The 57,671-nt window shown below is 36.8% G+C and carries 52 protein-coding genes, 2 pseudogenes and 1 riboswitch (1 of these 55 running past the window's edge); of the genes and pseudogenes, 16 read left to right on the top strand and 38 right to left on the bottom strand.

Annotated features, from left to right (window positions below; genetic code table 11):
* Positions 1-74: 74 nt before the first annotated feature.
* A complete protein-coding gene (gene metE, locus C7Y47_RS05680; RefSeq protein ID WP_142507860.1) occupies positions 75-2,369 on the bottom strand; it encodes a 5-methyltetrahydropteroyltriglutamate--homocysteine S-methyltransferase in 2,295 nt (764 codons plus the stop codon).
* A 318-nt stretch (positions 2,370-2,687) separates the two neighbouring features.
* Positions 2,688-2,867: riboswitch (cobalamin riboswitch) on the bottom strand.
* 177 nt (positions 2,868-3,044) lie between these two features.
* On the opposite strand from metE, the gene C7Y47_RS05685 reads away from it, so the two are divergent.
* The 4 genes from C7Y47_RS05685 (at position 3,045) to C7Y47_RS05700 (ending at position 5,959) form a co-directional block, all read left to right on the top strand.
* Positions 3,045-3,617, top strand: coding sequence for a TetR/AcrR family transcriptional regulator (locus C7Y47_RS05685; RefSeq protein WP_142507861.1), 573 nt, complete (start codon positions 3,045-3,047; stop codon positions 3,615-3,617).
* 16 nt (positions 3,618-3,633) lie between these two features.
* Entirely contained in the window at positions 3,634-4,032 is a 399-nt protein-coding gene (locus C7Y47_RS05690; RefSeq protein ID WP_142507862.1) for a DUF5367 domain-containing protein, read from the top strand.
* Between the two features lie 59 nt (positions 4,033-4,091).
* On the top strand, positions 4,092-4,454 hold the full coding sequence (locus C7Y47_RS05695; protein WP_142507863.1) for a VOC family protein: 363 nt from the start codon (positions 4,092-4,094) through the stop codon (positions 4,452-4,454).
* A gap of 572 nt (positions 4,455-5,026) precedes the next feature.
* Positions 5,027-5,959 (top strand): C40 family peptidase, encoded by a 933-nt coding sequence (locus C7Y47_RS05700; protein WP_142507864.1) that lies wholly within the window; start codon positions 5,027-5,029, stop codon positions 5,957-5,959.
* 209 nt (positions 5,960-6,168) lie between these two features.
* On the opposite strand, the gene C7Y47_RS05705 is transcribed toward C7Y47_RS05700, so the two are convergent.
* Both C7Y47_RS05705 and C7Y47_RS05710 read right to left on the bottom strand, forming a co-directional pair.
* Positions 6,169-7,554: a UDP-N-acetylmuramoyl-tripeptide--D-alanyl-D-alanine ligase gene (locus C7Y47_RS05705; protein ID WP_142507865.1), complete on the bottom strand. Its 1,386-nt coding sequence runs from the start codon at positions 7,552-7,554 to the stop codon at positions 6,169-6,171.
* Positions 7,555-7,685: 131 nt separating this feature from the next.
* Positions 7,686-9,080 carry a UDP-N-acetylmuramoyl-tripeptide--D-alanyl-D-alanine ligase gene (locus tag C7Y47_RS05710; RefSeq protein WP_142507866.1) on the bottom strand — a complete coding sequence of 465 codons (1,395 nt, stop codon included), beginning with the start codon at positions 9,078-9,080 and terminating at the stop codon, positions 7,686-7,688.
* Between the two features lie 149 nt (positions 9,081-9,229).
* On the opposite strand from C7Y47_RS05710, the gene C7Y47_RS05715 reads away from it, so the two are divergent.
* On the top strand, positions 9,230-10,432 hold the full coding sequence (locus C7Y47_RS05715; protein ID WP_142507867.1) for an ATP-grasp domain-containing protein: 1,203 nt from the start codon (positions 9,230-9,232) through the stop codon (positions 10,430-10,432).
* An 87-nt stretch (positions 10,433-10,519) separates the two neighbouring features.
* Here C7Y47_RS05715 and C7Y47_RS05720 read toward each other — a convergent pair whose 3' ends face one another.
* Positions 10,520-12,778 carry a YheC/YheD family protein gene (locus C7Y47_RS05720; protein WP_142507868.1) on the bottom strand — a complete coding sequence of 753 codons (2,259 nt, stop codon included), beginning with the start codon at positions 12,776-12,778 and terminating at the stop codon, positions 10,520-10,522.
* Positions 12,779-13,001: 223 nt separating this feature from the next.
* Entirely contained in the window at positions 13,002-13,433 is a 432-nt protein-coding gene (locus tag C7Y47_RS05725) for a CotY/CotZ family spore coat protein (protein WP_142507869.1), read from the bottom strand.
* Positions 13,434-13,880: 447 nt separating this feature from the next.
* Here C7Y47_RS05725 and C7Y47_RS05730 point away from each other — a divergent pair, with 447 nt between their 5' ends.
* Both C7Y47_RS05730 and C7Y47_RS05735 read left to right on the top strand, forming a co-directional pair.
* Positions 13,881-14,423, top strand: a complete 543-nt coding sequence (locus tag C7Y47_RS05730; RefSeq protein WP_142507870.1) for a sigma-70 family RNA polymerase sigma factor — start codon at positions 13,881-13,883, stop codon at positions 14,421-14,423.
* Between the two features lie 2 nt (positions 14,424-14,425).
* A complete protein-coding gene (locus C7Y47_RS05735) occupies positions 14,426-15,487 on the top strand; it encodes a DUF4179 domain-containing protein (protein ID WP_185903410.1) in 1,062 nt (353 codons plus the stop codon).
* 67 nt (positions 15,488-15,554) lie between these two features.
* Here C7Y47_RS05735 and C7Y47_RS05740 read toward each other — a convergent pair whose 3' ends face one another.
* From C7Y47_RS05740 to C7Y47_RS05765, 6 genes and pseudogenes are all read right to left on the bottom strand, one after another.
* Entirely contained in the window at positions 15,555-15,890 is a 336-nt protein-coding gene (locus C7Y47_RS05740) for a DMT family transporter (protein ID WP_142507872.1), read from the bottom strand.
* Positions 15,891-15,905: 15 nt separating this feature from the next.
* Positions 15,906-16,232, bottom strand: coding sequence for a DMT family transporter (locus tag C7Y47_RS05745; protein ID WP_132362983.1), 327 nt, complete (start codon positions 16,230-16,232; stop codon positions 15,906-15,908).
* 5 nt (positions 16,233-16,237) lie between these two features.
* On the bottom strand, positions 16,238-16,768 hold the full coding sequence (locus C7Y47_RS05750; protein ID WP_142507873.1) for a TetR/AcrR family transcriptional regulator: 531 nt from the start codon (positions 16,766-16,768) through the stop codon (positions 16,238-16,240).
* 413 nt (positions 16,769-17,181) lie between these two features.
* Positions 17,182-17,445: pseudogene (locus C7Y47_RS05755) on the bottom strand (DUF5068 domain-containing protein); the annotation flags it as partial.
* 121 nt (positions 17,446-17,566) lie between these two features.
* Positions 17,567-19,081, bottom strand: coding sequence for an ABC transporter permease/substrate-binding protein (locus C7Y47_RS05760; protein ID WP_142507874.1), 1,515 nt, complete (start codon positions 19,079-19,081; stop codon positions 17,567-17,569).
* 1 nt (position 19,082) lies between these two features.
* Entirely contained in the window at positions 19,083-20,033 is a 951-nt protein-coding gene (locus C7Y47_RS05765) for an ABC transporter ATP-binding protein (protein ID WP_142507875.1), read from the bottom strand.
* Between the two features lie 580 nt (positions 20,034-20,613).
* Between C7Y47_RS05765 and C7Y47_RS05770 the strand changes: the two genes are divergently transcribed.
* Positions 20,614-21,432 carry a glucosaminidase domain-containing protein gene (locus C7Y47_RS05770; RefSeq protein WP_255505025.1) on the top strand — a complete coding sequence of 273 codons (819 nt, stop codon included), beginning with the start codon at positions 20,614-20,616 and terminating at the stop codon, positions 21,430-21,432.
* 50 nt (positions 21,433-21,482) lie between these two features.
* Here C7Y47_RS05770 and C7Y47_RS05775 read toward each other — a convergent pair whose 3' ends face one another.
* The 14 genes from C7Y47_RS05775 to C7Y47_RS05840 all read right to left on the bottom strand — a co-directional run bounded on the left by C7Y47_RS05775 (position 21,483) and on the right by C7Y47_RS05840 (position 35,611).
* Positions 21,483-22,049, bottom strand: a complete 567-nt coding sequence (locus C7Y47_RS05775) for a hypothetical protein (RefSeq protein ID WP_142507876.1) — start codon at positions 22,047-22,049, stop codon at positions 21,483-21,485.
* Between the two features lie 131 nt (positions 22,050-22,180).
* A complete protein-coding gene (locus tag C7Y47_RS05780) occupies positions 22,181-22,996 on the bottom strand; it encodes an SH3 domain-containing C40 family peptidase (protein WP_142507877.1) in 816 nt (271 codons plus the stop codon).
* Positions 22,993-23,778 (bottom strand): serine hydrolase, encoded by a 786-nt coding sequence (locus C7Y47_RS05785; protein ID WP_142507878.1) that lies wholly within the window; start codon positions 23,776-23,778, stop codon positions 22,993-22,995. The genes C7Y47_RS05780 and C7Y47_RS05785 overlap by 4 nt, the downstream gene beginning before the upstream one ends.
* Before the next feature lie 9 nt (positions 23,779-23,787).
* Positions 23,788-24,720 (bottom strand): S66 peptidase family protein, encoded by a 933-nt coding sequence (locus tag C7Y47_RS05790; protein ID WP_142507879.1) that lies wholly within the window; start codon positions 24,718-24,720, stop codon positions 23,788-23,790.
* On the bottom strand, positions 24,717-25,664 hold the full coding sequence (locus C7Y47_RS05795) for an ATP-binding cassette domain-containing protein (protein ID WP_142507942.1): 948 nt from the start codon (positions 25,662-25,664) through the stop codon (positions 24,717-24,719). Before C7Y47_RS05795 ends, C7Y47_RS05790 begins: the two co-directional genes overlap by 4 nt.
* Positions 25,654-26,709, bottom strand: coding sequence for an ABC transporter ATP-binding protein (locus C7Y47_RS05800; RefSeq protein WP_142507880.1), 1,056 nt, complete (start codon positions 26,707-26,709; stop codon positions 25,654-25,656). Before C7Y47_RS05800 ends, C7Y47_RS05795 begins: the two co-directional genes overlap by 11 nt.
* Positions 26,710-26,723: 14 nt before the next feature.
* Positions 26,724-27,698 (bottom strand): ABC transporter permease, encoded by a 975-nt coding sequence (locus tag C7Y47_RS05805; protein WP_142507881.1) that lies wholly within the window; start codon positions 27,696-27,698, stop codon positions 26,724-26,726.
* Positions 27,698-28,645, bottom strand: coding sequence for an ABC transporter permease (locus C7Y47_RS05810; RefSeq protein ID WP_305067641.1), 948 nt, complete (start codon positions 28,643-28,645; stop codon positions 27,698-27,700). Before C7Y47_RS05810 ends, C7Y47_RS05805 begins: the two co-directional genes overlap by 1 nt.
* A gap of 181 nt (positions 28,646-28,826) precedes the next feature.
* Positions 28,827-30,653, bottom strand: coding sequence for a peptide ABC transporter substrate-binding protein (locus C7Y47_RS05815; RefSeq protein WP_142507882.1), 1,827 nt, complete (start codon positions 30,651-30,653; stop codon positions 28,827-28,829).
* A 143-nt stretch (positions 30,654-30,796) separates the two neighbouring features.
* Positions 30,797-31,861, bottom strand: a complete 1,065-nt coding sequence (locus C7Y47_RS05820; protein ID WP_142507883.1) for a dipeptide epimerase — start codon at positions 31,859-31,861, stop codon at positions 30,797-30,799.
* Between the two features lie 23 nt (positions 31,862-31,884).
* Positions 31,885-32,679: a M55 family metallopeptidase gene (locus tag C7Y47_RS05825; protein WP_142507884.1), complete on the bottom strand. Its 795-nt coding sequence runs from the start codon at positions 32,677-32,679 to the stop codon at positions 31,885-31,887.
* Entirely contained in the window at positions 32,676-33,368 is a 693-nt protein-coding gene (locus tag C7Y47_RS05830; protein WP_142507885.1) for a M15 family metallopeptidase, read from the bottom strand. The genes C7Y47_RS05825 and C7Y47_RS05830 overlap by 4 nt, the downstream gene beginning before the upstream one ends.
* Positions 33,369-33,867: 499 nt before the next feature.
* A complete protein-coding gene (locus C7Y47_RS05835; RefSeq protein WP_142507886.1) occupies positions 33,868-34,911 on the bottom strand; it encodes a P1 family peptidase in 1,044 nt (347 codons plus the stop codon).
* 1 nt (position 34,912) lies between these two features.
* On the bottom strand, positions 34,913-35,611 hold the full coding sequence (locus C7Y47_RS05840; RefSeq protein ID WP_142507887.1) for an aspartate/glutamate racemase family protein: 699 nt from the start codon (positions 35,609-35,611) through the stop codon (positions 34,913-34,915).
* Between the two features lie 601 nt (positions 35,612-36,212).
* Here C7Y47_RS05840 and C7Y47_RS05845 point away from each other — a divergent pair.
* The gene (locus tag C7Y47_RS05845) at positions 36,213-37,607 is read left to right on the top strand and encodes an alanine/glycine:cation symporter family protein (protein WP_142507888.1); all 1,395 of its coding nucleotides are present in this window, start codon (positions 36,213-36,215) and stop codon (positions 37,605-37,607) included.
* A 352-nt stretch (positions 37,608-37,959) separates the two neighbouring features.
* Here the strand turns inward: C7Y47_RS05845 and C7Y47_RS05850 are convergent, their stop codons facing one another.
* Both C7Y47_RS05850 and C7Y47_RS05855 read right to left on the bottom strand, forming a co-directional pair.
* Positions 37,960-39,921, bottom strand: coding sequence for a methyl-accepting chemotaxis protein (locus C7Y47_RS05850; protein WP_142507889.1), 1,962 nt, complete (start codon positions 39,919-39,921; stop codon positions 37,960-37,962).
* Between the two features lie 278 nt (positions 39,922-40,199).
* Positions 40,200-41,879, bottom strand: a complete 1,680-nt coding sequence (locus C7Y47_RS05855) for a methyl-accepting chemotaxis protein (RefSeq protein ID WP_142507890.1) — start codon at positions 41,877-41,879, stop codon at positions 40,200-40,202.
* 435 nt (positions 41,880-42,314) lie between these two features.
* Here C7Y47_RS05855 and C7Y47_RS05860 point away from each other — a divergent pair.
* A pseudogene (locus C7Y47_RS05860) lies at positions 42,315-42,867 on the top strand (delta-aminolevulinic acid dehydratase).
* A 46-nt stretch (positions 42,868-42,913) separates the two neighbouring features.
* Here C7Y47_RS05860 and C7Y47_RS05865 read toward each other — a convergent pair.
* The 5 genes from C7Y47_RS05865 to C7Y47_RS05885 all read right to left on the bottom strand — a co-directional run bounded on the left by C7Y47_RS05865 (position 42,914) and on the right by C7Y47_RS05885 (position 44,987).
* The gene (locus C7Y47_RS05865; protein ID WP_142507891.1) at positions 42,914-43,450 is read right to left on the bottom strand and encodes a DUF1572 family protein; all 537 of its coding nucleotides are present in this window, start codon (positions 43,448-43,450) and stop codon (positions 42,914-42,916) included.
* Positions 43,451-43,614: 164 nt separating this feature from the next.
* Positions 43,615-44,223: an SCO family protein gene (locus tag C7Y47_RS05870; protein ID WP_142507892.1), complete on the bottom strand. Its 609-nt coding sequence runs from the start codon at positions 44,221-44,223 to the stop codon at positions 43,615-43,617.
* Positions 44,224-44,327: 104 nt separating this feature from the next.
* A complete protein-coding gene (locus C7Y47_RS05875; protein WP_082337366.1) occupies positions 44,328-44,450 on the bottom strand; it encodes a YvrJ family protein in 123 nt (40 codons plus the stop codon).
* 83 nt (positions 44,451-44,533) lie between these two features.
* Positions 44,534-44,758 (bottom strand): DUF2922 domain-containing protein, encoded by a 225-nt coding sequence (locus C7Y47_RS05880; RefSeq protein WP_142507893.1) that lies wholly within the window; start codon positions 44,756-44,758, stop codon positions 44,534-44,536.
* Positions 44,759-44,771: 13 nt separating this feature from the next.
* Positions 44,772-44,987 carry a DUF1659 domain-containing protein gene (locus C7Y47_RS05885; RefSeq protein WP_142507894.1) on the bottom strand — a complete coding sequence of 72 codons (216 nt, stop codon included), beginning with the start codon at positions 44,985-44,987 and terminating at the stop codon, positions 44,772-44,774.
* Between the two features lie 118 nt (positions 44,988-45,105).
* On the opposite strand from C7Y47_RS05885, the gene C7Y47_RS05890 reads away from it, so the two are divergent.
* Complete coding sequence (locus C7Y47_RS05890) at positions 45,106-45,534, top strand: DUF2621 domain-containing protein (protein WP_142507944.1); 429 nt, start codon at positions 45,106-45,108, stop codon at positions 45,532-45,534.
* Positions 45,535-45,805: 271 nt separating this feature from the next.
* Here the strand turns inward: C7Y47_RS05890 and C7Y47_RS05895 are convergent, their stop codons facing one another.
* From C7Y47_RS05895 to C7Y47_RS05905, 3 genes are read right to left on the bottom strand one after another with little or no spacing between them, the layout of a single operon-like run.
* A complete protein-coding gene (locus tag C7Y47_RS05895) occupies positions 45,806-46,303 on the bottom strand; it encodes a CcdC family protein (protein ID WP_142507895.1) in 498 nt (165 codons plus the stop codon).
* A gap of 22 nt (positions 46,304-46,325) precedes the next feature.
* Positions 46,326-46,694: a response regulator gene (locus tag C7Y47_RS05900; protein WP_142507896.1), complete on the bottom strand. Its 369-nt coding sequence runs from the start codon at positions 46,692-46,694 to the stop codon at positions 46,326-46,328.
* Between the two features lie 52 nt (positions 46,695-46,746).
* Positions 46,747-47,457, bottom strand: coding sequence for a cytochrome c biogenesis CcdA family protein (locus C7Y47_RS05905; RefSeq protein ID WP_142507897.1), 711 nt, complete (start codon positions 47,455-47,457; stop codon positions 46,747-46,749).
* A 439-nt stretch (positions 47,458-47,896) separates the two neighbouring features.
* Between C7Y47_RS05905 and C7Y47_RS05910 the strand changes: the two genes are divergently transcribed.
* The 4 genes from C7Y47_RS05910 to C7Y47_RS05925 all read left to right on the top strand — a co-directional run bounded on the left by C7Y47_RS05910 (position 47,897) and on the right by C7Y47_RS05925 (position 51,810).
* Entirely contained in the window at positions 47,897-48,625 is a 729-nt protein-coding gene (locus C7Y47_RS05910) for a FadR/GntR family transcriptional regulator (RefSeq protein ID WP_142507898.1), read from the top strand.
* 309 nt (positions 48,626-48,934) lie between these two features.
* Positions 48,935-49,651 carry a (Fe-S)-binding protein gene (locus tag C7Y47_RS05915; protein ID WP_142507899.1) on the top strand — a complete coding sequence of 239 codons (717 nt, stop codon included), beginning with the start codon at positions 48,935-48,937 and terminating at the stop codon, positions 49,649-49,651.
* Between the two features lie 15 nt (positions 49,652-49,666).
* Positions 49,667-51,094, top strand: a complete 1,428-nt coding sequence (locus tag C7Y47_RS05920) for a LutB/LldF family L-lactate oxidation iron-sulfur protein (protein ID WP_142507900.1) — start codon at positions 49,667-49,669, stop codon at positions 51,092-51,094.
* Positions 51,094-51,810, top strand: coding sequence for a LutC/YkgG family protein (locus C7Y47_RS05925; RefSeq protein WP_142507901.1), 717 nt, complete (start codon positions 51,094-51,096; stop codon positions 51,808-51,810). Before C7Y47_RS05920 ends, C7Y47_RS05925 begins: the two co-directional genes overlap by 1 nt.
* Positions 51,811-51,952: 142 nt before the next feature.
* On the opposite strand, the gene C7Y47_RS05930 is transcribed toward C7Y47_RS05925, so the two are convergent.
* A complete protein-coding gene (locus C7Y47_RS05930) occupies positions 51,953-53,242 on the bottom strand; it encodes an MFS transporter (RefSeq protein WP_142507902.1) in 1,290 nt (429 codons plus the stop codon).
* A 139-nt stretch (positions 53,243-53,381) separates the two neighbouring features.
* On the opposite strand from C7Y47_RS05930, the gene C7Y47_RS05935 reads away from it, so the two are divergent.
* Positions 53,382-54,635 (top strand): helix-turn-helix domain-containing protein, encoded by a 1,254-nt coding sequence (locus tag C7Y47_RS05935; RefSeq protein WP_142507903.1) that lies wholly within the window; start codon positions 53,382-53,384, stop codon positions 54,633-54,635.
* Positions 54,636-54,685: 50 nt separating this feature from the next.
* Here the strand turns inward: C7Y47_RS05935 and C7Y47_RS05940 are convergent, their stop codons facing one another.
* A complete protein-coding gene (locus C7Y47_RS05940) occupies positions 54,686-56,590 on the bottom strand; it encodes an endonuclease MutS2 (protein ID WP_142507904.1) in 1,905 nt (634 codons plus the stop codon).
* A 781-nt stretch (positions 56,591-57,371) separates the two neighbouring features.
* Positions 57,372-57,671: the 3' portion of an EamA family transporter RarD gene (gene rarD / locus C7Y47_RS05945; protein WP_142507905.1), read on the bottom strand. 606 nt of this gene lie beyond the right edge of the window; the window shows 300 of its 906 coding nt (coding positions 607-906); the start codon falls outside the window, past its right edge; it ends in the stop codon at positions 57,372-57,374.

Below are 57,671 nucleotides of genomic sequence, written 5' to 3' on the forward strand. Positions count from 1 at the left end.
ATTTGCTTTTGCTACAAAAATTTCGCTATATGAAGATAAAAAACTTGACCTCATAAAAGAAGTCAAGTTTCTCCTTAAAATGTAGATTGTTGTACTTGTTGACGAAGTGTTTTTGCTGCAGCTACCATATTCGTCAGTGCTGAGATTGTTTCTGGCTCCTTCCTTGTTTTTAAACCACAGTCAGGATTCACCCAAAATTGATTTTTTGATAAAACCTGTAAGCTATCCTGCATTATGCTTAGCATTTCCTTTTCACTCGGTACACGTGGACTATGAATATCATAAACACCTAGCCCAATTCCTTTTTCATACGGATTGACTTGCAGAGAAGAAATTAACTCGCCATGGCTACGTGACGTTTCGATGGAAATAACATCAGCGTCCAATGCACTAATTGGCTCGATAAAATCATTAAACTCGCAATAGCACATATGTGTATGGATTTGTGTTTCATCCTTCACGCTAGATGTAGCAAGTTTAAAAGCATTTACTGTCCACTCTAAGTACGTTCCCCAATTTTCTTTACGAAGCGGCAAGCCTTCTCGTAATGCTGGTTCATCAACCTGAATAATTGAAATGCCTGCAGCTTCTAGTGCTTCCACCTCTTCTCGGAGTGCCAAAGCAATCTGATATGTTACATCCTTTCGGGAAATATCATCCCGTACAAAGGACCAATTTAAAATTGTCACAGGACCCGTAAGCATACCTTTTATATAGCGTTTCGTTTGGCTTTGAGCATAGGCTGTTTCTTTGACTGTCATCGGTGCTTCCCATGCAACGTCACCGTAAATAATTGGTGGCTTCACACAGCGGGAACCGTATGAAACAACCCATGCTTTCTCCGTAAATGCAAAACCTGTTAGTTTCTCCCCGAAATATTCAACCATATCTGTGCGCTCAAATTCACCGTGCACAAGAACGTCGATATCTAATTCCTCTTGAATAGTAATCCAACGCTTTGTCTCATGTTCTACAAATACTGCATAATCCTCATTTGAAATTTGTTTCTTGCGCCATGCACTTCGTGTACGTTTGACTTCATCCGATTGTGGAAAGCTCCCAATTGTTGTCGTTGGGAACAGTGGTAATTGCAATGCTTGCTGTTGAATCTTTTGCCGTGCTTTAAAATCGCTATGGCGTTCAAAGTCTTGTATCGACACTGTTCGAACCGTTTTTTGAACATCTTTATTTTGGCGAATCGGATGATTTTTCAACTCTTCAATCGCCTTCATACTTTCCGATAGTTTGTAATTTGAGGGACTGTCTTGGCCCTGTAAATATTTTGTTACTTCCATGATTTCAACTAATTTTTCATCCGCAAAGGCGAGGGCATTTTTAAGAACTGGTTCAAGCTTAGTTTCAAGTGTGGTCGTAATTGGAACATGCTGTAAGTTACATGAAGATTGAATCCATAGTTCTTTTGCGTCACTAAGCTGTTCAATGGCTTTAATAGTTGAGCTAACTTCTGCTAGATTGGAACGCCAAATATCTCTTCCATTAATAATACCAACAGCCAATATTTTATCTTTTGGGAAGCCAAATTGACGTAATGCCTCCATATTTTTGCCGTAGCCATGCACAAAGTCTAACCCAATCCCACGAACAGGAAGTTTTACAATTGACTCATATGCTGATAATGATTCGAAATAAGTTTGTAGCATAATTTTAGCTTCGGGTACTGATGCAGCTAATTGTGTATAAATTTCTTGAACAAGTTTAACTTCCGCTTCATCTAATGTTGTGGCAAGAAGTGGTTCTTCTAATTGAATCCACTGTGCACCTGCATCCACGAGCTCCTTTAGGACCTGCGTATAAAGTGGTAATAATGCTAAAATAAATGTAATCTGCGATAGTTTGTCATAGCCTTTCGTTAATTTACAAAATGTATAAGGGCCAATCAATGTAGGCTTTGCAGTAATACCAAACGCTTCCTTAGCCTCTAAAAAATCTGCCAATATTTTATTTTCTGTTAATTGCAAAGCTTGTCCATCGTATTCTGGCACGATATAATGATAATTTGTATAAAACCATTTCGTCATCTCACTAGCCACGGCTTTTTTACTACCACGAGCTACCCCATAGTATGTTTGTAAATCAACTTTGTCTCCCTGCCAATCAAAGCGCTTTGGAACTAAGCCAAACATCATTGCCGTATCTAACATTCTGTCATAAAGTGTGAAATCTCCAACAGTTATCAGGTCTATTCCAAGTTGAAGCTGCTTGTTAATTCGGGCTAGACGAATATCCTTTAAGTTCTGCAAAAATTCACCCTCTGAAAGCTCATTTTTCCAAAAAGCCTCTAAAGCCTTTTTCCATTCACGATCTTCTCCGATATACGGATAACCAACTATAGTACTTGTATAAATCATGTTCATCTCTCCGATCCATTAAGTATGCCTCGGCATTATTGAGTCCGGAATCGGCCCTATGTGCTTAGGCCAGTATGAGGGCCGACACGATGTCGGTCATTTCGGTCTTCTTTCCGATTCCGTTACATCGGCCAGAGGCTTTAACTTCTAATAAGAAGTAAAAAAAAAGCCACTCTCCTTTTTTGGAAAATGGCTGTTATCGCAAATTAAAAATAGCTATGAAAAAACAATACGAAATTGTTACAAGATATCGCATGATTCTTTGTCGCACAGGGACGATACGGTCACATCTCACCACCTATTTCCACGTAGGTATTTGGTGTGTACTAGAAATTGGCAGGTCTCCTGGCTTCTCATCAACACGCCTCACAGCCTTCCCAGTTTCCCCAGTGGCAATTGTGATTTGCTCCGATATACAGTTGCGGGACAGCGTCGGATTTGCACCGACTTCCCTTTTAAGCCAAACTTTCATTTGGCACCAACTCTTACACATTATTTAATTATGTTTTACTATAACACATATTTTTCAGAAAAGTAGATTTATTTTTACATTTCAATCCAACACTTAGGAGCCCCACACATCTAATTACCAAAATACCCCTTGTAAACATAGGTATATTTTGTTATTTTTAAGTTAGTTATCTAACTAACTAATAACAATGGGGGTGTCAATGAATGGCAAAGCCTACTGGTATCGAAAAGTCAGATTTATTAATGGCTGCCAAGTACAGTTTAGTAGAAAAAGGGATTGAAAAATTCACCTTAAAGGCTGTTGCTGAGCAAGCTGGTGTGACACAAGGAACTATTTATTATCATTTCAAATCAAAAGAGCAAATCATTCTCGAAATAGTTCAAGACATCTGTGATAATTCTTGGCATGAGATTTTGACGACCGATCAAGAAATGATTCAATCTGCACTTCTTTCTGCAAAAAGTCGATATGAAGATGATGCCTTTTATCATAAATTATTTTTCACCTTAATCGTCTTTGGCTTTACGAACCCGACTATTAGACAGCAAATTGGACAAATTTTAGCGGCCGAAAATGAACATTTGCGTAATATTTTAAACAAATTATGGGATACATCACCAATTGATGGCGTGTCGATGGAAACTTGGAGCATTTTTTTCAACGCGCTAATTGATGGCTTGGCCATACAAGTGATGATGCGGGACGATTTCGATATAGATGTATTTTATCAGCAATTAGAAAAAATCCTTGAGACATTACATCGTCTAGGAAAATAATTAGAGGAGGAACACTATGCGATTCTTTTTATGCTGGGGTTTTGGGATTTGGTTTGTAGCAAGTGCCGTGTTTCGATTTATAGGGCATTACTTTTTTACCCTTAAAGAACCTCCCCTCATGATAGCTACTTACATTTTAGCTTTTCCAATCGTTTGGCTAGCGACAATACCTATTTATTCTATAAAAAAAATAAAAGGTACAGAGCGATTACTGGCTGCAATCTGCATCGCATTACCTGGAATGCTTATCGATGCAGTCGTTTTATTAGTCTTCGACGATATGTTTCCCAACTTATCGGCTGTCTTAGATCGATATTTCGCCTCATGGCTATTATGGGCTTATTCCCTAATTGTCATGACTGGTTTTACAAAGGCCACATTCGTGAGAAAAAAAACTATTCCTTCGTCAAATTAAAGGATTTGACAATATAAGCCTAGAAGTAAGTATCGATTACAATTAAAGGAGTGGGAAAAATGGTGATAGGCTTACATCACGTTCAAATAACAATTCCAAAAGGTGAAGAAGAACAAGGGAAACATTTTTACTGTCAAGTATTAGGACTACATGAACTTGAAAAGCCTGATTCGTTGAAAGGACGAGGTGGATTTTGGTTACAGGTCGGCAATAAAGAGGTACATGTGGGGACAGAGGATGGCTTTGATAGATTAACGACAAAAGCTCATATTGCTTATCAAGTTGAAAATATAGAACATTGGAAGAAGGTCTTAGCCGAACACCATATAGAAATTTTCGATTCAGTTCCTATTCCTCATTTTGAACGCTTTGAATTTAGAGATCCATTCGGTAATAGAGTAGAGATGATTCAAGAAATTTAAGGAAAACAGTTGACTGGAAGGCATGCTGTAAATCTTCAGCAAAGCAACGCCGTTTTAACACAATGTCATCCGCCTTCTAAAGAGCAAAAAAGATCCACACACAAAGCTGTGCCTAAATTTGTAAGCATAATGAGAAGTACTAGGGGCGTTCGAGACCTATCTCGCTTGCGCTCCAGTGTCTCATTTGTGACACTAATCCCCAACGCTCACTCCATGGAACCGCTATTTCTCGCTAGATCCCAAAGATGAACTATCGCTAAGTATTCCATGGTAATGTATATGTATGATTGTCGTTTAGTCTTTCAATGCCTCCTTTCAACGCATAGAAAAGCTTGTACTTCCTGCCCCTTTGACTGTCGTTTTCCACTAACACTTCACCCAACTGAAACATTTGTAATAGAACTGTAAATTAAGGCGATGAAGCCTTTTATATAAGGTGTTTACAGCGAATCCCCATCCAGCGTGGTAACAATTTCCTCAAAGAAGCCCTACTTTTTCATGCTACGATTAATTCCAGTGACAAACCAAATTAGGATTAATCCTAACAATAGCTTCAGGAGGAAATTAACAACATGAATAAACGATTTTTAACAACAACATTAGCATTGACGATAGGTTTTAGCACAGTGGGGATGGTACAGCCAACTGTTCAACCTATAGAAGTTGAGGCTGCAACAACAAATGCCTATAATAACTCACAAGCTGTTAATGCGAAAGCAGATCAACTAATTCAAACTGGAAAAAGCTTAATTGGTAAGGCAACGTACAGCAATTCTGTATACAAGGCTACATATCCTTATAAATTTTCTTGTGCTTCATTTATTATGTACATTTTCGAGAAAAATGGTGTTGACCTTGCAACTTATAATGAAGATTATATGTTACAGCAAGGAACGCCGGTTAACAGAAATCAATTACAAAAAGGTGATTTACTATTCTTTAAGAGTAAAAAAACTGGGACAGACCCTGACCACGTTGGTATGTATATCGGAAACAACAAAATGATTCATATGGCTGATTCCAAGCAAAATATTGTGATTTCTGATTTAAATAGTAAACCATATTATAAAGATAATTATGTAGGGGCACGTAGAGTATTACCTTCATTACTGTCAGCTAATCCTGCAACGAAAGGCGATAAGATTGTTGAAAACGCCTTTAATTATAAAAATAAAGTAACGATGAGCTCAACAAATAATGAAGCAAGTCTTCGCTTTACAGCGCCAGGATATGTAGATTTCGTCTATCGTAAAAGTGGAGTTAAACTTGGTACAACCAATTTAAAGCAACTAATGAATGTTGGAACAACGGTTTCACGTACCAATTTAAAAAAGGGTGATTTAGTGTTCTTTAATAGTGCTAAAGGCTCTAAAAACCCTTCACAAGTAGCTATCTATGCCGGAGATCAACGTATTATCATTCCAAGTTCAAGTGGTATTACTACAAGAGTACTAATGGTTGACTATTATAAAGAGCATTATATTACAGCAAAACGTGTTTTTTAAGAACGTTTACTAGCATCATTTCAAATACTTGAATTTGCAATGCTCAACACAATTAATGTTTGCTGGAACAAATGTGTTTCAACAAACAAAAATACCGAACTATCCAATGAAACGCTTATGAAGGGTTTCGGAATAGTTCGGTTTTTCTAGTTATTGTGAGATTATTTGGCTTTATGAAGGAGCCTTTTCGTTATGTCCCAGCTTGTTAATTATTTACGTTTTAACTGATTCGCAAATTCTATCATAGATCTGCTAGACATTGGACCTTTAATAAGGACAATGGTTTCACTATCAAGCTTCTGCTTTAGTACATCTAAAACACCTGTCACATCTTTAAACTTATGAACATCTGCCTTGGTGCCGTCCTTCAACGCTTGGTTCGCAATATTTTCTGCTCTATTGCCAATAGTAATAAGCGTATCAATAGTTCTTTTCGCAACCATTGTGCCAATTTCTCGATGATATTTTTCTTCGAAATTTCCTAACCTCTTAATGTCACCTAAAATAAGAATTACTTTCTTCCCTTTTCCTATCGTATCTAAAACCTTTAGTGCCGCTTCAACAGAAGTCGGGTTATTTGTCCAAGTATCATCTATTATAGTACATTTACCGATGCCTGTAGAAAATTCTAAGTGTCTTGCCATCGCTTTGAACGTTTTTAATTGCGAAATTGCAACAGCAATGGAAAGTCCCATTTCCTTTACGGCAGCTATAGCCGCTAATGCGTTATATACTTGGTGTTCTCCGTATCCTGGAACAAATAAATTGTATTTGTTATTTGACACTTTTAGTACAAATTTCATGCCGCCTTTTGTAAATTGTATATTCGTAGCTTGATAATCTGCCTTTTCGTTAACGCCAAAGGTAATAATCTTTCCTTTAAATTTATTTAGGGGGATTTTTTTAATGTTTTCATCATCACCATTAATGATTAACGTGCCATCTTTTCTTATTCCTTCTACAATTTCAGCCTTTGCCTTGATATAGCCATCTAGATTATTGCATCCATCTAAATGATGGACACCAATATTCGTAATAATACCAATCGTAGGCTGATAGATCATACATTGGTGTTTAATATTACCGATATTACCTAGTCCTAATTCAAAGATAGCTGCTTTTGTATTCTGATCAATTCCAGTCAAGTACGGTAAGGATTGCCGTGGCTCATTTTTACTACTGACAGATGCTTGAACATTCCATTCCTTACTAGCTATATGTTTAATCATTTCTTTCGTTGTCGTTTTACCACATGTTCCGGTCAAAGCAACGACTGGTATTTGAAATAAATTTCTGTAATGTCCCATAAATTTCCAATAGGCATGCAAAATAGTCTTGACGCGTATAACGGTCGTATTTTTCAGCGCATTTTTCAATTCCTCTGATGATTTATCAGAAATGACAAGAGATGGTCCCTTTCGATCTATTTCTTGCCAGTTAATTTGATCACTTTTACTAACAAACATAAGTGTATGATTTTGAGTCAGTTCATGTCGGTTATAATAAATTGCATGTTTAACAGACCAGTGTTCAGAACCGCTTAATAATTCTCCTTGTAATAATTTTCTTATATCGCTCACACTTATATGTTGCAAGTTAACTACGCCCCCTTTCTATAAAATTATTTCTGAATAAATGCGTATCATAGTTTATGCATTTCTAGCAATTAACTATAAATATGCTCTTTCTAGTAAATGATAAAAAATAATATTTATTTAGGTGAAATCTATTCAGAAGTTGAAGATTTTTTTATTTTTAAATCATCTGCCAACTTAGAAACTTCTTTACTATACATATCACCTTTAATGAAAAGAACTGTATTTTCATCTACAATTTCTTCTAACAATTTATAGACGCGCGTACTATTTTTAAAAATATACACCGGTGAACTCATTCCTGCCTCAATGGCGTGAAGCGCCATAATACTTGCATGTTCCCCTATCGTAATCAGTACATCGACTCCAATTTCACTAATTAATTCTCCCGCTTGTTCGTGAATTATATATCCCCAAGACCCTAAATCTGTTATCGTCCCAATAATGGCAATCTTTTTCTTGCCCTCCCCGAGAGCCTTCAAAACCTTTAATCCTGCCTCCAAAGAAGTAGTCGTTATATTCCATGTATCATCTAGTAATATGGAATTATTAATGCCCTTAAACACCTGAAGCTGCTTATTTAATTTTCGGAATGATTGCAGTTGTTCAGCTGCTAAAGAAATCGGCAAACCCATTTCACAAATAGCTGCAATTGCCGTGAGCGCATTATATACTTGATGCTCGCCAAAACCTGGTACATAGATTTCATAGAGTTTCTTCTTATGATAAACATTGAACAGCATACCATTTTTGTGGTAGCGAATATTTCTTGCCTGGAAATCACAGGATTCATGCTTACCTACTTTTATAATGCGTCCTTGAAACTTCGATAAATCTATTTTACTGGTGTTGACATCATCAGCATTAAGGATTAAGGAGCCTGTGGGACTAATAATGTCCAGCATTTCACCCTTTGCTTGGATATACCCCTCTAAAGTTTTACAATAATTTAAATGGTGTGCCCCAATATTTGTAATAATCCCAATAGTCGGCTTGAAATAGTCCCCCGCAAGCTTGATGTCCCCCGGTGAACCAACAGCAGTTTCAAAAACGGCTGCATCGGTACGATCATCAATATTCAGTAAATATTGTAAAGAAGCAGTTCTAGAATTACTACTAAGTGGCGTGGATACTACATTTTTTTCTGCAGAAAGGATATGTTTGATCATTTCCTTCGTCGTCGATTTTCCAGAAGTACCCGTAATGGCTACTACAGGGATCTTAAATTGATTACGATAAAAATTTACAAACTTCCAATAGGCCTCATCTGAATCTTCTACTCTAATCATAATTATTTGCTCAGGTAATTCATTTTGACTGTATCGTCTATCGGTTACAAGCACTATAGGATAAAGTGACTTATACTCTTTCCAGTTCACAATACGCTTATTTGTAAAAAGGACGGTATTTGGTTTTTTCACTTGCTTCAGTCGATAAGCTCCATGTTGAATCAACACTTCGTCCGACCCTTGCACTAATTGGCCTGCAGTTATCGCTTTTAAATCCTGCACCGTAAGAGGCTTCATATCAATCTCCCCTCCTTTCCCCTCTAGTATATGTAACTTCTTAAAAGTTGCTTGGATGGATGCAAGATACATAACTAGAAGAAATCTATTTCTTCGCATATATATATAGTTGATTAAGTATCTAACGAACAATAGAAGGAGTGATATAACTGAAAACAATTATATTTATCGGCACTAACAAATCCGGGTCAAGTCGTGAAGCAACAAGAGCAGCAGAAAACCTAGGTTATTATACTGTCCTTTTTACAAACAATAAAAAGCAGTTACAACAGAGAAAAGCCTACCCAGATATTCATAAAATGATTCTTATTGATACTTCGAATATAGAGGACATGAAAGATGAAATTTATAATTTAACTAAAACTGGGTTAGAAATAAAATCTATTGTTAGTTTTGTCGATCCTTTTGTCCATATTGCCTCAATTTTATGTGATGAATTTTGCGATAACTATACATCTTCAACAGCTATCGAAATAATGGAGGATAAAGAAAAAACGAGAAATTTTTTAAAAAACCAGCCTTATTCTCCTAAGTTTTTTCTTCTCAAGCCAAATGAGTCCATCTCTAATAACATTGAATTTCCGCTTATTGTAAAATCTCCAAAATCAACAGGCTCCAAAGATGTATTGTTAGCAAACGACTCAGACCAACTGAAGAAACATCTGAGCCATCTGCGCAGCAAAAATCCCCGTGAAACAATAATGATTGAAGAATATATCGAAGGTCCACAATATTTAGTAGAAGCACTTGTCTATAAACGGCAAGCTAATATCATCGGTATTATTGAACAAGAAATTACTCAAGGTAAACGTTTTATCATTACTGGTTATGGTGTTCTCGTTAAAGCTCCGAAAGAAATTCAAGCAGGTCTTGAGGAAGTTCTTCAGTCTATTGTTAAAGCGTTTAACATCGAAAATGGTGCTCTGCATTTAGAGCTTCGTTTAACAAAGAATGGCTGGAAGCTTATAGAGATTAATCCACGAATCTCAGGGGGAGCAATGAATACGATGCTACACGCCGCCTTTGGATTTAATTTAGTGAAAGAAACACTTAAAGTATTTTTAGGTGAGCGTCCCGATATCAAACCAAAGCACAGAAAGTTTGTCTATACAAAATACGTCATTGTGGAAAGTAAAGGGATTTTAGAAAAAGTTATTGGAAGAAATAAAGCAGCTCATTCACCTGGAGTTGTGGATGTATATGTGAAGCCGAGAAGAGGGACATTGCTAATCCCTCCCTTATCGATGGGACATCGTTATGCATATGTAATCGCGGAAGGTGCAACATTAGCGGAAGCTAAAAATAAAGCCATTAACGCCGCAAAAGAAATAAAGTTCATTCTAAAATCTTAATTTCTTTCAATGCTCTCATTATTTAGCTATAAAAAATATCCCGAATAATTGTATCCTTCAAAAGGTCAATTACTCGGGCTTTTTTATTTATTCTTGAAATTTTTGATCTAAAAATTTCACCGTATCAAACATATTCGTTTTACTAGCACCCTTTACTAAAATGGTGTCGTGAGGTTGTATCACTTGCTCTAAGAGTTCATGTAATTCATCCTTATTCAGGAAATGATAAATTTTAGACGGATCCATCCCTACTGCCTTCGCTGCTGCGCCCATTTCCTCCGTTCTAAAACCATAAGTGATGAATAAATCTATGTTATGCTCGTAAATGTATTCGCCCAATTTACGATATTCCTCTTCTCTTAAATCCCCTAATTCTCGCATTTGACCAATAATAGCAATTTTACGTTTCTTCGCTATATTTGTAAGAACATCAATAGCAGCACGTACGCCCTGAGGATGGGAGTGAACGGTATCGTCAATAACTGTAATATTATCGCGACAGTTATAAATTGTTAATCGTCTAGGTGGTTTTTTGAAATTTAGCCCTGTTTTAATATCTGCTGGACTAAATCCTAAATAATCTGCAACCGCAATGGCATTGAGTGCATTATATACATGATGTTCTCCTAAAATTGGGATATACATTGCAATTTCCTGCCCATGCAGCTTTATTTTAAAGGACATACCAATATCTTTATATTGAATATCATAAGCTTGATAGTCCGCTGTGCTATGAATACCTACTGTTATGATTTTTCCTTTAAACTGCTGTGTCTCTAAATACTTAGAATTATCATCGTCCTTATTTAGGATTAATAAACCGTTTTGATCCATCCCATGTATTAATTCCGATTTCGCCTTGGCTACTCCTTTAATATCTCCATCAAAATTACCTACATGAGCCAAACCGATATTTGTAATGATACTAATATTCGGTTGGATAATGCTACAGTGATTTGTTATGATACCTGGATAAGCCATCCCATACTCAAGCACTACAGCCTCATGTGAAGCATTAATTTCTTCTTTATGTTTTTTCGTATGCTCTGTTGTATTCCAATAATCTTTTGACTCAAAGATATTCCATTTTACCGATAAAATGGAGGCAAGAAATGCTTTTGATGTTGTTTTTCCAGCACTGCCGGTAATCGCAATAATCGGTAAAGCCTTTTCTTTTGCTAAAGCTTTTTGTTCTGGTAAAGCTTTTTGTTCTGGTAATGCTTCTTCTACTAAAGATTCTTCTACTAAAGCCCTTTCTTCAGATGAATCTTTAATTTTCCTATATTGCCTGATTTCCCTTTTAATTTGCTTCTGGTTCTTAGCAAGGTACATTGCATACCTTATAGTATTGATGACCACATCTAATTCTAAATAAAAAGCTGGAGGGCAACCTGGTCGCCAGTTCACTTCATACATCCAAATTTTCCTTTGTTCATCTAAGCCTACATCAATGCCAATTTCATCAATAACTTCTCCAAATTGCGTCATCTGGATTTCATCTAAATGTCGAGCTAGTGATAAGGAAAAATGCTCTAACATACGCCGAATATCATAAGCATCTTCTTTAAATTCCTGCTCTAAAAATGGATCTAAATAATTCGTAAAACCACCGTTGTTAATATTCGGTATAATCGAGCCATTTGGTGCAATTCGCGGATAAATCGTCGTTATAACCCATTTACCTTCACCGTTTTTTTGAACATGTAGACGAAAATCATAAATTTGACCTGATTTTGTTTTGGAATGAATATAGGGTTGCACGATAAAGGTGCCTGTAGAAAGTTGCTCTCTAATTAACTCATCTAGCTTTGACTGTGTACATAACGTAGTTTCCCTATCCTTCTTTACCTCAAAGTTAGTTCTTCCTACTTTCGAAATAAAATAAATCCCTTTTCCCTTCCGGCCATCTATCGGTTTAAATACGACTTTTTTATAAAAAGCCATAAATTTATGGAGTAATTCAACATTTTCAACAACCTCAGATGGAATTAAATATTTATCAAATTCCTTTGCTTCTTTAAGTCGCTTCATGACATTCCATTTATTCCCTATAGAATGAGTAGTAAAAGGGATTTCCTTTTTCAATTTCTCAATAATATCCTTTGATACCGATAATTTTTCTGGACTTCCTGCATTGTATATAACATCCGGGAAGGGCATCATTTTTTCATGCCAATCACCATTTTCATATACCTTTCCTCTAATGGAACGTTTATCAAAGTCAACGCTTTTTGGCGTAAAGTAAAAAAATTGAGCGCCTTCTGCTTGTGCAACGGCCGCAAATGCATATGACTTTAGAACAGTTCTAGGATCTAGCCGATGATGCAACATTCCAATAATTGTCATCCATTAATCTCTTCCCTTCATAGGATTCTCTCTCTAATAAATTCAATGACTACAACGTGCACCTAGACAGATGCTCTAATTTTCATGTTATTTTAGTCGTATTTTCGGCTTTGTGCTTAGGCTGCACGAAGGACGACACGATGTCGGTCATTTCAGTAATGCCAAAGGCTACTATCTTTTTTAGCCCCTTCGATTTCCGTAACATCCGCCGAAGGGTTTAGCTTCACCATTTGGGCTCAATGATAAATTTTCCTTTTAACATGTCAGGCTTTAATAACTGAATTGCAGATATACCACTTAAGTCAATGGATTTTTCTGAGGATGTTCGCTCTAATCGGACAACCTCTGCTATTAAATTCGTATCATGTCCTTCATAATCATAGGCTCGCAAAAGTGAAACTGTTCCGCGGCAACTTTCTCGATCAATAGCCTCTATGCGAAAAAACTCTGTTTCAAACTGCTTTACAGTATCCATCAACCTTAAATGACTGCCGTTGTGTGTTATTAAAAAAAAAGGAATCGTATCGCTTCCCACTAATTTCACAAGAAGCTGACCAAAATATTTAGAATGAAAATCCTTTATCATATCCTGGAGTGCTTTTATGTCGTAGAGCGCTTCACATAGAAAATGTTTTTTTTTGTTTTCATTATTCATTTCCTTCGCTCCTTCCAAGTCTTAATAAGCCATTTCTCAAAAATTGTTTAAATTTACTAGCATTGATACTAGTGGAAGATCAACTGCCATGAACGAAAGTTTCACTTTATTCAACATCCTCTCGTTATAATATGTAAAGACAAGAAATATGATAATTTTTTTCGGATAAAACTGGTCATGTTGATTGCATATGTATGCTCCAAAGCAGAGTGAAAACATTTACACTATTTTTACGCAATCTTTGTACAATATGACGAAAAATCAAATTAATTTAAAAAGTTTTTTATTCCAGGATAGCTTTCAATAAAAAAAATCGTATTTAATAGTGAACGATGAAATAGATGCCTCACCTGTTTGCCTGATAAGTTTTCAGATAAACAATAGTTCTATTCACTGACTATACAAGCAAACTGGTAAGAAGCGACTAAATTTAGAAAGGAGTTTGTTATGACTATACAAGCTGAAAATGTCGTTTATGAACTACAACATCACAATGAACATGCTTTACATTTCATCATTGAGCAATATGGTGGATTACTACGAAGCATCATCACTAAACATCTCTTTCCTTACTTAGAAGAAGTTGATGAATGTTTGGATGACACACTACTTGCTATTTGGGAGAATGGTGAATTTTTCGATGAAGCGAAAGGATCTTTTAAAAATTGGATTGCGATCATTGCTAAATATAAAGCGCTGGATCGAAGAAAAAAATTACAACGTTATAATGAACGCTACATTTCAACTTTAGAATTTGAAGAGTCTTTCACAAATACTGAGAGGACAGAATTAGAGGACGTCGAAGAGCTGTTACAACATTTATCTGTTGAGGACCAATTATTATTTAAAAAATATTATCTAGATAATGTAAATTCCAAGAACATTGCAAAAGAATTTAATGTGTCTGTCCCGGTTATACATAACAGACTTTCCCGTGGACGTCATAAACTTCGTGCATTAAAACAAAAATGGATTACAGGGAGGCTATAAAAATGAGTGAATTATTTAAACTATTTAATCGTGCAAAGATTCAAACAGAAAAATATGATGAAACCCCGTTGTCAGAAATAGAAATAGCACGTATAAAAAAACGTCTGCATTCAAAATTGAAAACTCAAACATCAAAAAAGAAGAAGCTTACTATTTTAAGTGGGGTAGGTGTCGCTATGCTTGCCACTACAATAGCCATTTCAAGCCCAAATGCACTTGCTAAATTGCCCATAATAGGTAGCTTTATTGAACAATATATGAATCACCCAGATGTAAATGACGAAATGTATACAACGTATAAAAATATAATCGGACAAACAAAAGAAAATAAATATGGAACCTTAACGTTAAATGAAGTTATGTTAGATCAAGGGGAACTTTTCATCACGACTACTTATCATAGCAATAAACCCGTCCCAAACTCGGAATATCTTAAAATTAATAAGCACCTTCCAGACACAGATTACCTGCCCCTTTTCCCTGAAATAAAAATAGATGGGAAGGAAGTAGAGTCTGGATCAGGAGGAGGAGCAGGTAATGATAAAATCGATGACCAAACATTTGTCATTTATAGTTCAATTAGCATTCCAAATATAGAGCTTTCTAAGCCACATGACATTCAGTTTTCTTTTAAAAGCGATAAACTTAGTGACCCTTGGGAATTTAATTTCACTGCCACAGGTGAAGCCATTGCGGCTAAAACAACAGAAACCATGATTAATCAATCTTTTTCTTTACCGAACGGACAGAAAGTTGTAGTTGAAAAAATTACTCAATCACCCGTTTCATTAATTCTTTATTATCATATGTTTCCGGCGCCTGACAAAACAATGGATTATGATGTCCAATTTAGATTATACGACCAGAATAATAATGAGTTAGGTCAGTCTGCTTTTAAAACAATGCTCGAAAATTCTACACTTCGCTTCCAGAAGGAAAATATGGAGCCAATAACAAATATCACACTCGTTCCGCACTCTATTAATGTAAAAAGTGGCGTTCCTCACAAGGATGTTGTCAAAGTGTTTCATGAGTACACAATTACTACCCAATTGAACAAATAAGTCTACCAACCTTGAATTATAAAAAAGAAAACGTCCAATTTGACAATGGACGTTTTCTCTTTAGACGTTACGTTGTGGCATTATTTTGATTCCCATGATTTAGTAGAATAACTCCACCAATGATTAATGTAATGCCTAAAGCTGAGTAAAGATTAAAAATATCTCCCCATACAACAATTCCCACAATGACTGTTAATGCTGTGCCTACACCGGACCAAACGGCGTACGCAATGCTTAGTGGTAGCGTTTTTAAACATAGAGATAATGAATAAAACGAAATGCCATATCCAAATGCGACAGCTATTGAGGGGCCTAGAACTGTAAATGCTTCTGAAAACTTTAGCATCGTTGTTGCAAATACCTCACTGATAATGGATAACGTTAAAAATAAATAACCCTTCATTTACAAAATCCCTCCTTAATGTCCGCCACCTGCAAGGTTAAGAATAACTACACCGACAATAATTAATAGAATACCGATAATTTTTTTTAGGTTGAATAATTCCTTATAAAAGACTATACCGATGACCGCCGTTAGCGCCGTTCCTACTCCTGCCCATATCGCATATGCTGTACCAATTGCTATAGATTGTAATGTTAATGATAGAAAATAAAAAGCTGTTCCATATCCTACTACTACACCCACTGACGGTAGTAATCGTTTAAAGCCATTTGTCAGTTTCAACATCGAGCTAGCAAAAACTTCTGAGATAATTGAAATGAATAAAAAACCAAAAGCACTCATGTATGTTAGTCCTTCCTTGTCATGTGCATTAATTGTTCAAAGACACCGTCTGTCGCCTTAGCGGAAATCGGTGCGATATTTAATAGTTTCGAATAATACAATCCATCAATCGTTAACCGAATCAGATGAACAATGGATTCCTCCAAACCATCTTGGAACAATTCGTCTAGTAAACAGTCATAAACTGTTGAGATGGCTGAATGGTCATTTTGCATAATTTGAATCGCAATATTTAAGGATGCCCCGTTCGCAAGATCTTTTTGTGATGCGAAGATAAATGCTCTCGTCAATCTCCCTATCCCTTGCTCAAGGCTTGCTAAATGTTCATAGGATTGTACAACCTCATTTAAAATCGTCTCAGCGATTGCAGTTTGCAGCGCATCCTTCGTCTTAAAATGATACAATAATCCACCTTTGCTAATATTCGCTTGACTAGCTATTTTATCTAAAGTTAAAGTACTTAAATCATTGTCCTTTAAATAATCAATCGCCGTTTGGATAATATGTGAACGTTTTAAATCTGCTTTTGATGACATATAATCGCTCCCTTTAAAAATAAAAAAACCGTCTGGTCGGTCTTTTTATATTTTATACCTCTTATTTCACATCCGTCAATTACAATGCCAAAAATTTTGGGATCTGATGCTGGATGAACTTGTGAACACAACAAGTCGGAACATAGTAATGAGGAGATTGAGCCAAGCTCGCGAAAAGCGCCAGTCCGTAATGAAAATCATCCTATGCTTATAGCTACACAAAATTCGTATTCATTCTTTTGTCACCAAACTAAAGCCCTCTCAAAAAATTGAGAGGGCTCGTTAAATTAGCAATTCTTTTCGTCGTTTCTTCCGTTCTTTCCTTGTTTCAATGGTTCCATCCGTCGTTTCGATAGTTTCATCCGTCGCTCTGCCGATTCTTCCGTCACTTCAGCGCGTTCTTCCGTCGTTCCCTATTTCGGTAAGATAAACGTTTCTTTTTTGCCTTTTGAAGTATCCTCCGCTCCTTTATTTCGGATAGGACCTAATTCAATTTCAAAAGCTTTATCTTTCCAAATTTTTTCATATTGCTCTTGATCTAATACGAATACTTGTAATAGCTCGCCAGTTTCTCCAGCTTTAATAACTTCATTATAATTGTAAGTTAATAGCATACCTTCGCTTAATGAATATTGCTTACCATCATTAACTGTCAATTTTGATGACATAAATGATATTCACTTATCGATATATCAACGTTAAGCTGCATCGCTCTCTTTTAAATCCGAGACAAAACAAAAAAGCTAGATAAAAGATAAGCATCTCTTTTCTAGCTACTTATATCAGATGATTTTCGTCTTATAACAATCCTGCCTTTGTTAAATAGTCTCGTGCCACTTCTTCTATGTTTTGGCCTTTTACATTTACTCGATAATTCATTTCGCGCATCTCATCATCTGTTATTTGATTTGACAGCTTATTTAAGGCTGTTTCAATCTCAGGATATTTTTCTAACGTTTCTTTCCTTAGTAAAGGAGCCCCTTGATAAGGTGGGAATAGTTGCTGATCATCTGTTAAAACTTGCAGATGATATTGACGTATTTCACTATCCGTTGAATAAGCATCTAATAAATCTATATTTCCTGATTCGATCGCCTGATATCTAAGCTTCGGCTCCATCGTTGTTATGGTAGAAAGTGTAATACCATAACGCTTTTGAATGCCCAAATAACCATCTTCTCGATCATTAAATTCCAATGTGAAACCGGCTTTTATCGTTTCTTGAATAGGCTTAATGTCAGAAATTGTTTGCAAATGATAAGTATCAGCCATTTGTTTCGATACTGCCAATGCAAACGAGTTGTTATATTTCATCGGACTAAGCATCACCATACCAAATTTATTCATCATGCCTTCTTTTGCCTGATGATAAACATCTTCCTGATTATTATTGATGGCTTCCTCTTTTAAAAACTCTGAAATTGCCGTTCCAGTAAATTCTGGATAAATATCGATGCTGCCAGATTTAAGTGCATTAAATACAAAGGAAGTTTTACCAAGTCCGGGTTTTAATTGCACCTTTAAGTCTGTTTCATTTTCAATAAGCATTTTATACATATTAATTAGAATTTCTGGCTCAGAGCCAAGCTTACCTGCAATGACAATTTCTTCTTTCTCTTTGAAGTTTAGTAACGGGAAGATCATCATTATTAATGCCACTCCACTAATAATACTTAATGCCAAAATTGTTTTTTTAAACGACAGTGATTCTAGTTTTTTTAGGAAGAAATCAAACACTAATGCTAAAATCGCCGCAGGGACAGCCCCTAAAATAATAAGTGCGGTATTATTTCGGTCAATTCCAAGCAAAATGATATCCCCTAATCCCCCAGCCCCGATTAATGCTGCTAAAGTTGCTGTTCCGACGATTAATACCATAGCTGTTCGAATCCCTGCCATAATAACAGGCATAGCAAGAGGCAATTCTACTTTCACTAATCGCTTTCGCGTATTCATCCCCATCGCCATCGCAGCCTCTTTTAAAGACGGATCTACTTCGTTTATCCCAGTAAATGTATTACGTAAAATCGGAAGAAGTGCGTACACAACTAAAGCAATAATGGCAGGTACTTTTCCGATGCCAAACAACGGAATCAACAACCCCAATAACGCCAATGAAGGAATCGTTTGTAAAACTGCACTAATACCGATAATACTTTCTGCTATTCTCTTTTTATTCGTTAAATAGATTCCTAGAGGGATAGCAATCACTACCGCAAGAAATAATGCAATGAATGAAATTTGAATATGCTCTAATAATGATGCCAATAGCTGGCCTTTTCTTTCATTAAACACACCAAAAAAGTTAGCCATTTCAATTACCTCTTTCTAAGGAATCATGTGCTAGATAACGAAGCATGGTTGCTCTCGTGACAACACCAATTATTGTCCCGTTCTCTTCCACACTTAAACATTCATATTGAGCTAATTTTTGAAGAATGGTATGCAAAGAATCCTTTGAAGAAATGGCGTTCGCTCGATTTCTTTGATGAACCTCATCAACAATTGGTCCAAGTACAGCTTGGATATGGAAAGTCCCATACTCTTTTACCCCAACAAATTCACGAACAAAATCATTTACAGGATTGTCTATGATTTCACGTGGAGTACCAATCTGTACAATTTCTCCATCCTTCATTACACATATGCGATCACCAAGTTTTAAGGCCTCTTGCATATCATGCGAAACAAAAACGATTGTTTTTTGTATCGTTTGCTGAAGCTCGAGAAGATCATCTTGTAATTTTGTGCGGCTAATCGGATCTAAAGCACTAAAAGGCTCATCCATTAAAATGATTTCAGGATCAGCTGCTAATGCACGAACAACACCGACCCTTTGTTGTTCACCACCAGAAAGCTCTATTGGCTTACGCTGACTATATTTATCTCGTTCAAGTCCAACCATATCCAATAAATCGCCAACTCGTTGCTGGATTTGCGGTTTACCCCATTTCTTTAATTCAGGCACAATAGCTATATTTTCTTCAATCGTCATATGGGGAAAAAGTGCAATTTGTTGTAGGACATAGCCGATATTCCATCGCAATTCATGAATGTTATAATCACTAATTCTTTTACCGTTAATGCGGATGGTTCCTTCTGTTAAATGAATTAATCGATTAATCATCTTTAATAAAGTTGTTTTTCCACAACCACTCGGTCCAATAAGAACAAAAAATTCTCCCTTATTGATCTCTAAATTAATAGCTTTTACAGCGACTTGATCATTTACATATTTTTTTGTGACATTTTCAAATGCTATCATTGTATAAGCTCCTTTTAGTAATGCGCCTCCATAATGACATACTGTTAGTTCAGAGCGGACATCACCTTCAACATTTGCAAAGATTACCTTGATCATTTTGGCAATAATATATATTGACTTAATGTTTTAATCTAGAAATAAACTACTATTTTTATTCTCTTCATTTCATATACGTTCAGCATAGTAGGTCTAGAACTAACTCTTTTAAAAGGGACATCAAGTTACTATATATATTTCACTAACTAAAGTCATTTCAAACTTACTTTTTTGTTTCATATCAAGACATTGGTCCTCTTGACGCTCTCTTCTATTTGTCTCATAATTTCCATAGAAAATCGTATACTGCCTTTGAGTACAAATAAATAACCTTCAATAAAGATTTCCTTTCAAAATGACTAACTTCATAAATGTTCATACTACCTAGTAATGATTGCAACTATATTTTAATTGGCCTTTCATTTCTCTATTATGCTGGAAATTAAGGAACTAAATGAGGGGTTTTTTCGTTCTATGAATGATGTACTCTATTAAAGAAAACTGACTTTATTTCTATTTATAACTCTGTAATAATTAGAAATATATGAACCTCGTTATTGAAAAGAAAGGAGGAAGATGTGGTAATCTACCAACATCAATGACAATGAAATACTTCATTAATTTTTTAAAAGGTCTTCTGATTACTGTTATTGTTATCTGTATTTCGTTTTTTATGGTGACACAATTTTTCAATACTCATGAAACTGAAGAGCCTGTAGTTGTCGATAATAGCCCTAGTGTAGAAGAGTTTATTGGCGCTATTGCTGAAATTGCTCGACAACAAGGTTCCGAGAATGACTTGTATGCATCGGTTATCATTGCGCAAGCGGTGTTAGAAAGTGAGCATGGACAAAGTGGCCTTGGATCCGCTCCAAATAACAATTTATTTGGTATGAAAGGCAGTTACCAAAATAACTCCGTAACATTGGAAACATCTGAGGATGATGGTTCAGGTAATATGACAAGGGTGATGGCTGCATTTCGCAAATACCCTTCCTATGAAGCTTCCATACAAGATTATGTGAAATTAATGCGTAATGGGGTTTCCTGGAACAAAAATTTCTATGCAGGCGTTTTTAAAAGCAATACGAAGTCTTATGCAGATGCTACGAAGTTTTTAACAGGCTCCTATGCAACAGATTCACAATACAATGAAAAGCTTAATGCAGTGATAGCAAAGTATGCTTTACAACAGTATGACAGTCCTGTGAAAGATAAAAAAACAATTACTGTAGCCGATGGTGACTCTCTTATGCATATTGCAGAGGCTCATAATGTTAAAGTTACATCCATTAAACAATGGAATCAGCTTCGATCTGATAGACTTGAAGCCGGTCAACAATTAAATATTTATAAATATTAATATAAAAAATCTCCATGAATAATTATAGACATGGAGATTTTTTGCTTATGCTAACTTATAAATCTGTAAATCACAGTTTCTAAGTCAAAGACTCGTTTATTTAAAGCGTAAGTTCTACCTTCTACCTGCTGAGCAATTTTTTCAGTAAACTCACCTAAATTTTCGATAATATTTTTCTGAAGCTCTGCTTGTCCAATTTTAAGTTCAAATAGATCACCCTTAAGTATGTGTACATCACTCTTAAGTTCATGCACATCATCCTTAAGTACGTGTACATCGCTCTTAAGTTCATGCACATCATCCTTAACTACATGTACATCAGTCTTAAGTTCATGCACATCATCCTTAAGTACGTGTACATCGCTCTTAAGTTCATGCACATCATTTTCAATTTTATCTAAACGCAGTTCAATTCCGTCAAAACGTTTGTTCATTCCGACTAATTGATGATCCATATTTTCAAAGCGAGCGTCCATTCCATCTAGCCGTTGGTCAATTCCATCAAATCTTTGATCAATAGTCTCAAAACGTTGGTCAATTCCATCAAGTTTCTTATGCATTGGTGTTAATTCTTCTTTTAAAACGGAACGTAACAACTCTTTTAACTCTAGATTCAATTCCTATCCCCCAATCCTCTAAATTTTGATTTCATTATAGCATAATGCAAATAGGTTATCTCTATCAATAATTTCCCTAGTCATCTCAAAGATTGAAAAAAGAGAAGCCACGTCAAGCTTCCCTACACTTTTTATTTAAATAAGCTGCCAACAGCGGTAATAGATGTCGCCAAATCTTTCCGATATTGTTGATGCGGTTCGTCCAGACTGTTTATATTAACCTCGTTCCCAGCAAGCGAAGAATGTACGTAAAGGTTGTCGCCTATATATAGTGCAATATGTCCTGGGAAGTATAATAAGTCTCCCTTTTGTATGTGCTCTAGAGATATTTCCTTGATAGGAAAACCTTCAACGATTTTGGCATCGCGATAAATATATACGCCGTTTAGCATATATGCCATAGAACATAGACCTGAGCAATCAATACCTAACGGCGATTTTCCTCCCCAGCGATAGGGTGTTGCTAAATAGCTAAGCGCCGTTTGAACAACATTTTCCCGTAATTGTTGCTCAGATAAGCTGTTTTCTGGAATTTTTTCTTGTAACCATTGCCTACGTACATAACCAAACTCACCTGTCACTAATTGCACTGCTGCCCATTCAGAATCTAGCTCGCCAATAGCCGTCGAACAGATGATTGAGCCTTTAACGAGTGTCATCTTTTTCGTACTCTTAATTCGAGGCTCCTGCAAAACATCGGCGAAGCTTTGGCTAATAAAATGATTCGCTTCTTGTAGCCAGATGTCCGTTTGGGCATCATCCACTAGGAAGTTATCCTTCTGGCAATAACCTTCATAGCGATAAGCAGTTTGTATGCGGAACCAGTTCTTATCCACTACTTCCATAATGCGGACAACCATTCCATATAGTAGCTCATCCACTATTTCTGAGACTGCTTCTGGCTTTGCATGTAAATTTGCAATCATTGACGTCACAATGGCATTCACTCTATCATCTCCTTTCGCTTCACCAAATAATCATAAACAACTTTGGATATTCGACCAATTAGCTGCCTTGCATGATCATTATTAGTAACCTCAGTGACGAATACGCCAATAAGATAATCCCCAGAGCTGTTGTATACAATCCCAACATCATGATCTACCGTATTAAGACCACCTGTTTTATGAGCAAATTTCACATCATCTACTAAATAACGTTTTAGTGATTCGTGTACACGTTGACGACTTAAAATACCTATCGTTACCTCACTAGAAGCTGACGATAACAAGTCCCGACGATAAATTCTTGAAAATAGCAGTGCCATATCTTTTGCCGTCGTTGTATTATCAAAGCCTTTTGCTAGCCTTTCGAAATCCATCATCTTTCGTTGAATGGTAGTTTGCAGCAGCCCGATTTGACGAAAATATTGATTGAGTGTATCCATCCCTAGAAAATCGATTAATATATTTGTTGCTGTATTATCACTCGTAATAATCATCCATACTAAAAGCTCATAGATAGTACTTTGCTCTAAACGCTGTTCACTAATAACACTAAAATCAACCCATTCTTCTGGTGCTATCTTAATCTCTTGCTCTAATGATAGGTTGTTGCTTTCTATATAATTTAGAACAGCAAGCAATATAGGCACCTTAATTAAACTTGCACTGGAAAATGGGTCTTCTAGTTTTTCGCTAATGAAAAAATGCTCTGTCTTACAATCTTTCACAAACATATGCACTTTATAGGGAGCTTTTTGAAGAATCTGTGTAATCGTTTGCTTCATAATTCACACCTACTCTATGACTTTTATCAACTGATTCTCCGTGTCCATTGTGATCGTTCGACCTAATGGTAGTGACATCGTTGGTAAACAGTGACCGCATGTAATGTCCTTTATAATAGGTTTATGAAGTGGACCTAAAATTTCTTGAAAAATTGTTTGTAGTGATAGGCTACGTTCGGGATATTTTGGATTTTCAGGACCACAATTTGTCCAAGCTCCCAATAAGATACCGGCCACCTCATCTAGTTTGCCTGCCAATTTTAGCTGTGTAAGCATCCGATCCACACGTTGCTCACTTTCATCTATATCCTCTAAAAATAAGATTTTACCCCTTGTATCAATTTCATAAGGTGTCCCAAGAGATGCCGTCACTAATGTTAAGTTCCCACCAATAAGTTGCCCTGTCGCTTTGCCGGCTACAAACGTCGTCATTGTACGCCCAGGTGGATTTTCAAGACAGTAGTCCGTACGTTCTGTTGCTGTCACACTTTCGAAAAAGGACTTCCACGTATACTGATCCATCTCTGGCCGAATAAATTCTGTAGAGGGCATTGGTGTATGATACGTAACAAAGCCACAGTGTTGGTTAAAAGCGATATGTAATGCTGTTACATCGCTATAGCCAGCAAATACTTTTGGGTTGCCTTTTATCATATCGAAATCTAGAAGCGGTAAAATTTTCGTCGCCCCGTAACCTCCACGTATGCAGAAAATGCCGTCAATATTAGCGTCCCTAAACATTTGATTTACTTCAGATGCTCTTAATTCATCAGAGCCTGCTAAGTAGCCATGCCTCGCCCGACATGTTTCTCCAGCGACAACCTTAAAACCTAGCTTTTCAATACTTTGAACGGCAGGGAGAAATTTTTCAGGTGGGGTTGCACCCGAAGCACTCATTAGACCAATTGTGTCACCTTTTTTCAATGCCTTTGGACGAATCATTTGCTTACCTCCATTTTTAGTGAAGTTCGGTATCTTTCCAATTCCTCTTCATTAGCCAAGACAAAATGACCTTCTTCTATTTCGGTAAATGACGGTGGCTGAATGTCATAGTTATGCTGTGATGGATCATAGATTTCTACGACTTTATCTCGCTCCTTATAGGGATTTGGCTCCGGTACTGCCGATAATAATGCCTTTGTATAAGGATGAAGAGGAGTAGCAAATAGCTTTTCCGTCTCAGCTAGCTCAACAATTTTACCTTTATAAATAACAGCAGTTCGATCCGTAATAAATCGGACTACAGATAAGTCATGCGCTATGAATAAATAGGTTAAATCATTTTGCTGCTGTAGGTTGGCTAGTAAATTTAATACTTGTGCACGAATGGATACGTCTAATGCTGAAATTGGTTCGTCCGCAATAATAAACTCTGGCTCCATTACTAGTGCACGCGCAATGCCGATCCGCTGACGCTGCCCTCCTGAAAATTCATGTGGGAAGCGACTTGAAAACTCCGGTAATAATCCTACATTTAATAAGGCATTGCGTACCTTCTGTTGACGATCAGCCTCATTTTTAAAGTTTTTTGTATTCATAAGTCCCTCTGAAATAATATAATCTACCTTTGCGCGTTCATTTAGCGATGCCATAGGATCTTGAAAAATCATTTGGATTTTCTGCGTAATTTCTCGATCCCACTCTTTCGATATTTTGCCATTAAGCTTCTTACCGTGATACAGTATTTGTCCTTCAGTGACTTCATTGATACGCATAATTGCTCTGCCGATTGTTGTTTTTCCAGAGCCTGATTCACCTACTAAACCAAATGTTTCACCTTTTAAAATATCGAAGCTGACATCATCAATCGCTATAAATTTATTTTTGCCTTTCCCAAAAACAACCTTTAAATTTTTCACCTCAACTACTACTTCTTTATGACTCATGCGCATATTGTCTCCCTTCTTTGAAAAAGGCTTGGAGCGCTTCAGGAGGCTCTACTTTCGGTGCGAGTGGATCTAATAGCCACGTACGAGCATAATGTGTGTCACTCACCTGAAAAAATGGTGGACGTTCCACAAAATCAATCTTTAACGCATATTCATTGCGAGGAGCAAAGGCATCTCCTTTAATTTCTTGAAATAGATTTGGTGGAGTGCCTTTGATAGAATAAAGCTGCTCCCCTTTTGAGCCTAGTTGTGGTAAAGAAGAAATGAGTGCCCATGTATAAGGATGCTTGCTATTAAAGAACATTTCATGCGTTTTCCCTATTTCGATGACATCACCTGCATACATCACTGCAATACGGTCAGCAACCTTCGCTACAACGCCTAAATCATGCGTTATATAAACGGTCGTTAGCCCATATTTTTGTTGAAGATTTTTTAAAAGCTGCAAAATTTGTGCTTGGATTGTTACGTCTAATGCAGTTGTTGGCTCATCACATATTAAGATCTTAGGCTTACACGCTAGCGCAATAGCTATTACAATTCGTTGACGCATGCCGCCTGAAAATTCGTGAGGATATTGCTTATAACGCTTTTCCACATCGTGAATGCCAACATCTTTTAACAATTTTAAAGTTTCTTCGTATGCTGCCTTGCCCTTTAAATTCTGATGTAAAAAAACACATTCCTCAATTTGCTTTCCAATCGTTTTCAGTGGATTTAATGATGTCATTGGGTCCTGTGTAACCATAGCCACTTCTTTTCCACGAATGCTTAGCCACTCCCGCTCAGTTTTAAACTGTGCTAAATCCCGTTCATTGTAGATAATTTCCCCCTGATCGATGTAGCCATTTTTATCGAGCAAGCCCATGATTGATTTCATTAGAACAGATTTTCCTGAACCTGATTCGCCAACGATTGCTAGACTTTCTCCTTTGTATAAATCAAGGGAAATATTACGAATGGCCGTTAGCACTCTGCCACGAAGTGTAAATTTAATAACTAGGTTTTGAATAGTTAAAATACGTGTTTGAGTTTGTGTCAACTTCCTACATCCCCTTATACGTGATTTTTCGGATCTGCTGCATCTGCAAATGAATTTCCTATAATATAAAATGCAATCGTAATGACGCTTAATACAATACTTGGGAAAATAAGCTGATATCTTAATTCTGGAGACATCATAAGTACTCGTCCTTCATTGATTAAATTTCCTAAAGACGGCTCACTAATCGGTAATCCTAATCCAATATATGTTAAAAACACTTCTGAGCCTATAGCAAATGGTATCGCTAGACTCATTCGTAACATAATGACGGAAATTAGATAGGGTAATAGGTTTTTTAAAATAATTCGATAATCAGGTGTTCCTAAACATTTTGAGGCTAAGTTATACTCACGATCACGCAAAATAACAATTTGATTGCGTATAAATCTTGCCATTTCTACCCAGCCCGTAATACACATAGCAATAATAATAGTTGAAATACTTGGTCGTAAAATATAGGACATTAAAATTAGGACAATCGTTGTTGGTATGTTATCAACGACATTGTAAAGCTGTGTAATGGGCACCTCTAATTTCCGCGAAAAACCCCAAAGTGTACCGATCGTAATACCGACGATAGCCTCTACTAAAGCAACCACACAGCCAATAAATAACGAGGTTCTTGTTCCTGCCCAAATACGTGACCATAAATCCTGCCCAATGGAATTTGTCCCAAACCAAAATTCAGCGTTTGGTGCAACATTACGTGCTTGGAGACCTGTCTGCTCATCTAAATATATTTCAGTCGGTGATTTTTGTCCTAGTAAATACGGTTGTAAAATGGTAAAAGCTACGATAATTAGCACGCCAACTAATAAAAAGACAGCGATGCGATTTTTTAAGAAGGATTTCCATGTTGAACGCCAATAGGAATAATTAGAATAGGCTGTTTCTTCAGCTTGACGTTCATCTACTTCCGCAAAATCGAACAATGATTCACGTGATTTGTTTGAGATATTGTTTATTTCTTCTGAATACATTCCCATTAACGTACACTCTCCCCTTTCCCCAATTTAATGCGCGGATCAACAACGGCCATTGCAATATCACCTAAAATTAGTCCGATAATTCCAAGTGAAGAGAACACAAGCACTAAGCCTTGTACAATCGTATTATCCTGTCGCTGTATGGCATCTACGAGTAAGCCCCCCATACCAGGAATAGAATATAAGGATTCAATGTAGATGGAGCCAGTAATGGTAAAAAGAATAGTTGCTGGTAAATACTGTGCCATCGGAATAAAAGCGTTTCGTAATACATGTTGAAACATTAATGTCCGCTCTTTCACTCCTTTTGCTCTCGCTAGCTTTATATAATCTTTGTTTAGTTCATCCACCATGTAACGCCGCATCCACATAGCATAGGAAGCAGTCGGTGCTAACGCCATTGAAATCAGTGGTAAAATCCAAGTAATAGGTTTATATTCATCGAAAAGCATTGGTAAATGAAAAATTTCTGTAATATACATTTGAATGACTAAATAATAGACGGCGGCTGGTACTGCAACGATAATGACAATATAGCCTGTCCCTAAGCGGTCCAGCCAGCGTCCCTTCATCTGGGCCATCAATATGCCGAGCGGAACTCCAATTAGAAGAGATAGCGTAACCGCCCCTAAACCAAATAACAAGGAATACATGATCTTATCTGCAATAATCGTGACGACTGGTACATCTGTCCGATATGTAACGGATTTACCTAAATCACCATGAAACAGCTTAGCGTAAAAATTTCCCAACTGTACTAGTAATGGGTCACGTAAACCTAAATTCGTTAAATATACTTCTTGTTGTGCAGGTGACATTTTATTCGCCGCTGCCCCTAAATAACCTTCTTCTGGCATTAAACGTAGTAATGAAAAAACAATCGTAATGATAATAAATAGTGTTAAAACTGATTGTAATAAACGTTTACCTATATACCTCAGCATCATTTCATCCTCCTTCTTCAGAAAGACAGAAGGAGATGCCGACTTCTTTATTTCGGTATCTCCTTCATAAATACGAACCGTTTTTGACTTTTTCTTGAATGTAGCAAAGAACCTACTATTTTCTCCATCATCTATGCCCGATCGTTTCAACTATCCATATTTGGTCATTAATTGAAGTTTCACTTTATTTCGCTACTTTAGCTAACGCCTGCGCACGTTCCTGCTCCCATTTTGCTAAAGCTTCTTTAAACTCCTCGTTACTCATTGGTTTGTCTAAAACTCGCTGACCTTTAAATTTCTCGGCAGTCACACCAAATGGTGAATATTGAGCCTCAAATGGATTTAATTTAGAGGCAACATAGCCACTTCCTCCAACTGAATAAGGGATAACAAATGCCTCATCAATTAAGAAGGCTTCCGCTTTGGCAAATAATTCATAACGTTTTGCTGTATCAATCGTCTCATTTGCTTCGTCCACTAAGTTTTGATATTTTGATTTTCCGTTTGCTTCTGTATATCCTTCAGCTAGCTCCGGTTTATTATAAGTACCGCCTGCAGTGAATGGATCCGTATACGTTGATGGGTCGGCATAGTCTGGACCCCAGTTTGCTTCAAGAAAAGCAAATTTACCAGGTTTACGAACCTCTGATAAAAAGCCTGTAGATGGTCCTGCCTCAATGATAATATCTACATAATCAGTACCTAATAGTTTTTCAATCTGCTGTTCAACGACTTGTGAACGATTGGCCCAATCTGGACCACCTGCGTTATAAGGCATCAATACTTTTACTGGGAAAGTTACTTTTCCTTCTAGAGCTTTTTTCGCTTTTTCCTTGTATTCCAAAGCCTTCTCTTTGTTGAAAGAGTCATTATTTGTACTATCAGCTAATGGTGCTAACTGTGTATAGTCAACCCCCTCCACATTGACAAAGTTTTTAGGAGTGATCGTGTTGCTAAGCAAATCTTTTGGATGATAAGGTTCTAAAGTTAGCATTGCAGATTGACGGTCGAGTGCATGGAATAGAGATTTTCGGAAATCTTTATTATTGACCGCTTTCTTCCAATTTTCAGGCTCATATTCCGCATCAAATTGCGGGTTAAAGTTTAATGCATAGAAATACGTATAGAAGTTATTTTGCGTTTGACGAATTTGTGATTTTTTCTTATCATCTTTAAACCACTCATCAATAATAGAAGTTGGAATACTCGCTGAATCGACTTCTCCTCGTAAAAACAATTCTGGTTCTACTGTAGCCGCTTCTTTATTGTATTTATAACGAATACGATCAATCAGAACATGGTCTTTATCCCAATACGTATCGTTTTTCACAAGTACTCGCTCATTTTGCGGTTCAAATTTATCTAAAATATACGATCCGTTATAAAGGAAATTTTCACGAGTTGTACCAAAACTATCACCTTTTTCTGCTATAAACTTACCATTAACCGGGAAGAAGCAGACATAGTTCAACATAGAAAGGAAGTAAGGTGTTGGCTTTTCTAAAGTATATTCTACTGTATGTTTATCTATCGCCTTTATGCCAACCTTTGAAAAATCTGTCATATCACCGTTATAGAAGGCTTCTCCATTTTTCACGACTGTAGCAATCCAAGCTGTTGATGATTCGTTTTTTGCATCAAGGACATAATGTAAGCCATCTACAAAATCTTGAGCAACAACATCCGCATACTCTTTTCCATCATGAGTGACCCATTTTGCATCGTCACGTAGCTTGAACGTCCAAACTGTAGCATCGTCATTTGATGCCCATTCTTTGGCTACGCTTGGTTGTACAACGCCATACTTATCATACTCAATTAATCCATCAATCAAGTTCGCCGCCACAGCAAACTCATTGGTTTCAGAGGTCTTTAAGTAATTTAACGTTTTTATTTCCCCCGAATAAACAACGCGATACTCTGATTTTTTTTCACTTGAAGAATCATCACTACATGCTGCACAAATCATTACAACAAGACACACGAAAAGCAGCCAATACCTTTTCCTCATAAGCATCCCCTTAGTAATCTTATTTATCTACATAAAGTGACAGTTAAAAATCTCACTATAGCGGAACAAAAAAAGTGAGAGATTAACTATCCATTAAGCCGTCAGTAGGGGGACGAACCCTCCCTGATTAAAGCAACACTTTATTACGAAAATCCTAACCCAACTGCATTCGTCATCCTAATTCGATCATTTTCAAATATAGGTCCATCAACAATAGGATCTTTCAAACATAAACTAGGACCGTCTAAATCTACCATCGTGATATTTTTCTGTGATGCGGCAAAGTGAGCAGCGGCACTAACGCTAATTTTCGTCTCTAGCATACAACCAATCATGCATGGTATGTCGTTCGCCTCCGCAATGTGGCAAATTTTCTGCGCTTGATAAATGCCTCCTGTTTTCATGAGCTTAATATTAATCAAATCTGCAGCTCGCTTTTCGATAATTGTATAGGCATCTTTTGCAGAGAAAACACTTTCATCTGCCAAAATATTTGTCAATGTATTGGCCGTTACAAATTGCATCCCTCCTAAATCATGGCAATGAACAGGCTGCTCAACCAATTCAACATTTGCACCAGCATCTTCAAGTGCACCAATAATTTGTACAGCTTGCTTCGGTGTCCAGCCCTGATTCGCGTCAACCCGTAATGTTATGGCGTGTCCAACTGCATCACGAATAGCAACAACTCGCTCTACATCATCTGCTGGATCTTTCCCCACCTTAATCTTTAAAATTTGAAAACCACGCTGTACGGCGGCTATACTATCCTTCACCATTTCTTCAGCATCATTTACACTTATCGTAATATCTGTTATTAATTCTTTCCTATAGCCCCCTAATAATTTATACAGAGGTGTTTGATAGTGTTTTGCAAATAAATCATAAATTGCCATATCTACCGCAGCTTTTGCACTAGTGTTTTGATAAATACTGTTGTCAATGCGCTCCATGATTTCCGTTAATTCTTCAATATCCATTCCGATAATGGCTGGCTTAATATACTCTTCTATAGCGTGAGAAATAGACCCTAGTGTTTCGCCAGTAATAGCTGCAGTCGGTGCCGCTTCACCGATGCCTATTTGCCCATCATCAGCGTGAACATAGACGGCAATGTTGTGAATGCTATGAACTGTTCTTAAAGCTGTTTTAAACGGTGTTATTAGCGGTGCCTCTACCTTCCCCACGACAATATTTTTAATTTTCATCCATTCACCTACCTTTAAGTTACTTATGTTAAGAACTGTAAAAGTCGAAGCACCTCATAAAAATCACCCGTTACGAATTCCACTGTATTATGTGGTTTAAACGTAGCATTCGGATAGAAAGAATTTCGATATGCTCGTGTATGATCACGATAAATGATTTCCACTACAAAGCGCTCTGGTAATGTCACTTGTAAATCTTCACGTGCCACCTTCATCGAATCCTCAACAAGTCGTTTCGTTTCCATAATCGTCAGCTGTGGACTCACGCTAATGGTCGCATTTCCTATCCCTTCTTTCGTGGCAAATGTGATGATGCTATCATTAATAGATTGAATTTCCTCTGTTAACCCCACATCTCCACTGACAAACGAAACGGGAACACCATGTAAAGCAGCCGCGTACGTATTAATTAAAAATTCACTTGCATATTCACCATTAATTTTCACATCAGCAAAAACACAAAGCGTATGTGCTAAAGGGTTACGCGCGCTTCCTCCTTTACTGTGATAGCCAATAAAAATGGCGCGATCAAAGCTCTTATCAAGTCCTGCAACCATACACATCGGGTCATATGTCCACCCACGAATAACCTTGCAATTTACTGGTAGATTAGAAATATCAAGATTACGTGCTGAATCATGAGCATCCTTTAATAAAATTTCTGTCGCTCCACCAAGAATAGCCCCCTCTATAGCGGCTTCTACTTCCTTTGTCATTTGCTTTTGGAAAAACTGATAATCTGGCGCGTTTAGCTCCGTCTCACTCCAAGCTGTTGTGCCAGTAATCCCTTCAATATCTGCACTAATATAGACCTTCATAGCAATCGAAACTCCTTTACTTTATTGTCTTGAATTTTTGCTTCCACAGCTCCATAACTAGCTTCTTGTGCACCTACACGTCCGGCCCATGAAACATTATTAAAATCGTAATGCCACCATTCCTCCGAATAATTCGTAAACCCAACCATTGTCATACAGTTAAATAGAAGACGTCGATGAACACAGGCTTCCCAATCTTCCTCTGGATGTTGTTCAAAATAACGTGTCGCAAACTTTTCACTGATTTCATCAAAAGCCGTACCTAAATTTAAAGCGTTACCATCTAAATCACCTAGTGTCACATCAATCGCTCCACCTGTTAAATGAGGAGCAAGATGAGCATGTTCAATGCTAGGAAACGCAACATACTTTCTCGTTTCTCTTTCAATCTCTTGCTCAGTAAAATGCGGAAAACTCTGTGCGATTTGCTTTGAAAAACTCGTAAACAAAAATTGCTGCACTTGGAACGGCCGATAGCCATCATATAAAATAAGGCTATAATTTTTAGACAATAATAATAGCGCTTGTGTTAATCGCTCATACACACCCTGACGTACATAAATCGCTTGTAAATTGTTTGGTATTTTTTGATGATAGTAAATGGGATTAACAAAAATCCTCGAATGTTCTTCTCCGGTTTGAATGAATGGCTCTCCATTTTCACGAATTGCTGGCGTTGAGTCCCTCATTGAAGTTTTATTTACTTCAATGGGATAAAAAATAGCGTCATGTATAGTACACACCTCCACTTTCAGATTTCGATAAATTTTTGGATAATTCAGTTTTTAATGAATGTATCATACCTTATATTTATTGACTAGATAAAAACAGAAATATTACAGAGTACTAGCTATTCTCTGCGTTTCAATCAACATTCATCAATTAATTTATGCAAGAAGTCGAACGACAATGTTTCTTCACCTATTAGGAATTTTATTCACAAATGGGATAGAAGATTACCGAAAGATAATAAAAAATGGCGAATTAAACTCAGACTTATTCGGTTATAAAAAACCTCCATTTTGATATTGATCAAAATGGAGGTAAACTCTTCTAGATATTTCTAGTAAACAGGCGAACTAAATGTATTTTTATTTTATTTCACGCACTAAGATGACGTTTCATTTACTGAAGAACGAATATGACATTGAATAATTTTATTATTAAACCTTCTTGCTGGATATAAAGTTAAAATTGATAAGCTTCAACTTTATGTTCATTTCGACCTATTGTAGTCTGTGCCTGTGAAAGTGAATTTAAAATGGCTTCCTCGGTTGCTTCTGCAGCTGCTGCAAATAATTGATTCATAATAGGATGATCTTCACGTAGTTGTATACGTGTTTCGACGAGCTGATCTGATTGATGAGCGATACGATGTGCTGTTGTAAAGCCAATGACTATATCTCCACTGCCATGTGGAAAGTGACTGCCTGTACGTCCAAGACCAATGCCACAGCGTTTAATGACACGTGTCAATTGACGATTACTAAGCGGGGCATCTGTGGCAAGTACGATAATAATGGAGCCATCTGTTGGAGATAATGTCGATTCGCTATGACCGTTAGTAGCAACATATTGGTGTGCTAAAAACTCAGAGCTTTGCCCAAAATTACTGAGGACCATACAGCCTACCATATAGTTCGTTGACCCATGTATCACAATTCGAGAAGATGAGCCAATCCCACCTTTATAGCCAAAGCACATCATTCCTTTTCCAGCACCAACTGCCCCTTCCTCTGCAGTTTCAGTTGATGCCTTGCGAATCGCTTCCAAGGCATGCTCAGGTGTAATGGGACATTCCCGAATAGAATTTAAATAACTATCGTTACATTCCCCAACAACGATATTAATAGTTCCTGTTGAAAGACCTATTTCACTATTCATATCTAGCATAAATTGCAGCGTTCCCTGTGTTACAGCTGGAACGCCAAATGTATTCGTTAACATAATTGGTGATTCAATAACCCCAAGCTCATTTACCTGCACGAGCCCAGTCGTTTTTCCAAAACCGTTTAACACATAGCTTGCAGCAGTAACCTTTTGCTGAAATATATTACCTTCATGCGGTAAAATCGCAGTTACTCCTGTACAAGCATGCGCGCCGTCTTGATTCATTTTCTCATCAAGTGTTACATGCCCTACACGCACGCCAGCTACATCAGTAATACAATTTTTCTCACCAGTAGATAATGTGCCAATGACGATTCCCATTTCTCGTACTTTTTTTGGCATATTAGTCCTCCTTATGAATCGCCAAATTTACAGCAGCCTGTGCATGTAAAACTGTTGTATCAAAAATAGGTACGTTCACATCTTCTTGTTTAATAAGTAATCCAATCTCTGTACAGCCTAATATAATGCCTTGTGCGCCTGCTTGCACAAGATTCTCTATCACCTGTAAATAATAGTCCTTCGATACTTGTTCAATTCGACCCAAGCATAATTCTTCATAGATGATACGATTGACCTCAGCGCGCTCCTCAGCTAGCGGAACAAGCACTTCAATGCCAAATCCCTCTATTCTAGCTCGATAGAAATCTTGCTCCATCGTATACTTTGTTCCAAGAAGGGCCACTTTCTGTAAACTAGCTTTTTCTATTTGATTTGCTGTCGCATCAGCTATATGTAAAATTGGAATGGTGATTTTTGCCTTTATGATATCAATAACCTTGTGCATTGTATTTGTACAAATAACAATAAAATCTGCCCCTGCACTCTCCAGAGATTGCGCTGCCTCTGCAAGAACTTGCCCAGCCTTTTCCCACGCTCCCTCAGCTTGATAATGCTCAATTTCTTGAAAATCTACACTATATAAAATACATTTTGCTGAATGCAAGCCTCCTAATTGCTGCTTTACCTCTTCATTCATCAGACGATAATACTCTGCAGAAGACTCCCAACTCATACCGCCAATCATACCAATTGTTTTCACGCATACTCCTCCTTTAATTTTACTACTATATAATCATTCTATCTTAAATAAGGAAATTTTCAAAAAGTTTTTAAACCTCTCTTTTCAAAATAGCCACTATCTAATTAATAAGATGGGTATAGAAGCAACAACAACATTTATACTAATAAAAAAGTAAATACCATCCTTAAAATCAATGCATAAAGGATACACAAAGTCAATTAAATCACTAATGATTAATACAACGATAGATGGAAACTTAGGGAATAAAAAAGTGACAATTCTTGCAACTATGCTAATCATCATATCCATCAGCAGAAAATGCCAATATAAAAATAAAATAACATACGTAACCTCCTTTTATTACAACATCCATTTTTCTTTTGCATCATTATATTATTTTCTCGCTGTAAAGTTTCGACAAATGGTACATCACCATAATCTTTTTCTATTCTAAGTATAAGTAAGTCCTTCGCTGTACTTGCAGTTGAACTAGATATTTCAACTATTGGAAAAATATTTAGTAATAAAATCGTTTTCTAAAATTCAGTATTTTCAAAAAGTGGATATATTACAAAAAAACAGTGTAAACTGAAGCGTATTGAGATTGGAGGTAAACAAAATGGAATGGATATCGAATATTGTAAATGAGACTAATAGTATTTTATGGACATATTTCATTATCACATTATTATTAGCTGCAGGGTTTTATTTTTCCTTTGGCACAAAGTTTGTTCAAATTCGACTTTTCCCTGAAATGTTTCGTTTAATAGTGGAAAAAAGAGATGGAGACTCAGGTGTTTCTCCGTTCCAAGCCTTCACGATTAGCGCAGCATCGCGTGTAGGTACTGGGAATATTACAGGCGTTGCATTAGCAATCGGAGTAGGTGGACCAGGAGCAGTATTTTGGATGTGGATTATCGCCGTATTAGGAATGGCGACTGCCTTTATTGAAAGTACGCTTGCACAGGTGTACAAAGTAAAGGATGGCGATACGTTCCGTGGTGGACCAGCCTATTATATGGAAAAAGCATTAGGCCAACGAAAATTAGGGATCATTTTTAGTATTCTTTTAACGTTAAGCTTTGGCTTTATTTTTAATGCTGTACAATCGAATACGATTGCCACTTCTGTTGGTGAGGCATTCCATATTAAACCTTATATCATTGGTATTATGTTAGTTGTGTTAACGGCCATGATTATTTTTGGTGGCGTACATAGAATTGTAAAAGTTACGCAAGTACTTGTACCCGTGATGGCAGTTTTCTATTTAGCTGTAGCCCTTTTTGTTGTTGTGACAAATCTGTCTGAAATACCTGCCGTTTTCAAGCTGATTTTCACAGAAGCGTTTGGTCTTCAAGAAGCAGCTGGTGGAGCAATCGGAACTGCTATTATGCAGGGCGTACGCCGTGGTTTATTTTCAAATGAAGCCGGTATAGGTAGTGTTCCTAATGCCGCAGCTACAGCAAATACATCACACCCTGCAAAGCAAGGATTAGTGCAAAGCTTAGGTGTATTCTTTGATACAATTATGATTTGTTCTGCAACAGCGTTTATCATTATTTTAGCGGGTCTATATAATACAGGTGAAAGCGATGGAATTATTCTTACACAAAATTCCTTAGCTGTACATGTAGGTTCATGGGCTCCTTACTTTATCGCTATTGCTATTATTTTCTTTGCCTTTAGCTCCATCGTAGGAAATTACTATTACGGTGAATCTAATATTGAGTTTATGAATGCGCATAAAGGCTGGATGTTTGGCTACCGTATTTTAGTTCTTGTTATGGTGATGTTTGGTTCTCTTGCACAAGTACAGCTTGTTTGGAACTTAGCCGATCTGTTCATGGGACTAATGGCTATAATCAATATTACAATCATTATATTACTTGGTAAAATTGCCTTCCTCGTGTTAGACGACTTTACAAAGCAAAAGAAAAACGGCAAAAACCCTGTATTTTATGCAAAATCAATCCCAACATTGAAAAATACTGATTGCTGGGAAGAAGATCGATAATTATTGACAAACGCCATTCCTCTTTTGAGGAATGGCGTTTTTTGTTATGTCTGATACTAATCAATTATGTCTCGGTATAATGCCGTCCAGAATCGCCTGCAAATGTTTTTTGCGCGAAAGCGTAGTGCTATCGCAGCGGCAACAACGTGTTTTGTGCAAAAGCGAAGCAGCAGCGGCAACAACACCGAGGTTGGTCACTCAGGCATTTTCACAGGATGTGAAGTTTTAGCCTGAGTTCCTTTATTTCAGCGGGTGTTTGGACACCCCGCATTCATCTCACCACATATTTAGGTGGAAGACTTTTGTAACTGTCGTTTCACTTATGTTACAAAAGCCAATTTGCTGAAAGAAGTTAATATTTAAATTGACTAATTAGCTGCTTTAGCTCATCTGCCATATGCGCAAGAGCTTGTGCAGAAGCATTAATTTCTTCCATTGAAGCTAATTGTTCCTCTGTAGATGCTGCAACGTCCTCTGAAGCAGTTGCATTTCCTTGTGCAGAGAATGCTAGATCCTCCGTAACAGCTGTCACCTCTTGTACACTTGCTGACATTTGTTCAGATGCAGAAGATACTTCTTCCATTTTAGGAGTAATTTTATCCATACTCGACTTAATCACTTGGAACTTCGTGATAGCTTCGTCTGATACATGTAGTCCATTTTGAACATCCTCTGTAACTTTTGCCATGATGTTTACGGATTGTTCGGTTTCTAACTGGATGCCATGGATTAACTCGAAAATTTGTTGTGCAGATTTCTGTGATTGCTCCGCCAACTTTCTAACTTCATCAGCAACAACTGCAAAGCCTTTTCCGTGCTCTCCTGCTCTTGCTGCCTCAATTGCTGCATTAAGAGCCAGTAAGTTCGTTTGATCTGCAATGCTTGTAATAACATCTAAAATAGACGTAATTTGCTTAGAGCGTTCATGTAATGTTTGAATTTTCGTATTTGAATCGGTCACTGATAAATGGATAGAATGCATTTGATCTTTTGTATCTCGAACTGCCTTTCCACCTTCATCTGCCTGTAGCGTTGCATGCTGTGAGAGATCCGTCACGGTAGAAGAGATCTCCGCGATATGAAGAATAACCTTCGAAAGCTCCTGTAACGATTCTGCATTCTTATTGGCACTCGTCGTTTGCGTATCAGCGCTCGTCGCAACATCTTGAATCGAGATGGCCACTTTTTCTGTAGCAATGCTCGTTTGGTTAGCATTGGCTGTTAACTCTTCTGCAGACGAAGCTACCTCTTCGGCATTTTGTTCAATTTTTTGAATAAGAGTTCTTAAACTGTCTTGCATATCGTTAAAGGCTTGTCCTAGCTGTCCAATCTCGTCATGAGATTTTACCGTCACTTTTTCAGTTAAATCACCCTTACTTATCGTTACTGCACTATCCTTAAGCGCTTTAATCGGTTTTATAATTGCCTTCATGACAAAGAAGAATACAATCCCACTGATTACAATTGCAGCGATTAGTACAAGAAACGTTTTATACAAAATAGATGATGCTGATTGGTCAATTTCCTTCGCAAAAATTGTCCCTGTGATTTTCCAATTTGTCAGTTCATTCGTTGTAAAGAACAGAGTTCGGTCATCACCGTCAAAGACATAATCATACGTGCCAGATTTGCTGTCGTACATTTTGTCAATGAAGCTTTCTTTTATTTCGCTACCCGGTTCAATAGTAGGATGTGAAATAACCAATTTATCTTCATCAAAAATAGAAGGATATCCATTTTTTCCGATACTAATAGAACTAGATATTTTTTGAAGATTTGTCAATTTTATATCAATAGCAACTACCCCAGATTGATCTTTTACCTGACGAGCAATGGTTACGACCATATCTCCAGTACCAGCATCAATATAAGGTTTCGTAATTAAAACTTCTCCCTTTAATGCTGTAGCCTTTTTATACCAGTCTCGTTCCAAAAGATTATAATCAGCGCTATTCGATTTTGGTTCTAGAAATAATGAGCCCTCATTTGATCCAAGATAAATGCTCAGAACATCCGGATGTAGCTTTATATATTGTTGAAATTTCGTATGTACTGCTGATCCCTGCTGATCATACATAGAAGAATCTATTTCCTCGCTAAACACATTGATGTCGTTTTCTTTTTCACTAATTGTTTTATCGATTAACGTATTTAAAATATTTACACTTTCATTCGCACTAAAAAGTATTTCTTCTTTTATCGAATTTTTTGCTGAAAGATACGATAAGCTTCCTACAGAAATAACTGGGATTAGTAAGATAAGAGCAAATAATGTGTAGAGCTTACCCTTAAAGCTTCCAAATAATCGTTTCATGCAATAGCTCTCCTTTTGTTTTCACAAGTTTTTAAAATATGTTTTATCCGATTCAGTTTCAAAAAAGAAAACCGCCTCGGTTCGCAACCTTCCCTTCTTATCGATTAAATTTTCTTCCTATGCTTTTATCGGACGAAATACTTAAATTCAAACCCCTTTTTTCATTTTTTTGATTTTCTTAACATAATTCTTCTATTCTTGACACAACTTCAATATGTAGCGAAACACAAAACCCCTATGTATCACGTTTTAACTATGATACATAGGGGCTATTGTTGTTAGTATTTAAAGGCTTGAATCGATTCTTGTAGGTCAACCGCCATTTTTGCCAAATGTGTAGAGGCCGCTGCTACTTCTTCCATTGCTGCATTTTGTTCCTCAGAGGATGCCGCAACACTTTGAACATTGCTACTTGATTCCATAGATACTTCGCTAATGTAGTCGATTTCTTTTACAAGTTTTTCGATATCTTGATGGATCATTCGAATAGCTGCTGTAACTGATTCGGTTTGTGCTTGCACATCATTAATGGCATTGTCAATTTGCATGAAATTATCTCTTGCCACATTTACTTTTTCACGACCGACTTTTACAGAATCATTACTATTGATCATGTCTTCCTCGATTATTCTTGTATCCTCAGTAATTTGCACAACAACCTTTTCAATATCTACTGCTGCTAAATTCGATTCATCTGCTAGCTTTCGCACCTCTTCTGCCACTACGGCAAAACCCTTGCCATGCTCACCGCTTCGTGCTGCTTCTATAGAGGCGTTGATAGCCAATAGATTTGTTTGGGTAGCTATATTTTTAATAACATTGACTGCTGAGACGATTGCTGCAGTATTTTCATCTAAGTCTTTAACACGTGTACTTAGCGCTGCTGAATTTCCCGCAATTTCATTCATCTGTTCAATGACATTACGAACTGAGGAACGTCCTATGCTAGCCATATTTTTAGTTTCTACTGTTGCATCGTTTACATGATCAATACTCGTTGATATGTCATTCATTTTTTTCAAAATATGGGAGGATAAGTTACGTACATCACCTGTCAATGTATCCTGTTCTTCAATACCATGGGCAATATCTTGAATCGATTCTGAGACAACTTCTGTTGCCTGTGTCACTTCCATACTACTCGCTGTGAGCTGCTCGGAAGTTGCTGCTACTTGTTCAGATGAATTAGCGACATGCTTCATAGTATGACTAAGCTTTTCTGACATCGAATTAAACGAAGCTGCCAGCTGCGCAAACTCATCTTTTGTTTTAAATTGCAGGTGCGTTTGTAAATTGCCTTTTGAGAATTTGTCCATTTCTACTACAGTTTGTTGAATATTTTTAGCGACTCTACGACCAAAAGATGTCGTAATAATAATGCTTATAAGCAAGGAAACAATTGCTAATATGGCAATTTCTTTGCCACTGTTGTCGCCTTTTTGCTTTGTCGCCTCTATACGCGCCTGCATTTCATCCTGCTGAGCCGTTGCCATCGTTTTTCCAAACTCCACAAGCTTTAGAGAGCCTTTCCCTAAAATCGGTAATGCCAACTGCTGTGCTTGCCGTTTTTCCCCACTTTGAAAAAGCGGTACAATTTGTTCATCTATTGGCTTTTCCCATTCCTCTAACTGCCTTAAAAACTGTTCAAAGTCCTTATTTTTATGTCCGAGTTCTTCAAGACGATGAATAGATTTATGTAAAGTATCTCTTATTTCGAGATGATTATTGAGCATGTCTTCTTTACCATATAATATATACCCCCGAATAGCGGCGTTTGCCCGAACCGTTTGGAAGGAAATATCATTATACAAATTGATTAATTCCGTCTTTTTTTCGATTTCCACAAGTGTTTGTTTATTATCATTTAAAAAATATATTGCAATACTAGTAATTAGTAAAAGAAAGACTAAAACTATACCAAAAGAAAATTGCAGTTTTCGTTCTACCGTTGATTTCATACGACTCCCTCTATCCCCCTCTAAACGTTAATCCACTTAAAGTATAGACTAAATTTACCTATCCCCCTATAATAAGTGCGTCTTTTATCATAAATTAACACAAAAATTTTACAAAAATAAAACATATCACCAAATGCCTTGACTTCTCTAAATTCTAAACAGCAGTTTCAAAGCACGCCCCTATTTATGGGGGTTTTTTAGCACCCACTAAAATTTGAGTTACCATTTCATCGGGCGCCCCCAGGATTCTTTGCTCTGCGCGAAAGCGAAGCGTCAGCACAAAGCTACCAGTCGTAACGGAAGTCACCCCCCTCGTTATGGAACTGATCAATATTTTTGAAAATATCCTATTCTACCGGTTTTAAGAAAAAACATTCACTACGCTTCTGTTATCTAATTGGTCCAACAATTTTAGGTATACTATAATAATAGAAAATGAGTAAGCCAGATTTGTATGTGAGTTTAGTAGTAGGCTCTAATTGTTATGTCGAATCTCTTGCATTACGCTCAGTACTTGAGTCATTTGGTGTTCGAGTAACACTTCATTTAATAGGAAGACCAAATGATTTTATTGATGTTTTATCAGGGGAAGATTTGAATGATCAAATAGATTATTTAATTTTAAACTTTCACGGGATGAAGGACGCTTTTGCATGCCAGAGCTAGGCCCAGAAATTTATGAGTTAAATGAACCTAGAGATGAATTTTTCGGTCCTCAAGAGATCTCGAATTATTGTAAATTAAAAGATGTGAAGGTTATTGCCTCTGGCTGTACTCAGGTGAAAAACAGCTAGCAAATGCATTTTTAAAAAGTGGTTGCCATTCATATTTAGGCCCGAATGATTATATAGATGGGAATGCAAATTTAATGTTTCTTATAAGATTTATGTACGAAATCATTGCCAATAAGCGAACACAGCAGGAAGCCATAGAACTCGCAAAATCGATTGACGTGGAGACTTTAAAGTATCAGCTTTATTTTGCATAGAAGATAAACCCGAAAAAAATCGTAGCCTATGCTACGATTTTCTTAATTATCGTTGATGTTTTTTTACCATAGACTCTGTAAAAATCTGAGATTGCCCCTTTGGAATACTTAATGTTTGCCAATCAGAGCCCTTTAGTTGTTTAGCGATGTAAACGATTTGACCGACATGTTGTGAATAGTGGGACATTTGTCTTTCGATAGCGTCTATCACGGAATGCCGTTCTCCTCTTATCGTTACAAATCTTTGTAAATCAGTTTCTTTTAATCCTAGTAAAGCATCTAAAAATACTTGCCAGCCCTTTTCCCATACCATCATAATCTCTTCTTTTGTCTGAAGGCTATCGTTAAATTCATCGTCACGATTTCTCGTTTCTTTCTCACCATCTGTCGTTAGAAAGTCAGTCCATCTCGATATCATATTACCGCTAACATGTTTTACGATAACGGCGATGCTATTGGATTCTTTATTAAAAGCCCAATGCAGTTGTTCATTATCCAATTGTAAGAGTGTTTTATCACCTTGTTCTTTCACACTTTTAAACCTTTTCTGAACAACGTTTAAGTAAGTCTGCCCCATGCTCATTCATGAACGCCCCCTTTGTATGTCCATTAGCTGCTATAAATATTTTATATCAAACAAAATCTTTCCCTCATTCTACACTATAAACGAGGCTAAAGTTATAAAGGTTTAAATTTGAACCAAAAAAACCGTCTCTTCATACTATTGAGACGGTTTCCTTCTATCCATTATAAATTTTCATCAATATATGTTTCTATATCTGATGCAATTGTGTCAATAGGGACATCCTCGGCATTATCTGCAAATCCAGAATACATTTTTACAATTTTGCCATCTTTATCTACTAAGAAAAATTGATTTCCGTGTATCACTTGATCGGTCTTAGGATCATCTTTCACCCATATTTTAGTTGATTTTATAGCGAACTGCTCGATATATTTTTGTGAATATCCAGTAAGAAGATTCCATTTTGATTCATCCGAAACATTATATTTGCCTAAATAATTAGCTAATATTTCAGGCTTATCTACATCAGGATCAATTGAAAACGCAACAATATTATAATCTTCCACACCTTTTTTCTTCAGCTTTTCTTGAACTTGCGTCATATTAAAGGTCATTGGTGGACAAATTGATGTACAATTTGTGAAAATATACATACCAATCCATGGTTTCCCTTTTAAACTCTCTAAAGAAACTTTTTCTCCGCGTTGATTGATATGTTCAAAATCCGGTAACTCCAAGCTATAATCTGCTTTAAATTTTGTATTTCCACACGCACTGAGCACTGCAGCTAATGCAAAAAGTAGAACAAGCCCAATTATTTTATTTCTCATCTTTAACACGCTCCCTACTAACACTATCCCCATCCTATCGTACGATGTAAATATTGGCAAGGACACTCAAGTGACAGCTTTCGTACATCTTTGTGAAATCGATTTCACTTTAAGGAAACAAGTGCATCATGAATTGCATCTAATTTAACTTCTACTCGATGTAGTAAATAAAACGACACTAAGATAGGAAAACCGATATCCGATATCATGTTTAACCACTGTTCCATGTGGCCCCTCCTTTACTAAGCTTATAATAAATACTATTGCTAAAATGGTCCTTGCAGAAAATTCCGCAAAGACCATTTCATGACTATTCGATCCCTAATTCAAATTCTCTTACTTGTCGATCAACGATGCGAGCCCCAGTCATTGCCACCAAAGCACTAGCTTGTCTATCAAAAACATTTTTAACGATGATCGTTTGCATGACCTGTTGAATTTCCTCCGCTGTTACATTTGGCTTCGGTGTATCAATCGCAATCGTAGTCGTTTTCCCTGCTGCTGTCTCGAATTGCAGCTCTAAAACTTGTGTCATTGCTTTCCCCCCCTTAGGATAAATCTGTTGTTTCTTGTTTTAAAATGCTATCTAGTGCGTGTGAAGATAGACTTGCAATGGCCTTTGCTACGTCTACTAAATCCTCTGCTGTATGCGAGCCGTTTAAATTGCGGTACGATTTAATTGTAAACACGGGCTCGTTTTGTGCATTCTGTCCAGTGATATACTTCAAGCGCAATGTAGCACCTATGAAATTGACTTTTACCATGAGCGTCACCTCCTTTACACAATATATACTGACTTATTGCTAAAAAAGGGACATTTAGGATGGATTTTTTTCTGCAAGCTTTTATAATAGAGTAAGAGAAGGCAAAGAGGTGAACGATTTGTTAACTGGTTGGTTTTTATGGTTTATCCTATTTTGGGTAGTTGTGCTTATTTCGTTTATGGCGATAGGCGGATTTTTCATGTTCCGCAAATTTTTAAAGGCATTACCGAAACAGGACGGTAAATCTGATTTAGATTGGCAAGAGTATTATTTAGATAAAACGATTCATTTATGGGGACAACCTGAGAAGGAGCTTTTATATGAACTTGTAAGCCCTGTACCTGAGCTATTTCGACAAGTAGCAAAGGAAAAAATTGCTGGGAAAATTGGCGAACTAGCTTTAGAAGAAAAAGCACCTGCCATTAACCAAGATTTAATTATTCGTGGCTATATCCAAGCAACGCCAAAGCGCGACCATAAATTTTTACGTAAAAAGTTAGATGAAATGCAAATTGACATCGCTCCATATGAACATTTGTTTGATTAATGGTACGCTGCACAATGATTTGTGCAGCGTTTTTACTGACTTTAGATAAGTTTCATCATATATTCTCTACTAGTACAGGGGGAGTCAATCCATCACTCTGAGTTCTTACCCTCACTCTTTTTTCCGTCGCCTTTGTCTTCATTCCGTCATTCGAACGACGCTTTCTGTCGCTTTGCCAAGCCTCTCAATCGCTCGAATTGCTCTATCCATCAGCCAAACTGCGCGCAACAAAAAAACTACACTAGATGAAATCTCTAGTGTAGTCTTCCCATTAAATATTCTTCAGCGGAATTGTTTTTTTGATTTTAATAAATTGAATAAGCATTGCGATTCGCCAAGGAAGTAACATAGCGAACGCTAAAATCCAAAACATTCCTGCTAACTCACCAACGTCAATGGAGCTACTTAATATCATTTTTGCAATTACACGGAATACTAATAGTCCGATTAATATAAAAACGAATGCTTTTGAACGCTTTAAATAAATATCTTGGCCTTTTACTTCAAATTTAGAAGTGGCAATTAAGATTGTTGAGAACACCATTCCGACTGCTGCCGCTTCAAGGATTTGCATAGGTGGTACTCGAAATTGTTCAAATAAAAACATTAACGCACCTGAAGACATTGCAATAGGTGGAATGATAATTTTCTTCTCATTTGTCGGTTTCTTAGATGCTCGCATACGAATAACCATGACAAAGGTACCCATAAAAATGGCCATTATGGTTGAACCTATTACATAATATTGAGAAGGGATATTGTCAAACATAAAATTTCCTCCTCCAATGTCATTAACAATTTTGTCCAAGTAATTGATCAACTACAGCCTTTAATCTTTCTGGCTCGAAAGGTTTTGTCATAAAATCCTTTGCGCCACTTTCAATTGCTTCCACGATTAACTTCTGTTGTCCTAAAGCTGTAATCATAATTATTTTTGCATCTGGAAATTCGGGGATGATTTCTTTTACTGCTTCTATACCTGTCATAACGGGCATCGTTACATCCATCGTTACTAAATCTGGTTGTAACTCACGATACATCGCCACAGCTTCTTTACCATTTCCTGCATTGCCGACTACCTCATAACCCCATTCAGAAAACATATTACTGATTGCAACACGCATAAAGAGCGTATCATCCACTACTAAAACTGTAGGCACATGTTCATCTCCCTCACGTTATAGTACAGTATGGCTTCTTTAGTTTAGCAGATTAGAAGCCTGTAAATCCACCAAAAATAGGCTGTAAAATGCGTGTTAAATACGATAAACCGTCGAAGAATAACATTACACCAACGACAATCATAATATAACCGCCGATTTTCACAATTTTTTGGCTATGTGTACGAATCCAAGTCATACGTGCTATAAAGAAAGATAACACGAAAAACGGAATCGCAAAGCCTAAATAATAAGCTAACATATAGCTAATGCCTGCGCTTGGATTTGCACCAGCTAATGTAATAATCGATGCTAAAATTGGACCTGTACAAGGCGTCCAACCAGCCGCAAATGCTATTCCGATTAATACTGATCCCAAATAACCAGAAGGTCGGTTTTTAAATTGGAATTTTCGATCCTTCATTAAAAAGTCAATTTGTAGTAATCCCACAATCATTAAACCAAATACAACGATTAAGATGGCACCAACCTGACGTAATAATGTGTGATAATTAAGGAAGAACTTGGCGGCTAATGATGTTCCTAGTCCAATCATAATAAAGATAATTGAAAATCCTAGTAAAAAGAAGAGGGTATGCAAAACTGCACGCTTTTGCATCATACCTCGTTCCGATTTTAGCTCGTCTAACGACATACCTGTTATGTATGATAAAAATGCTGGATACAGCGGTAGGGTACATGGTGAAATAAAGCTTAAAAACCCTGCACCTAAAGCTAAAAATACGTTAATATCAGTTTCCATATTTTTCACTCGCTCCTTACAGTTACTGTTTCCATCGTACCAAAAATCACTGTAAATTGCGCCCTTCCTGTTTGTGAACGTTTCATGGCAAAAAGGTGTTGAAAAAGTGAAGTTCCATCATATTATCATACAAATTTAATTTTCAGACCTTATTAAATCAACGTGTATTTGCTAATGTACTTTTGCATTATGCGCTCCCCTTATATTATCTGTCAACAAAATTCGCCATAATTCTACACTTCAAATTTTGTCTCTTTGAGCATATCAAAAGACACTAGCAACAGAGCTTTTGCTGGGCTGTTGTAAAGCCGCCGTTACTTGCCGCTTGCAGAGTTGTAGTACCCTTTTTTATTTACTGTTAATAGTTCGTAAATTAACTTTCTTCATGTATAATTAAAAAACAATAGAGCAATTGATAGCGATAAATGAGGTGTAGTCCTTGGAATTAAGAAAAATTAAACCAAAAAAAATATATGAAGAAGTATCTGAAATCCTCTATGAAAAAATTAGAACTGGCGAACTGAAGCCTGGTGACCGACTTGATTCAGTAGAACAGCTTGCTGAACAATTACAAGTAAGCAGATCTGCCATTCGGGAAGCTCTTTCCGCTTTAAAAGCGATGGGGCTTATTGAAATTAAACAAGGCTCTGGTACATTTGTTAAAAGTAATCAATCCAATCAACTCGATTTCCCCTTATCAACCGCCATTTTAACAAATAAGCAAGATATCTCACATTTGTTAGAAGTACGTAAAATTATCGAAGTAGGCACTGCAGCTAGCGCAGCCATTCATCGAACAGAAGAAGACATACAGTCAATGATGCAAATTTTGGATGAGATGAAACGAGTACAAGGAGATGAAGAGCTAGGAGAAAAAGTGGATTTTCAATTTCACGCGGCCATTTCTGCAGCGTCTCAAAACCCCCTACTTACAACTATATTGGACCAGGTTTCAGGTTTAATGATCGCAACGATGAAAGAGACACGTCGAATTTGGTTGTACTCTAAAAAAATTACGAGCGAAAAGCTGTATGATGAACATTTGCAAATCTTCCTCGCGATTAAACAGCAAAATGAAGAGCTTGCAAAACATGCTATGGCTTCACATTTAAGTAATGTGGAAAAGGTCTTAATGCAATATTTTGAAACAACTAAATCTATGAAATAAGAAGCTGAGACAAAAGCGTTTCAGCCAACAAAAATACCGAACTATCCAATGAAACGCCCATGAAGTGCTTCGGAATAGTTCGGTTTTTCTAGTTATCGTGTTTTGTTAATTTAGAGATTATTCGGCCTTACGAAGGAACCATTTAGTTTGTCCCAGTCTCTTCGAATTTTTCGAAAATTAACAATAAACACCTTTTATTCATCTGAACAGTTGTAGTATTATAAAAACAATATATTTATTCACTAAGTCATCAGATGACCTGTTGATTAGTTATTTAGAGAATAATAGAGACAAAAAGGAGCGATTTTCATGAAAGTAACACTTTTTGCGACTTGTTTAGTTGATATGTTTCAAGGTGATGTAGGAAAAGCTGTTGTGGAAGTTCTAGAAAGGCTCGGCTGTGACCTAGATTTTCCTGAAAATCAAATTTGCTGTGGACAACCTGCCTATAATAGTGGCTACGTAAAAGACTCTAAAAATGCTATAAAAAAAATGATTACCGCCTTTGAACATGCCCAATATGTTGTCTCCCCTTCTGGTTCCTGCGCTTATATGTTTAAGGAATACCCAGAAGTGTTTAAGGGAGATCCAGTTTGGGAGCCAAAAGCGCAAGCATTGGCAGATAAAACATATGAATTTACTGAGTTTATTGTAGATATATTAAAGGTCGAAGATGTAGGAGCACATTTAGAGGGCAAGGCTACTTATCATACCTCCTGTCATATGACACGTCTACTCGGTGTTACAGATGCACCGTTTAAACTATTAAATCAAGTAAGAGGCTTACAGTATGTAGAACTCCCTGGAAAAGAAAGATGCTGTGGGTTTGGCGGAACATTTTCAGTAAAAATGGGCAATATTTCTGGAGAAATGGTCAATGAGAAAGTACAAAATGTTGAAGAAACGGGGGCAGACATTTTAATCGGTGCAGATGCTGGTTGCTTAATCAATATTGGTGGTCGAATTAATCGACAAGGTAAGCCAATTAAAGTCATGCATATTGCGGAAGTATTAAATTGTCACTAAGAGGGGGTAAAAGAAATGTCCATGAAAACAAGTGATGAACGCTTTAATCATCGTGTAACGGAAGAATTAGAAAATATGTTTATGCGCGGAGCTGTATCAAGCGCACAGGAGCGCCTACAAACACGTCGGCTACAACAAGCTGATGAGCTCGGACATTGGGAGGAATGGCGCTCTCACGGCGAAGAAATTCGAAAGCATGTGCTGGCGAACTTAGATTATTACTTATATCAGCTAAGTGAAAACGTCTCTAAAAGAGGTGGACATGTTTACTTTGCGCAAACAGCGAAAGAAGCGACAGACTATATTGAAAGTATCGCGAAAAAGAAGAATGCTGCTAAAATTGTAAAATCAAAATCTATGGTGACGGAGGAAATTGATTTAAACGCCGCTTTAGAAAAGCTCGGGTGTGAGGTCATTGAAACGGATCTTGGAGAGTACATTTTACAAGTAGATGATCATGAGCCACCCTCTCATATCATTGCTCCAGCTTTGCATAAAAATAAGGAACAGATTCGTGACATTTTTAAAGAAAAACAAGGTTATGAAAAAACCGAAAAGCCTGAAGAACTAGCTCTATATGTACGTGAAAAATTAAGAAATGATTATTTAACAGCAGACATTGGCATTACAGGCTGTAACTTTGCTATTGCGGAGAGCGGCTCGATTACACTCGTGACAAATGAAGGAAACGCAGATTTAGTAACAGCCTTACCGAAAACACAAATTACGGTAATGGGAATGGAAAGAATTGTGCCTACATTCGAAGAGATGGAAGTACTTGTAAGCTTATTAACAAGAAGCGCGGTTGGGCAAAAGCTAACAAGCTATATTACGACATTAACGGGGATCAAAGATGAAGGTGACACAGATGGACCAGAGGAATTCCATTTAGTCATTGTTGATAATGGACGTTCTGATATTTTAGGCAGTGAATTCCAGCCTATTTTACAATGTATACGCTGTGCAGCTTGTGTTAACGCATGTCCTGTTTATCGACATGTTGGCGGTCATGCTTATGGATCTATTTATTCTGGGCCAGTAGGTGTCGTTCTTTCACCATTATTAGGTGGCTATGAGGATTTTAAAGAGTTGCCATATGCCTCCACATTATGCGGTGCCTGCACAGATGCTTGTCCTGTCAAAATACCATTACATCAGCTTATTCATAGACATCGTCAAGTAATTGTCGAAAACGAAGGAAAGGCACCTGTATCGGAAAAGTTATTAATGAAGGCCTTTGGTCTAGGTGCTTCCTCCCCTGCCCTATATAAAATGGCGACAAAAATGGCTTCACCAGTGATGGCTCCATTTACAAGAGATCAGAAAATTTCTAATGGCCCAGGTCCACTAAAAGCATGGACGGAAGCAAGGGATTTTCCAGCCCCCAATAAAGATAATTTCCGTGACTGGTTTAAACACCGACAAAAAGGAGGCGATGAATAATGTCAGGTACAATTGAAAATAGAGATGTATTTTTAACGAAAATTGCCAAACAGCTTGGACGTGCACCAAAAACAGAAATCGTACGGCCTATATGGCAATATAACCCTCAAGATCGTGTCCTACATGATGCTACACAAGATGAGTTACTAGAGGTTTTAGTTGAACAATGCAAAAATATTCATACGGATATTGTCATTACAAATACAGCTAATCTTCCTGCAGATTTACAAAAAATAGTTGGAAATTATGGAGGTCAATCTGTTATAACATGGAAAGATGAGCGTTTCCAAAACTATGGCCTAGGAACATTAATGACTGAGCAATGGCCTCAAGAAAAGATTCAACTGTACGAATGGAATTCTGAACAGCCACAGGAAAATATTCGACAAGCTGAAAAAGCTAACATTGGCATTACGATAAGTGAAATTACATTAGCAGAATCGGGAACTGCAGTACTTTTTAGTGATAAGGATAAAGGTAGATCAGTTAGCTTTTTACCAGAGAAGTCTATTATTTTAATTCCTAAAAGTACTATTGTTCCACGCATGACGCAAGCAGCCCGCTTTATTCATGAAAAAGTCGGACGTGGCGAGCAAATTGCCTCTTGCATCAACTTTATAACAGGACCAAGTAATTCTGCGGATATCGAAATGATTCTGATCGTTGGTGTACATGGACCAATTAAAGCCACTTATATTGTGATTGAAGATCAGTAAAACCGATCAACCAGGCATACTTCAACATTGAAGAAATGCCTGGTTTTATCTGTTGCAGTTGCAATAGTATCTCGTTGATGGATAGTTAATCGCTAATAAACTTTCACTAATCACCGATTAAACTGTGCATTTCTATGTTACATTAATTTGCTACACTCTCAGTTACTATCTTCTTTTGTTCATAAAACTCTGGATGTGCTTCTTTTAAAACAGATGTTCGTAGCATAACTAGTGATATCGTCACGATAATGACACTCGTGATAAGTAAAATAACCGTTGCTGGGAATGTATCGTACAAGATGCCGTATACGATCATACCAATCGGCATCATTGACATCGCCATTGTTTCCATTAATCCCAATACGCGTCCACGATATTCTTCTGAAATTAACTTTTGCATATAAACCATAATTGGCATGTTGATCCCCATCTCAAAAATAGCGAAAATAAAGTAGATTACAATATAAAAGATTACAATAGCTAGGTAGGATAAATTCGTTATTAATGGAACAACCGCCAGTCCTAAACAACTAGCCAACAGCAATAAGCTAATTTTAGAAAAACGTAGTGGCGCCTTAACCTCTTTACGTGTTGCGAAAACGAGGGAAGCTACAAGCATACCAACTGCACCCGAAGCCTCTATAAAACCAAAATGCGTTGATTTTACTTTTAGTAATTCAATAATAATATAGGTCCCACCTACAATGATGGCAGAGAAAAACAAATTAATCCATAATGAAATCCACATGATTGTTTTAACAACTTTTTGTTGCTTAATATAACGAAAGCCACTAGCAAGCCCAGCCCATATCTTTTCCTTTTCTACAGTAGGTTCTCTTGTACTATAGAGAGTAAAATTCATTGTCGCTTCTAAGCAAAAAGCAATTACATAGGCCACCATATGTACAAGCAAAAAGGCTTTCATAGAGAAAAATCCATACATCATTCCACCGATTACTGGCCCACCAATTGCTGCTAATGACACTGACATTTGATTGAATGACATTGCTTTCTGTAGGCGATCTGGATTTACTAGTGTAGCGATTGAAGAAGAAAATGTTACACCTGAAAAGGCTGAGCATATTGTATTAAATACAGTTGCTATATAAATAGCATAAACCGACAAACCGACCATTTCTGTATAGAGTAGTAGCCCTGAAACGGTCAATATCGTACCTGCTTGTGCTAATAAAATCGTGCGTTTCTTTGAATAATTATCAGCTACATACCCTGCCAGAGGCGCGACTAATGCACGAGGCAAAATGGAACATATCATAGTAGTAGCAAAACTCATCGCTGACCCTGTCAGTGCCAAAATATATAAACCTATCCCAAATGACAATACATGTGACCCTAACAACGAGATCATTTTACTGGTTGTGAATGTCCATAAATGGTACGTCGCCTTTTTATACTTTTGCGCTTCATCCATCTAAAATCCCTCCGTATTTTTAATTATTTTAAAAAGTTTAATTTAATTAAACAAAATATAACACACCTCCCTCTTCCCACGCAACAAAAAGTTTAATATAATTAAACAAAGGACATGTTTTAAAAAAGGAGGCGAGGCAATGAACTCTTTAGGAAAAAGAATTCGCAAATTAAGGAAGGAACAAAAATTAACATTAGAGGCACTTGCCGGTGATCGTCTAACAAAAGGAATGTTAAGCCAAATTGAAAATGATAAGGCCAAGCCTTCGATGGAGAGTCTAGAATATATTGCAGAGCGTTTACATGTAAAAGCAAGTGAATTACTTGAAGAAATAGCCCCTTCTACGATACGTCACCTTTTAGAGCAGGTGGAAATATTATATGCAGAAGTAGAGCTAGGTAATAATACAGAAAATTTGCAGCAAATCAAAGAGATGATTACGCCTTATGTAGAACAGCTTCCTCTAAGCTATGAAGCTGGTCGTTTACTTTATATATATGCAGTAGCTCAATATCAGGCGGGATTAACGACATGGGAATCACCGCTTCAACAAGCACGCTTTATGTTTAAAGAAATTAATTTACTAAGTCATTGGTTTGAAACGTTTATATTACAGTCCGCGATATTCATGGAAGATCGAAACTATAAAATGGCTTATTCCTGTATCTTACAAGCTAAAGAAGAGGCTGAGCAAGAAAATTATCAATTAGATTCACGAGATGCTGGAAAAATGGCTTATTTTATTAGTGTTTATCAATTAGCAATAGGAGAACATGAAGCAGGTAAACAACTCGTTAAAGAGACAATTGCCAACGCACATAAAAATCAATTTTACTCTTATATCGATGATATGTACCGTATTGCAGCGTTTTGTGCCATGATTGACAATGATTTTGAGCATGCAGAACATTTGATCAAGAAGCTAGAACAGTATCGAGTTTTTGCGGAACAAGTGGATGTAGATGCTTTTATTTTCACATTACGAGCACATTACTATAATAATTTCACTCATGATTATGAAAAGGCATTAGAAGAAATAGAGCGCTTTCGTCCACTTATGGATTTAGGATCGGTTAAATTTGATGAAAACCTATATTATTCTGAAAAGGGGAAATCCTTATATTTACTAGGTCGTTATGAAGAAGCAAAGGAAGCTTTTGAACATTTTACAAATGTTCCCCCATTCATCTTACATCCATTTGATATACTAGGCTTAAATGAGTGCTTTTCCTATAAAGCACTTTGCTATGCACATTTCGGTGAGTTAACAACTGCCTACGAAATTGCCAAAAAGGCCTATACAGATTCTCAAGATTTAATCGATCTGCCCTATAAAGAAAAAATCGAAGAAACGTATTATTCAATTAAAGCACAAATAAATTCGGTTCAATAAATAAAAGGGATTGCACATTTTAAAATTTATGGGCAATCCCTTTTTGACTTTTAGCTCGATTTATTTTTCTTCATTTCCTTCTGAATGTTGCGAAGGGCTTTTTTCGAGCCGCGCTCAATATCATGCTGAAGCTTGCGTTCTTTATAATCTACAAACAATGTCTCTAAATCATATCCTTCTGGGTATAATTCTGTTGCCGGTAGCTCTAATGACAATCGTTTAACATTTACCTTTACGAATTCTCCCTCATAGAACACGACAACATTATAGAAGTTATCCATTTCTTGATAAACGATTCCAACGTCAGCATGATCTAACAGCTTTACACGATCTCCCTTTTTAAAGTCATACTTTACTTTAGCTCTCGCTTGCTCAAACTTCGGCTTTCTGATTTTACTATCATCTACCCGTTCTAGGAAATAATCCTTATTATCGATATAGTCCTTCGCTCTTTGCAAAACGCTTTCACGGATATTCATTTTCTTAGAAATCCATAAAGCATTACTGTCTCCTGATGTTCCGATGACTAATTGATATAACGGCTCTAATGTTTCACTATTAAAACGCATAGCCGCATTCATAAAATCACTATGCATTTCAGAGAAACGCTTAATTTCTCCATAATGGGTAGTTGCTACTATCATGCAGCCCATATGATAGAACTCCTCTAAAATGGAAATCGCCAATGCTGCTCCTTCATTTGGTTCCGTACCACTCCCTATTTCATCAAATAGCAAAAGAGTATTATTATTGGATGCTCTCATAATATCCGAAAGATTTTTCATATGGGAAGAAAACGTACTAAGTGCATTTTCAATACTTTGATTGTCACCAATGTCTACAAAAATATGATCAAACACAGCTATTTCAGTACCTTTATCTGCAACAATATGGAAGCCTGACATTGTAGCCAATGTTAACAAGCCAATCGTTTTGAGAACAACGGTTTTACCACCTGCATTCGGTCCTGTAATGATCAAGCTACGATAGTCTTTACCAATTTCAAAATGAAGTGCCACCGCATTACCTGTTAACAGTGGATGCGTACAATTAACGAGCTTAATATAGCCAACATCATTTAAGCCCGGTTCTACGCCTCCAATATGCTTGCTAAACTTAGCTTTGGCAAAGACCATATCATATTGGCTAATTGACTCCATGTTGATATTGATTTCACGAATATTTTCCAAGAGCAGGCCAGATAATGTCGCCAAAATCTGATATTCCTCCACCGCTTCCTCTGCTTTCAAAGTAGCCAATTCCACATTTAATTTGGCTACTGTACTAGGCTCCATAAAGACCGTTGCACCTTTAGATGAAATTTCTACAATTGTTCCTTGCACATGATTTTTATAGGAAGCCTTAATGGGAATCGTGTATCGATCATCCTTTTTACTAATAAAGAACTCCTGGATATATGTTTTATTGGCACTATTATTTAAAAATTTTACTAAGCGGTCTTTAATTTTCTCCTCTGTTGTCTCGATATGATTGCGGATACGCTTTAAATCTCTACTAGCAGCTGAATCAACACGATTGGCTTTAATCGCAAAGTTTATCTCCTCTTCCACACTTTTGAATTCAGCCATCGAATTAGCATAGGATGCAAGTACGGGCGCAAAAAATTCCTTCTCCAGCATAAATTTTTTAATTTTTCTACAGCCTCTTAAAAAGTCTGAAATGCTAACTAATTCACTAGGGTCTAAAATAATCCCCTTTTCAAGCTTTTTAATCGTATTATCAATATTTGATATCCCTAAAAACGGAACATGACCTTCCGCATCTAAAATTGCTCGTGCCTCAGTCGTTTCATTTAAACGATTTTTAACAACTGTCATAATTGGGCTCGGCGTTAATTTATCTAATAACTGTTTACCTAATCCACTGACACAGTATGATTTAACGATTTCCTTCAATTCATTGTATTGTAACTTCTCAAAAGTAGTATGATTCATTGTTAATGTCTCCTCACTATGATTTTTCCATAATCATTCATGAAGATACCTACTCAATAGATAGCAATGATTTTTTATTCAATTAAAAAAGAGAAAAAAGCTGTGGGGATCCCACAGCTTTTACATTACAAGGCATGTGTAAACAAGCATCGCGAAAAAAACTTCAATCAATTATGCCTCGGCATAATTGCGTTTGGAGGCTTTAGGCCAAACACGATGTTGGTCACTCCGTCGTTGCCACAGGCCGCAGCGTTTTTATACGGAGTTCCTCTAACCGCTATTAAAAGAAGTATTTTTAGAGCATTACACGCTTTATAAAGTATTGTAGGTATCTTCATAGGTATCGAAATAAATCCATGACTAAATAAGGGTCACTTTTATGACATAAATCCCCTGTCGCCATTACATTTATTTCATTAAGTTGTTCCTAATTAGAACCTACCGCACTCATCAAAAGCACCTCTCATTAATTTATAATGTTCATCATTGTTATCTAATTGATTGACGTTATATTACTATATGTTGACAAAAAAGTAAAGTTGCATATTTTTGTCTAACAATAAAAGAAATCTGATTACCTATAAATGGACAAACCAACAATTAAGCAAACTGTTCCAAGCAATAGGTAAATTATTTTAGTCCCATAGAATAGAACCACCTTGACCAAAACCTTCATATTCATGTACTTTCGGATTACATTGTTTAGCAGGATCTTCTTAAAATCCCTCAAAACATTAATCCATGAAAAAAGGACCTGTAGAAAATTTCTACAAGTCCTTTTTTAAGCAGATTTCTGATGAGCCCTTCTCGTTTCAATGATTTTCGAGCCTGAAAATAATAGTAACGCTGCCCAAATAATGCTAAATGCTAATAGCTCTATTTGACTAAACGGTTCTTTATAAAGCACAATTCCTAAAATTAATACTATTGTTGGCGATATGTATTGAATAAAGCCTAATAAATACAGTGGAATATTTTGTGCACTTTTTGCAAATAAAATTAATGGCACTGCTGTCACGATTCCACTGACAATCATGAGGATGTCTGTTTTCACATCAACATGTAAAAATGAGGCTTGATT

This window comes from Lysinibacillus sphaericus (assembly GCF_006864135.1).
GTDB lineage: Bacteria > Bacillota > Bacilli > Bacillales_A > Planococcaceae > Lysinibacillus.

Bases quoted from the DNA above. Each gene is read 5' to 3' on its own strand.
- C7Y47_RS05720 (WP_142507868.1), bottom strand. From the start codon at position 12,778: ATGACAATTATTGGAATGTTGCATCATCGGCTAGATCCTAGAACTGTT.
- C7Y47_RS05825 (WP_142507884.1), bottom strand. From the start codon at position 32,679: ATGAAGGTCTATATTAGTGCAGATATTGAAGGGATTACTGGCACAACA.
- C7Y47_RS05690 (WP_142507862.1), top strand. From the start codon at position 3,634: ATGCGATTCTTTTTATGCTGGGGTTTTGGGATTTGGTTTGTAGCAAGT.
- C7Y47_RS05735 (WP_185903410.1), top strand. From the start codon at position 14,426: ATGAGTGAATTATTTAAACTATTTAATCGTGCAAAGATTCAAACAGAA.
- C7Y47_RS05700 (WP_142507864.1), top strand. From the start codon at position 5,027: ATGAATAAACGATTTTTAACAACAACATTAGCATTGACGATAGGTTTT.
- C7Y47_RS05850 (WP_142507889.1), bottom strand. From the start codon at position 39,921: ATGAAACGATTATTTGGAAGCTTTAAGGGTAAGCTCTACACATTATTT.
- C7Y47_RS05695 (WP_142507863.1), top strand. From the start codon at position 4,092: ATGGTGATAGGCTTACATCACGTTCAAATAACAATTCCAAAAGGTGAA.
- C7Y47_RS05760 (WP_142507874.1), bottom strand. From the start codon at position 19,081: ATGGCTAACTTTTTTGGTGTGTTTAATGAAAGAAAAGGCCAGCTATTG.
- C7Y47_RS05765 (WP_142507875.1), bottom strand. From the start codon at position 20,033: ATGATAGCATTTGAAAATGTCACAAAAAAATATGTAAATGATCAAGTC.
- C7Y47_RS05935 (WP_142507903.1), top strand. From the start codon at position 53,382: ATGAACTCTTTAGGAAAAAGAATTCGCAAATTAAGGAAGGAACAAAAA.
- C7Y47_RS05750 (WP_142507873.1), bottom strand. From the start codon at position 16,768: ATGTCATCAAAAGCAGATTTAAAACGTTCACATATTATCCAAACGGCG.
- C7Y47_RS05740 (WP_142507872.1), bottom strand. From the start codon at position 15,890: ATGAAGGGTTATTTATTTTTAACGTTATCCATTATCAGTGAGGTATTT.
- C7Y47_RS05845 (WP_142507888.1), top strand. From the start codon at position 36,213: ATGGAATGGATATCGAATATTGTAAATGAGACTAATAGTATTTTATGG.
- C7Y47_RS05865 (WP_142507891.1), bottom strand. From the start codon at position 43,450: ATGAGCATGGGGCAGACTTACTTAAACGTTGTTCAGAAAAGGTTTAAA.
- C7Y47_RS05790 (WP_142507879.1), bottom strand. From the start codon at position 24,720: ATGATTCGTCCAAAGGCATTGAAAAAAGGTGACACAATTGGTCTAATG.
- C7Y47_RS05925 (WP_142507901.1), top strand. From the start codon at position 51,094: ATGTCAGGTACAATTGAAAATAGAGATGTATTTTTAACGAAAATTGCC.
- C7Y47_RS05895 (WP_142507895.1), bottom strand. From the start codon at position 46,303: ATGTTTGACAATATCCCTTCTCAATATTATGTAATAGGTTCAACCATA.
- C7Y47_RS05885 (WP_142507894.1), bottom strand. From the start codon at position 44,987: ATGGTAAAAGTCAATTTCATAGGTGCTACATTGCGCTTGAAGTATATC.
- C7Y47_RS05930 (WP_142507902.1), bottom strand. From the start codon at position 53,242: ATGGATGAAGCGCAAAAGTATAAAAAGGCGACGTACCATTTATGGACA.
- C7Y47_RS05795 (WP_142507942.1), bottom strand. From the start codon at position 25,664: ATGAGTCATAAAGAAGTAGTAGTTGAGGTGAAAAATTTAAAGGTTGTT.
- C7Y47_RS05805 (WP_142507881.1), bottom strand. From the start codon at position 27,698: ATGGGAATGTATTCAGAAGAAATAAACAATATCTCAAACAAATCACGT.
- C7Y47_RS05875 (WP_082337366.1), bottom strand. From the start codon at position 44,450: ATGGAACAGTGGTTAAACATGATATCGGATATCGGTTTTCCTATCTTA.
- metE (WP_142507860.1), bottom strand. From the start codon at position 2,369: ATGATTTATACAAGTACTATAGTTGGTTATCCGTATATCGGAGAAGAT.
- C7Y47_RS05725 (WP_142507869.1), bottom strand. From the start codon at position 13,433: ATGAATAATGAAAACAAAAAAAAACATTTTCTATGTGAAGCGCTCTAC.
- C7Y47_RS05785 (WP_142507878.1), bottom strand. From the start codon at position 23,778: ATGAAGCAAACGATTACACAGATTCTTCAAAAAGCTCCCTATAAAGTG.
- C7Y47_RS05830 (WP_142507885.1), bottom strand. From the start codon at position 33,368: ATGAGGGACTCAACGCCAGCAATTCGTGAAAATGGAGAGCCATTCATT.
- C7Y47_RS05920 (WP_142507900.1), top strand. From the start codon at position 49,667: ATGTCCATGAAAACAAGTGATGAACGCTTTAATCATCGTGTAACGGAA.
- C7Y47_RS05685 (WP_142507861.1), top strand. From the start codon at position 3,045: ATGGCAAAGCCTACTGGTATCGAAAAGTCAGATTTATTAATGGCTGCC.
- C7Y47_RS05880 (WP_142507893.1), bottom strand. From the start codon at position 44,758: ATGACACAAGTTTTAGAGCTGCAATTCGAGACAGCAGCAGGGAAAACG.
- C7Y47_RS05835 (WP_142507886.1), bottom strand. From the start codon at position 34,911: ATGCCAAAAAAAGTACGAGAAATGGGAATCGTCATTGGCACATTATCT.
- C7Y47_RS05870 (WP_142507892.1), bottom strand. From the start codon at position 44,223: ATGAGAAATAAAATAATTGGGCTTGTTCTACTTTTTGCATTAGCTGCA.
- C7Y47_RS05820 (WP_142507883.1), bottom strand. From the start codon at position 31,861: ATGAAAATTAAAAATATTGTCGTGGGGAAGGTAGAGGCACCGCTAATA.
- C7Y47_RS05710 (WP_142507866.1), bottom strand. From the start codon at position 9,080: ATGAAGCCTCTTACGGTGCAGGATTTAAAAGCGATAACTGCAGGCCAA.
- C7Y47_RS05855 (WP_142507890.1), bottom strand. From the start codon at position 41,879: ATGAAATCAACGGTAGAACGAAAACTGCAATTTTCTTTTGGTATAGTT.
- C7Y47_RS05745 (WP_132362983.1), bottom strand. From the start codon at position 16,232: ATGAGTGCTTTTGGTTTTTTATTCATTTCAATTATCTCAGAAGTTTTT.
- C7Y47_RS05940 (WP_142507904.1), bottom strand. From the start codon at position 56,590: ATGAATCATACTACTTTTGAGAAGTTACAATACAATGAATTGAAGGAA.
- C7Y47_RS05915 (WP_142507899.1), top strand. From the start codon at position 48,935: ATGAAAGTAACACTTTTTGCGACTTGTTTAGTTGATATGTTTCAAGGT.
- C7Y47_RS05810 (WP_305067641.1), bottom strand. From the start codon at position 28,645: ATGATGCTGAGGTATATAGGTAAACGTTTATTACAATCAGTTTTAACA.
- C7Y47_RS05770 (WP_255505025.1), top strand. From the start codon at position 20,614: ATGAACCTCGTTATTGAAAAGAAAGGAGGAAGATGTGGTAATCTACCA.
- C7Y47_RS05815 (WP_142507882.1), bottom strand. From the start codon at position 30,653: ATGAGGAAAAGGTATTGGCTGCTTTTCGTGTGTCTTGTTGTAATGATT.
- C7Y47_RS05905 (WP_142507897.1), bottom strand. From the start codon at position 47,457: ATGGAAACTGATATTAACGTATTTTTAGCTTTAGGTGCAGGGTTTTTA.
- C7Y47_RS05730 (WP_142507870.1), top strand. From the start codon at position 13,881: ATGACTATACAAGCTGAAAATGTCGTTTATGAACTACAACATCACAAT.